This is a genomic window from Ottowia sp. (assembly GCF_035325765.1).
Lineage (GTDB): Bacteria > Pseudomonadota > Gammaproteobacteria > Burkholderiales > Burkholderiaceae_C > Ottowia.
The window spans coordinates 1-57049 of the sequence record NZ_DAOKZG010000005.1; the positions used below are offsets into that span (position 1 = coordinate 1).

Genomic DNA, 57049 nt, shown 5'->3' on the forward strand with positions numbered 1-57049 from the left:
CCCGGTACTGCCCCGCCAGCTGCTGCTGCACCTGCGGCGGCACCACCTCGTAGTGAGACAGCGCCAGGGTGTAGACGCCCTGACCGGCGGTGAGGGAATCCAGGCGTGCCTGGTAGCTGGCCAGCTCGGCCAGCGGCACCTGCGCCGTGATGGCGACCTGGCCGGGGCGCGGGGTGTCGGTGCCGCTGACGATGCCGCGGCGCGATGACAGGTCGCCGGTGATGGCGCCGGTGGCGCCGTCGGGTGCGGTGATGGCGATGCGGGCGATGGGCTCGAGCACCGTGGGCCTGGCCTCGCGGATCGCGAGTTGCACGGCCTTCTTGCCGGCGGTGACGAAGGCGACCTCCTTGCTGTCGACCGGGTGGCTCTTGCCGTCGTGCACGATGACGCGGATGTCCTGCACCGGGTAGCCGGCGATGACGCCTTCGGCCAGGGCCTCGCGCACGCCTTTCTCCACCGCGGGCATGAACTGGCCGGGGATGGTGCCGCCCTTGACCTGGTCGACGAACTCGTAGCCGGCGCCGCGCGGCAGGGGCTCGACGCGCAGGTGGACCTCGCCGAACTGGCCGGCGCCGCCGCTCTGCTTCTTGTGGCGGTATTGGGCGGCGGCGTTCTGGGCGATGGTCTCGCGGTAGGCGATGCGCGGCGGCTGGGTCTCGACCTCGAACTTGTAGCCGCCCTGCAGGCGCTCGAGCAGCACGCGCAGGTGCAGCTCGCCCAGGCCGTAGACGACGGTCTCGTTGGTGCTGGCCAGGCGCTCGATCTTCAGGCAGGGGTCCTCGGCGACGAGCTTGCTCATGACCTCCCACAGGCGCTGTTCGTCGCCGCGCTTCTTGGGCCGGATGGCGACGCCGTGCACCGGCACCGGGAAGGGCAGCGGGCGCAGGTGGATGTGCGCGTCCTCGGCGGCGTCGTGCAGCACGGCGTCGTAGTGCAGCTCGTCCACCTTGCCGATGGTGCAGATGTCGCCGGGGCCCGCGCTTGATGCCTCGACGTGGTTCTTGCCCTGCTGCAGGTAGAGGTGGCCGACCTTGAAGGGCTTGCGGCCGTCGCCGATGAAGAGCTGCGAGGCCGGGGTGATGGTGCCCTGGTGCACGCGCACGTAGGCCAGGCGGCCGACGTAGGGATCGATGCTGATCTTGAACACCTGGGCCAGCACATGGGCGGCGGGATCGGGCTCGGCGTGCATGAGCTGCGCCGTCTCGCCCTCGCCGCGGAAAAAGTCGGGCGGGTTGTCCTCGGCCGGGTTGGCGAGCAGCTTGCTGATGACGTCCAGCAGTTCGCGCACGCCGGCCCCGGTGCGCGCCGAAACGAAGCAGACCGGGATCAGGTGGCCTTCGCGCAGGGCCTGCTGCAGCGGGGCGTGCAACTCGCTGGCGTCGATGTCGCCGTCGTTCAGGTAGCGCTCGACGAAGGCCTCGTCGACGTCGACCACCTGTTCGACCAGGGCGTTGTGCGCGTCGCCAACGGCGCCCAGGTCGCTCGCGCCTTCGCGGTTGAAGAAGCAGTCGACCACTTGCGTGGCGCCATTCGTCGGCAGGTTGAGCGGCAGGCATTCGGCGCCGAAGGCGTCCTGGATGCTGGCGAGCAGGGCGGCCAGGTCGACGCCCTCGGCGTCGATCTTGTTGACGATGAGGATGCGGTCCTGCTGGCGCTCGGCGGCCCAGTCCATCATGCGGCGCGCCATCGGCTCGAGACCGGTGGCGGCGTTGATGACGATGGCGGCGGTCTCCACCGCCTCCAGCGCGGGCAGGCTCTGGCCGAGGAAGTCGGGCAGGCCGGGGGTGTCGATCAGGTGCACGCGGCAGCCGTCGTGCTCCAGGTGCATGACGGCCGACTGCAGCGAGTGCTGGGCCTTGATCTCCTGCGGGTCGTGGTCGCTCACCGTGGTGCCGCGCTCGATGCTGCCCATGGCGCCGATCACGCCGGCGGCGTGCAGCAGGGCCTCGGCCAGCGTGGTCTTGCCGCTGGCGGGGGCGCCCACCAGGGCCAGGGTGCGGATCTGTTCGACGGGCTTGGGGCCGGGGGCTGCCATGTTCTTGTCTCCAGGGTCTGATTGCTTGTGTTTCCATCATGCCGCAGCCGGCCGCAGTTGAACACCGGGCCAGCCCGCAGAAACAGCCACAATGCGACCATGATCGAACAAACCGGAGACCTTGCCTCGCCCGCCGACGTGCTGCGCTTCTGGCTGGGCGCCCACCCGCTCGATACAGCCGCGATGCAGCGCGTGCAAGGCCAGTGGTTCCAGAAGGACGAAGCCTTCGACGCCGCGCTGCGCGAGCGCTTTGGCGCCACCCTGGCGCAGGCGCGCACCGGCCGGCTGGCCTCCTGGGCGCACGACGCCGAGGGCTGGCTGGCGCTGCTCATCGTGCTGGACCAGTTCCCGCGCAACATCCATCGCGGCACGCCCGCCAGCTTTGCCAGCGACGCGCAGGCGCTGGCCCTGGCGCTGGACGGCATCGCGCGTGGCCAGGACCAGGCACTGCCGCCGATGGCGCGTATCTTCTGCTACCTGCCGCTGGAGCACGCCGAGGACGCGGCGATGCAGGCCCGCGCCGTGGCGCTGGTGCAGGCGCTGCGCGACGACCCGCAGGCCGAGCCCAGGGCCTTCTTCGACAACACGCTCGACTTTGCGCGCCGCCACCAGGAGGTGATCGTGCGCTTCGGTCGCTTTCCGCACCGCAACGCGATCCTGGGTCGCGCCAGCACGGCCGAGGAGCTGGCCTATCTGGCGCAGCCGGGGGCGGGGTTCTGACGCGCGGGCATCAGGGCTGCGCCACGCGGTTTTGGTGCGGGGTGGGCAACCACAGCTCCAGCGTGTTGGGCTGGGCCTTGAGGCTGGCCGGCAGGTCGGTGGTCCAGGGCGGGTGCTGCGTCACGCCGGGCCAGCAGCGTGCCTGGGCCAGCGCCTGCGACAACTGCTGGGCGCAGGCGCGGGCTGCTGCGTCGTGCGCGATCAGGGTGGGTTGACGCCAGGGCACGGGGCGGCGCTGCTGGCGCAACTCGGCGCTGCGCGTGACGTTCTCCAGCGGCGCGGTCTGGTACTGCGCGGCCGCCAGTGCGCGGCGCAGGGACTCGGCGCGCTCGCGCGCGGCTTCGTCGTAGATCTGCGGGTAGATCGTGATGCCGCGGCAGGCCGGCGCGGGCTCGGGCTGGCACAGCGGCGCGGCGGCTGAAGGCGGTCGGGGACTGGTGGGCTCCTGGGGTGGCGTGCCTGGCCCGGCTGCGGGCGCGTGCGTCGGCGCGGCGGCCATGGACGGAACGGCTGCGGGCGGCGCCGGGGGTGGCGGGGCAGCCGAAGACCGTGGTGCCTCGGCCACCCGGGTGTCGCGGGGGGCGCCGGTGATTCGCGTCCACAGGTCCTGCAGGCGATCCGTGGGTCGGCGCGGCGGATCCCAGTAGCTCAGGGCGTCGGCGTCGCTGGTGGGGCGCGCGACCAGGGAGCACAGCAACTCGCGCGTCGGGCCGCCCGGGCAGGCGGCGGTGGCGGGCGTGGCGCGCCGGCAGACCTGCGCCACCTCGCGCAGCAGCAGGTCGAGGGCCTGGGCGTGTTGCGGCGTGAACGCGCGGCTGCCCTGCAGTTCGTGCAGGCGCGCGACCTGGGCTGCGGTATAGGCCGAGACGCGCGGGCAGCTTTCGGAGACGTCACGCAGTTCGCGGCCGACGTCCATCAGCGCCTGCTCGATGGTCTGGCGCTGCTGGGCGCCGCTCAGCCGGATCTGGTCCTGCGCCTGCCACAGGCCCAGCAGCACGGCCCCCAGGGCCCCGAGCCCGACCGAGCTGCCGATCACCGCGGCCCGGCCGCCGCGGCGCCAGCGTGGCGTGGTCGCGGCCGCATCGGCCGCGGGGCGGGCCGCGCGCCCGCGTGTCAGCGCGGCCGGTGCCGCCAGCGCATGGCTGGAGGCCGTGTTCCAGCCGGGCAGGCGTGCCAGCCAGGCTTCGGTCAGCGTGCGCCCGAGGTCCTGGCCCAGCCGGTGGTAGCTTTCCCACTGCGCCTCGTCGAAGAACTGGTCCGAGGTGGCATCGTGCGGGAAGCTGGGGCGCCGCCGGGCGTAAGCCAGCAGGTCCAGGTCGAGCGCGTCGTGCAGCCTGGGCTTGGCGACCAGCAGCGTGCCTTCGCGCGTGTCGGCGCCGCGGCCCCGGTAGCGGATGCGCGCCAGCAGGACGCCGCGCCCCTCGGCCGGATCCGCCAGGTCGTCGGGCGCGAGGATGTGCAGCCCGCCCTGGGGTGGGCCGAACAGGCGCTCGGCCTCGGCGCGCGAATAGAACTCGATTTCCGCGCCGAAATCGATGCGTGCCTTGCGCACCAGGTTCTCGATGTCGGCGTGGTCGAAGCCGGCGTCGGCACTCGCGTCGCACAGCAGGATGAAGTCGCACTGGCGCCGGATCAGCGGATAGACGCCGGTGTTGTCGAAGTGCCCGCCATCGGAGGCATACCACCAGGGCTCGGCGTGGCCGAAGAAGCTGGCGCTGGCCTCGCTCCACAACATGCGCGGCTTGGGCGCATGGCGCCACTGCCAGGCGCGCCAGCGGCTGCCGCTGTCCGGTTGCCACATCGGCGAAGCCATCCAGTGCCCCAGGCGGATGCCCAGCAGGAACATCACCAGGGCCCAGCCGGTCGAGGTGTAGTTGCCGGCGCCCGGCGCTGCCGCCGCGCCCGAGACGGCGACCCAATGGCCCAGCGTGCCCGCGCCGCAGGGGTCCGTGCCGCCGGCGCGCTGCTGGCCCGTGCACACCAGCGGCGCCGAGCCGACTTCGAGCGCCCGCGCCGAGGCGGTCAGCAGCGTGCCCTTGCGGTCGGCGTTGTACAGGCCGCTGGCGTCGTCGCGCGTCTGGTTCAGGCAGCAGTTGATGAGCGCGATCGGCCCGCCCGTGCGCTCGGGTCGGTGCTCGGCCAGCGCGACGTCGTCGCCCCCGGCCACCCGGGTCACGCTGCGCAGGCGCGCGTCGCGCGGCGTGAACTGCGACCACAGGCCACGCGCCGGGTTGCCCGGCGCGAGATAGGCGCGCACCAGCCGGGCCCGGTAGAAGCTGTGCAGCGACGAGGAGTTGACCGCCTGCGCATAGCCGCGCGTGCCCAGCCACCAGGCGAGCGCGAACGCCAGCAGCAACAGCCAGCGCAGCGCGGCCGGCAGCGGCCGCAGCCAGTCCAGCGGGGCCTGGCCGAACACCCACCATTGCACCACCACGAGCCAGGCCAGCACCAGCACCAGCGTGGCCAGGCGACCGGCGATGTCGAGCAGGCGGGCTCCCAGGGCCTGGGCGCGGTCGTCCAGCGCCTTGCCCGCCAGTTGCTGCAGCGGCAGGGCCAGCGCACGCAGCACCACCAGCACCGAGCCGCCCAGGCCCAGGCCACCCCAGAGCCAGGACGGGTCGTCGCGTGCGGACAGCAGCTCCAGCAGCCGCCAGCTCGCGCGGTCCAGCACGGCCGCCAGCAGCAGGGCCACGGCGACCGCCAGTGCCTGGCGCAGCGCCCGGGTGAGCTGGTTGCGCAGCCGGCCCACTGCCAGCGGGCGCTCCTCGTCGGTGGTGGCCAGGCGCCAGATGGACCCGGCGTGTCCCACCGCCGCGGACCACAGCGCCAGCGCGAACAGGGGCGGCGCCAGCGCCGCGGTGCGGAGGCTGGCCGCCAGCCCCGGGCCGACCAGGGCGCGGCCAGTGGCAAGCGCGGCCGCCAGCAGCAGCACGACCAGCAGCAACAGGTCGCCGCGGTAGAGCCGCCGCGGCGTGGTCGCCCGCGTCTCGGGTGCCACCCAGTAGCCGACCAGCAGTGCCGGCAGGGTCAGCGCCAGCCAGGCCAGGGCCAGTGCCAGCCACGGCGACAGCCAGCCGCTCCAGGCAACCGGGTCGAGCCAGCGCGTGGCGTCGTTCAGCATGTGGGGCAGCGTCACCAGCAGCGCCAGCGGAACCAGGGCGAACAGGGTCTCCAGGTGGATCGCCAGGAAGGCGCGCAGGTAGCTCACGGCGGCGGTGCCGAGGTCGTGCGCGCCAGCGGGCGAAAGATAGCGGCCGTTGCGGCGCAGCCAGTCGAGCACCCGCGAGCCGCCATCGGCCAGCTCGTCTTGCGCGCGCGCCAGCCCCAGCGCGCACACCAGCCGCCCGAACAGGGCCGCGGTGAAGCCGCCGCCCGAGACGCTGGAGAGGTAATCGACACGCCCCAGCAGCCGCCCCTCGGCCAGCCCGCGCAGCAGGCCGAGCGCATAGGTGGCGCTGCGCACGCCACCCCCCGAGAGCGCGATGCCCACCGTGGGCAGTGCGCGCGCCGCCGCGTTGCCCAGGCCGAGCCGGCGCCGCCGGCGCAGCAGGGCCGCGCGCTCGTCGCGCTGCAGTTGCTCGGCCGCCGAGCGGATGCGAGGGCCGGAGGTCATGGCGCGCAAGGTAGGCGCGCGCGTGACCGCTGTCAACAGTGCGGTGCGCGGCGCGCTCCTCGCGGCCGGCCGGCGCGCTGGGTGCCGCGCGGCATTCAATGACAGGTCAGATGGCGCCCGCTGGAACCTGCCCGACGCACGATGCCGACGCCATTGCAGCGCAGCGAGATCATCGGTCGCCTGCCGTTCGTGTCCCGGGTCGTGTCAATCCAGCTGCCGGAAATCGATGTAGCCGCGCTCGACATGGGTGCGGACCAGGCGGGCGCGCACCTTGTCGCCCACGCGCAGGTCGCGGGTGGGTTGTAGCAGGCCGTCGGCAGGCGGATCCAAGATGCGCAGCCAGGTGTTGCCCCTGGACTGACCCGTGACGACGCCATCGAAATCCTCGCCGATGCGCGACTCCAGCAGCATCGCGGCCTCCGACTTGCGCAACTGGCGCTCGACCTTGTTGGCCGCGTCTTCCTGGCGCGTGCAGTGGTTGGCGAGGAATTCCAGCTCGGTGTCGGAGTAGGGCGCGCGGTCGCCAGCGAGCGCGGCCTTCAGCAGACGACCGGTAATGAGATCGGGGTAGCGCCGATTCGGCGCCGTCGAGTGGGTGTAGTCGCGCACCGCCAGGCCGAAGTGGCCGATGGCGTCCGCACCGGGGCGCTCGACCACGTATTCACCGCGCCCCATCAGCTTGACGATGATGAGCGACAGATCCGGAAAGCGCAGCGGATCGCGTCGGCGCTCGGCCGCGAGGAAGCGCTGCAGGGCGCTCGAGTCGGGCGCGGCGGGCAGCTCCCAGCCGCGCTCGGCCGCGACTTCGGCGATGCGCAGCCAGCGCTCGGGCGAGCGCACCACGCGGCGCACGGCGGCGCGGCGCTTGCCGGCCAGCAGGCGCGCGGTGACGCCATTGGCGGCGACCATGAATTCCTCGATCAGCTGGCGCGCACGGTTGTGCGGCTGCTCACGGATCGCGACCACGCGCTCGCCGTCGAACTCGGCGCGCGGCTGCAAGGTGTGAAATTCGAGCGCGCCCTGTTCGCGTCGGCGCGCGCGCAGTTGCTGTGCCACCGCGTCCTGGGTGCGCAGTTGCTGGTCCATGCCGGGGACGGCGTCGGCGGCTTCGGGCAGGGGGCCCTCGCCGTCCAGCCAGGCGGATACGGCGTCGTAGGCGAGCTGGGCCTGGTTGCGCACGCGTGCGCGTTGCACGTGGCTGCGCCGCAGCACGCCGGCGGCGTCGAACACCATCTCGGTCACGAGTGCCAGGCGGTCCTGGCCGGGGTTCAGCGAGGTCAGGTCGGTCGAGAGCCGCTCCGGCAGCATCGGGAAGATGCGCGCCGAGGTGTAGACGCTGGTGGTGTTGATCTGGGCGTGGCGGTCGACCGGCGTGTCGCGCGCGATCAGGGCATCGACGTCGGCGATGGCGACCCGGATGCGCACGCTGCCGTCGGGCAACACCTCGCTGACGGTGATCTGGTCGAGGTCGCGTGAGTCGTCGTTGTCGATCGAGCACCAGGGCAGGCCCGTGAGGTCGATCACGTCCACGCCCAGTGCCAGCGCCGGGCCGTCGATCTGGTCCAGCTGGCGCTGCACCGCGGGCGTGAACTCGGGCTGCAGGCCGCGCTCGCGCATGGCGATCACCGCCAGCTGGGCCAGCTCCTGCTTCTGGTGCGGGTGCAGCTTGGAGTTCACGTAGGGGCTTTGGCAGCAGGTTCCGGGCCCATCATAGTCGGGCCGGCCTGCCGCGCAGCGCTTGAGACCCCGAGGGCGCGCACGGCGCAGTGGAGCGCGGCGGTGCGACAGGACAGGGCCGCCCGGGACTTCGACGGGCTCGCCTCATGGCGCAGCCACGGCCGCACCCACCAGGCTGCCGCGCAGCAAGTGCGGCGCCTGTTCGCGCGTGCACCAGGCGTTGGCGTGGCTTGCGGCATGGATTGCGGAGCGGGGGTGTCCGGCCTAAGATGATTTTGCCCGTGACCTTGCCCGTTTGAGCGACTCGCCATGCGTTCCATCCGACCGCGCCATCGATTCCGCGCCACCGCGGCGTGGGCGCTCAGCGCCGTGCTGGCCGGCAGCCTGCCGCTTGCGGCGCAGACCGCCCCGGCCCCCCGCGTCATCGCCTACCTGGGCCTTGGCCCGAGCGAGTCGGTGCGGGCGTGCATGAACGAGCTGCGCGCCGGCCTGGAGGAGGCCGGCTGGTCCTTCGAGCGACAACTGAAACTTGAATGGAACGATGCGGCGGGCGATCCGACCCGTCTCGTGCCGCTGGCGCGGGCGCTGGTGGCACGCCGGCCGGACGTGCTGCTGGCGACGAACAACCCGGCAGCCGAGGCCCTGATGAACGCCACGCGGGAGGTGCCCATCGTCGTGCTGGGCCCGACCAACCTGCGCGAGGTGGTCGATGCCCAGTTGCGCCCGCTGGCCAATGTCACCGGCGTCACGCTGGGCCTGTCGGGCCAGTTCTTCATGAAGCCGATGGAGGTGTTGCTGCAGGCGTTTCCGCAGGCGCGCCGCATCGGCATGATCTCGAACGGCGACAACACGGCGCACGAGAAAGTGCAGGGCCTCGGCCCCTTCGCGGACATGCTCCGGGAGGCCGGCGCCGAGGGCGTGCGCGTGCGGTTCTTCTCGGGCAAGGGCGGCATCGCCGCGGCCTGGGAGGAGCTGGCCCGGCTCGAGGTCGATGCGGTGCTGGTGTGGCCGGATTCCGCGACGCTGCTCGGCGAGCACGCGCGGCAGTCGCTGCGCGTGGGCCTGCCGGCGATTGCGCACAATTCCTGGTTTGCCACCCGTCACGGCGGCCTGCTCAGTTACGGCGCCATCGGCCGTGTCAGCATGTGCGGACGCGGGGCGCGCTATGTCGACGAGGTGCTGCGCGACCGCCCCCTTGCCGAGTTGCCGGTGGAGGAGCTGTATGAAGCAGGGCTGGTCGTCAACCTCGACGCCGCCGAGCGCATGGGCGTGATGGTGGCGCCCGCCGTGATCGCGCGCGCCGACCGCCTGATCCGGCCGGGCGAGCGCACGTTGCCGCCGGTGGCCGGTGCCCGGCCTCCCCCACGCTGATGCGTGCGCCCGGACTGCGCCTGTGGCAGATCCACGCCCTGTCGGTGGCCGTGCTGGTCACGCTGGTGCTCGTGGCGAACGGGTTCGCGCAGGTCTGGCTGATCCAGCGCGAGACCCGCGCCACGGTCGAGGCGCGGCAGGCGCTTGAAGCCACCCGGGCTTCGGTCCGGATCGAGCGTTTCATCGGCCAGACCGATGCCTTGCTGCGGGCCACCCTGAGGCTGCAGGACACACGCCACCTGGGCAGCGCGGACGCCGACATCCAGTTCGAGCTGTACCGGCTGATGAATCAGTTGCGGACGATCCAGGCGCTGTATTGGATCGACCGAAACGGCCAGGAGCGCGTGCACATGTCGCGCATGGCGCCCGACCGTATCGGTGTCGGCGAGGATCGCAGCCAGTCACCCGAGTTCCTGCACGCGCGTGCCGAGGCGCCGTGGTTGGGCCCGGTCACCTTCGTGGGCAATCAGCCGCGCGTGGTGATTGCGCGGCGTGGCTGGGCTTCGGCCAGCGGGGTGCTGGCGGCAGAGGTCGATCTGACGCAGCTGCGCGACATCATCAATGAAACCCGTTTCGGGCGCGAGGGAATTGCCTACGTCGTCGATGGGCAGGGGCACCTGTTGGCGCACCCCGATTTTCTGCGGGTGCTGGCGCGTCCTGACTTGACGGATCGGACACCGGTGCGCTTGCCGATCGGACAGGCGGGCGCCGAAGGGTTGATCGAATTCAGGGACTCCAGAGGCCGTGCCATGGTCGCTCGCGCCGCTCCGCTGAGCGTGCCCGGCTGGCGCCTGGTCACCGAACAGCCGCGGGCCGAGGCCTATGCCCCGGTGCGCCGCGCACTGGCCACCGCGCTGCTGATCCTGGTGCTGGCGGTACTGGCGGGATCGGCGGTCGGCATCGTGCTGGCCCGCCGCGTGGTGCGTCCGATCCAGCAGCTTGCCGAGGGCGCCGACCGCATCGGCGAAGGGCAGCTCGACCATCGGATCGTGCTGGCGCGCGGTGATGAGCTGGGCCATCTCGCGCAGCGCTTCAACCAGATGGCCGAACGCCTGGGCGATTCATATCGGCTGCTCGAAACCCGCGTGGCCGAGCGCACCCGGGAACTGGTCGGCGCCAACGCGCTGCTGCGCGCCCGGCGCGAGGAGGCCGAGCAGGCCAGCCAGGCGAAGACGCGCTTCCTGGCATTGGCGAGCCACGACCTGCGCCAGCCGCTGCACACCATCAGCCTGCTGGTGGGCGTGCTGCGCCGGCAGGCGGTCGCGCCCGAGGTCCGCCCGCTGGTGGAGCACATCCAGGCCTCGGTCTCCGCCATGGAAGCGCTGTTCATCGGTCTGCTCGACATCTCCAGGCTGGACGCCGGCATGTTCCGGCCGGTGCTGGGCGATCATGCGCTGGCCGACCTGCTGCGCCGGGTGGCGGCCAGCCATGGGCCGGAGGCGACGCGCAAGCAGCTGCGGCTGCGCGTGGCGACCACGCGCTGCGCCGTGCGCACCGATGCCGTGCTGCTGGAGCGGGTGCTGGGCAATCTGGTGTCGAACGCGATCCGCTACACCGAGCGCGGCAAGATTCTGGTGGGGTGCCGGCGGCGCCCGGGCGGCGTCGAGCTTCAGGTGTGGGACACCGGCGCCGGCATCGAGCCCGCGCAGATACCGCGCCTGTTCGAGGAGTTCTTCCAGCTCGACAACCCCGGGCGCGACCGGAACAAGGGGCTCGGGCTCGGCCTGGCCATCGTCAAGCGCACGCTGAAGCTGCTGGAGCATCCGTATGCGCTGCGCTCGGCGCCCGGCCGCGGCACCTGCTTCTCGATCCTGCTGCCCGCGGCCGAGGCGCCGCCGGTGGCGACCGCGCAGCCGCAGGCCCCGGCGGGCGGGCACATCGCGGGCGCCTTCATCGTGGTGATCGACGACGAGGCCGACACGCGCCGCGCCATGCTGGCGCTGTGCCGCAGCTGGGGCGCGCATGTGCTCATCGCCGCATCGGCGGCGCAATGCCTGGCCCAGTTGGGCGAACATCTGCGCGACCCCGACCTGATCCTGTGCGATTACCGGCTGCGCGAGCGCCAGGACGGCCTGGCGGCGGTGCGGCAAATCCGCGCACGCATCGGCCAGGCGGTGCCGGCCATCATCATCACCGGCGACATCGGCGCACTCGAGCTGCGGCGCGTGGCCGATGCGGGCCTGCCGTTGCTGCACAAGCCGGTCGGCGCGGATCGGTTGCTGACGGCCATCGAGGCCGCGCTGGAGCCCGGGAGCGACAGCTGAACGCGCCCTGCACCCGAGCGATGTAGCATCATCCAGGCAGCGAAGGCAAGTTCGCATGCGTTGTGCGTGAGGATGACGAGCGGTCAAGCGCCGTGTCCAGGCGCTTGATCACCCAATCGGGGGAGGCGAACCGGCACAACCCGGTCCAGACTCGGGCCATGAGACTCCTGCTGGTCGATGATCACGCGCTGTTTCGAGACGGCGTGGCGCTGCTGCTCAAGGAGCTCGACCCTGCCGTGCAGGTCGTGCACGCCTCCAACGTCGCCGAGGCGCTGGCCGTGCTCGGCGCCAGCACGGACATCGACCTGATCCTGCTCGACGCCATCCTGCCCGGCGTGCACGGCCTGCAGGCGCTGGAGACGCTGCGCGAACGGTACCCCGATGTGCCGCTGGTCATGCTGTCATCGCAGGAGGACCAGGCCACCGTGCTGCGCTCGATTCAGCTTGGCGCGATGGGCTTCATCCCCAAGTCGGCCTCGTCGGAACAGATGTTCGAGGCCCTGCGCACGGTGCTCGCGCACGGCATTTACGTGCCGCCGCTCGGCCTGTCGGGCATCGCGTTGCCGGCGCCGGCGCGACCGTGCACCCACCCTGCGGAACTCGGCCTCACCCAGCGCCAGACGCAGGTGCTGTGGCTGATCCTCGAGGGCAAGCCGATGAAGTCGATCGCGCGCGAACTGGGCATGAGCCACAACACGGCCAAGACCCATGTCAGCGCCGTGCTGCGCGCGCTCGCCGTCACCACGCGCACGCAGGCGATCGTGGCGGCCCACCGAATGGGACTGGTGCTGGGGGACTGAGCGGCCCGTGCAAGGATGGCGCAATGACGCCATGACTTCGCTGCGCTGCAATGCCAGTGGCAGTCATTTCATCATGACGGCGTGAGCCTGCGCCATCTGTCATCGCGCTGAGCGCGAAGCGGCATGAGGCACAGCGCATCGCATCACCCATCTGGGTGATGTGCGGAAGTGAGGGTTCCTTTAGTTTCCAGGTGTCGCACGACGTGTGACGGCCAACAACGAGACAACGAGGACCCCCATGAAATACCGCAACGGCAGACTGCTCCCCCATGCCCTCGCCATCGGCACCATGCTGGCCCTGGCGGCTTGCGGCGGCAGCGGGGGGGATGGAGCCGAGGCGCCCCCGCCCGCGAAAGCTGCCGTCCATGGCACGGTAGCCACAGGCGAGGCGTTGGCCAACGCCAAGGTTCGAGTTACCGACCGAACGGGTGTTGCCGCCTGCACCGAGGATCCGCTGCAGGCCGACCTCACGGGCGCCTTCACGTGTGAACTCAAACCCGGCGCCAGTGCGCCACTGATCCTGGTGGCCACGGACCCAGCCGGCCTGCGCGATCCGCTGGTGAGTCTGGCCACCGCGCTGCCCGGCGCGGGCCAGGACGCCACCGTCAACATCAGCCCGCTGACCACGGCTATGGTCGCGCAGATCGCGCCCAACAAGGATCCGTTCGCGCTTGCGGCCGACAGCGCCGCCCTGGCGGCCGTGGACCCAGACGCACTGGCCGCCGTACGCGCTAACGTGAACAAGCAGTTGGCCGACGTGTTGCCCGCGCTGGGCCTGGATCCGGCCACCTTCGATCCGATCTCCACGCCCTTTGTCGGTGGGTCCAACACGGGTGGTGACGGCTTGCTCGATCAGGTTCGCGTGACTTTCGAAAACGGCGCACCGGTGCTGTCGAATGTGCTCAACCCGGACGCAGACCCCGTGCCCATGGCTGGCATTAGCGAAGCCCCGCCGGTGCCTCCTGCCACGGTGATCGATTTCTCGGCGACCGAACTGGATATCCTGCAGACCGCGTTCGAACGCTGCTTCGCGGTGCCCTCCACCGTGCGCGACAGTAACGCCGACTGCGACGATATCCTGGTGGACGACGCCGACCCCGCGCTGACCGGCGGCGCCGCCTACCTGAACAGTGGCTTCGATGGTGCACAATCCTTTGGCACCCTGATCGCCTCTGCCGACATGGACGGCGCGAAGTTCAACCGGCCCGAGTTGATGCTCTACGTGCCGAAGTCGAACGGCGATGAGGCCGTTGTGAACCTGCGTTTCACCGACAAGAACGGCGTGGGCGACAACCGGATCCTGATTGCCAAGAAATTCGCCGGCAGCGCCACCGCCGAGCGCAACAGCAACTGGTGGCTTTATGGCAACCAGCGCACGGTGAATGCTTACGTGCGCGCGAGCATCCGCAAGCAGGAGCAGTTCCTGCCGGAGGAATTCCGTGCACAGTACGACATCGGTCCCTCGCGCTTCCAGACCGGGCTCGAGATCTACGTGGCGCGCTCCGGGGCACGCGGGCAGAGCCTGGCCAACCTGCGTTACGTGCGGATCAAGGGACCGGGCCTGCCCACGGCGGGACTGGTGCTGGCTGACCCCGGCGGTCTGCCGCAGGACTGGATGGCGATTCATAACGCCGATGGCGTCATTCCTGCCGACCGGCAGTACAGCACCGGCTCCAGCAACATCTTCTACCTGCAGCGCAGCATGGACATCACGGGCCCGGACGCGTACAAGCTGCGCAGCATGCCGTGGTCGGGCAATGCGGCACCCGTCTACAACAACTGGGCACACCCGGTCATGTACGGCGAGGCGCCCGACCCGGAATGGCAGTTCGACCTGGGCAAGGCGCCAGCCTGGTCGACGTATCACTTCGAGCTGTTCACTGCGGCCGACGACGATCCGAACACGCCCACGACGCCGACTCCTGCGATGACCTTCAGCACCGCGATCGTCACCCCGGTCGTGCCTGCGGCCTATGCCGCCACACAACAGTGGCATGAGCAGCCCGCCAGCACACGTGCCCTGGTCACCAATGGCGCGCCGGCCGCCAGTTCGCTCACGCTGGAGTGGCTGATCAACCCCTATGCGCAGCGCGTGGATTCGGTCAATGTGTACACCTACGACAGTGATGGCGACAAGACGGTGAACTCGGCTTCCATCCGGGTGCCCAAGGGAGCCAGCAGCCAGGAGGCTGCGGCCGGGGGTGGTACGTTCCCAGCATTGACTACCTCGCACCTGGTAAGCCGCTCGCTCCAGTGGCGTTACAAGATGCTGGATGGGTCTTATAAGGATCAGGTGCTCACTTTCAATTGACGGAACGCCAGCCTGCTTCGCGACCTTGAATGGAGATCCGTATGCACACCATCCACCGCCTGTCCCTTCTGCTATCCCCGCTGCTGATCGCCGCCTGCGCCGCGACCGCGCCGCCGGCCACGGAGTTCCCTGTCGGTGCGCGGACGCCGTCGGCCGCCGAACTGACGACGCTGTTGCGCGGCAAGACCGCCAGCACGCCGCTGCCGAACGGCGGGACTGTCCGGGTGGACTTCGCCGCGGACTCGAACCAGGTGACGGCCTATGTCGGCGGCCGCTCGGATACGGGCACCTGGCGCGCCGAGGACGGTCGCGCTTGTTACGACTGGAAGGTGTTCAATTCGGGCTGCGGCGAGATGCGGCTGGTCGGGCAAAGCCTCTACGTCAAGCGTTCCAATGGCGACGTGGTCCCCGTGACGATCGCCCGCTGAGGGACGCGCTGCACGCGGCGTGCGGCCTTCTGCTTGCCCCCGGGGCTGGGGGCTCAGGAAAATCACCTCCAGCGTTTGCCTGTCAAGTGCTGGAGGCCTTCCTGTTCATGGGTTTTCCTGTCCCAGCGTGTAGAGCGGGATGTCGTGTCGGCTTGCCAGCGCGTCCAGTTGGCGGCGCGTCTTGCCGGCGGCCCAGGCGGCAATCGCCGCGCGCGCCTCGGGCGTGAAGGGCGTGCGCGCGTCGGGTGCGGGCAGGCCGACCACGTGCGCCAGGCGGGCGAAGAAGTGCGGCTCCAGCGCCGCCACGGCGACGCGGCCGTCCTTGCACGGGTAGATGCGGTAGCCGGCGTAGGCGCCGCCGACCACGCCGTCGGGCGTGGTCAGGCCCCAGGTGCGCGGCAGCGCGAGCCAGATGGCGGCCTCGGACAGGGCGATCTGGCGATGCGCGCCGCGGCCGCTGGCGCGGGCCTGCAGCAGGGCGGTGAGCGTGGCTTCGACTGCCAGCAGCGCACCCGCCATGTCGGCCAGCAGGGTGGGCGGCAGCTCGGTGCCGAGGACCAGGCCGGATTCGGCGAGGTAGGTCAGGTCGTGGCCCGGTTCTTCGGCGCGCTCACCCGGTGCGCCGACGATCTCGACCAGCGACAGGCGCGGATGGGCGCGCTGCAGGGCGCGCCAGGACAGGCCGAGCCGCGCCAGTGCCGAGGGCCGGAACGAGGTCAGCAGGACTTCGGCGCGGTCGAGTTCGGTGGCCAGCCGTGCGCGCCCGCGTTCGCTCTTGAGGTCCAGCGTCAGGGTGCGCACACCGGCGTGCATCTGGTCGTACGCCTGCGGGCTGTGCCAGGCCATGCCGTCGCCGGGAGCCGGGCGCCCCGACGGCAGGGTGCCGGCGCCGGGCGGCTCGACCTTCAGGCAGCGTGCACCCAGTTGCTGCAGGCGCATCAGGGCGGCGGGACCGGGCAGGTTGAGCGCCAGGCTGACGATGCGCGTGCCGCGCAAGGGACGGGGTGAGGTTGCAGTGGCCATCGGTTGACTATCAAAAAAAGAGCTGCCGGTACATGGCGTGCACGTACCGGCAGTCATTCTGCCCTGAAAACCCCGGGCCAGGGCGGTGCGCCAGGCCTTACATGAGGCGCTGGCTGGCGAAGTCCAGCGGCAGGCCGACGTAGTTTTCGGCGATGGTGCGCTGGCCGGCCTCGGAATACATCAGGTACTCGAGCTCGGCGTGCTGGAACTTGGCGACGATCTCGCCGTCGTCCGGGAAGCGGTGCATGAGTTGGGTGAACCACCAGGAGAAGCGCTCGGCGCGCCAGACGCGACCCAGGCACTTCTGCGAATAGCCGTCGATGCCGGCCTCGCTCTTGTCCTGGTAGTACTCGCGCAGCGCGTCGAACAGGTATTTCACGTCGGTGGCGGCCAGGTTCAGGCCCTTGGCGCCGGTGGGCGGCACGATGTGGGCCGCGTCGCCGGCGAGGAACATGCGGCCGAAGCGCATCGGCTCGGTGACGAAGCTGCGCAGCGGCGCGATGCTTTTCTCGAGGCTGGGGCCGGTCACCAGGTCGGCGCGGCCCTTCTCGTCCAGCCGCAGCTTGAGCTCCTGCCAGAAGGCGTCGTCGCTCCAGTCCTCGACGTGATGCGTGAGCGGCACCTGCAGGTAGTAGCGGCTGCGCGTCCGGCTGCGCTGGCTGCACAAGGCGAAGCCGCGCGGGCTGTTGACGTAGATGAGCTCGTCGTTCACGGGCGGCGTGTCGGACATCAGGCCGAGCCAGCCGAACGGGTAGACCTTCTCGTATTCCTTGATCGCACTGCGCGGCGCGCTGGCGCGGCAGACGCCATGGAAGCCGTCGCAGCCGGCGATGAAGTCGCAGTCGATGCGGTGCTTGACGCCATCCTTCTCGTAGGTGACGTAGGGCCTGGCGGTGTCGAAGTCGTGCACCGCGGTGTTCTTGGCCTCGTAGATGGTGGTGAGGCCGGCGGCGGCGCGCGCGGCCATGACGTCGCGCGTGACTTCGGTCTGGCCGTAGACCATGACCTGCTGGCCGCCGCTCCACTTGTGCAGGTCGACGCGGTGGCGCTGGCCGTCGAACAGCATCTCGATGCCGTGGTGGATCAGGCCCTCCTGGTGCATGCGCTCGCCCACGCCGGCCTCGTCCATCAGGTCGATGCAGACCTGCTCCAGGATGCCGGCGCGGATGCGGCCCAGCACGTAGTCGCCGCTGACGCGGTCGACGATCACGGCGTCGATGCCGGCCTTGTGCAGCAACTGGCCGAGCAGCAGGCCGGAGGGGCCGGCGCCCATGATGGCGACCTGGGTGCGGGTGGTGCTCATGAAATGCTCCTGTATCGTTGTGTGGGGAATGGACCTGCGCAAGCTTAGGCCGTTGTGCCCGGCGCGACCAGCCACGGAAACTCGACATTGCGCGCTGTGCGCACAATTTGTGCGATCATCGCGCAATGACCTTCTCAACGCAGGACATCCCGCTGGCCGCCGCCGACACCATTGCCGGCCTGGTCAAGGGCCTGGCCGTGCTGGAGAGCTTCGATACCGAACGCCAGCGCCTGAATGCCACCCAGGCGGCGGCGCGCGCCGGACTCTCGCGGGCGGCGGCGCGCCGCCACCTGCTGACACTCGCGCATCTGGGCTACCTGGAGAGCGATGGTCACTTCTACTGGCTGGGCGCCCGCGCGCTGCGCCTGGCGGGTGCCTACCTGGCCTCGTCGCGCCTGCCGCGCCTGGTCCAGCCGGCGCTCAACCGGCTGGCCGCTGCCACCCAGGATGTGTATTCGGCGGTGGTGCTGGATGGCGACGAGGTGGTGATCATCGGGCGCAGCGCCGGGCTGTCCAGCCCCGGCACGCGCCTGCTCGCCTATGGCATGCATCTGGGCGCGCGCCTGCCGGCGCATGCCTCGTCCACCGGACGCGTGCTGCTGGCGGCGCTGTCGCGCGCCGAACTGGAGACCTGGCTGGCACGGCACCAGGCCCTGCCGCGCCTGACCGCGCGCACCCTCACCGACGCTCGGGCTTTCAAGCGGGTGCTGGCGCAGGTGGCGCGCCAGGACTGGGCGATCGCAAGCGAGGAGCACGAACTGGGTGTGGCTGCACTGGCGGTGCCGCTGCGCAACGCGCACGGCGAGGTGGTGGCCGCGCTCAACGTGATCGTGCCGGCCGAGCGCTTGGGTCCGGCCGCGGTCGAGCGCGAACTGCTGCCGCGCCTGCGTGATGCGGCGCGGGAGTTGCGGCCGCTGCTGTGATCCTGGAAGCCGCAGTTGACTGCTCGCCGACGTCTCGGAACCCGGATGGCTATGGACTCCCACTCCTTCGTTGGCGTTCACCTGTCGGGCAAGCGCGCCCTGGGCCGGCCAGCACCGCGCTGGCCGCGTCATGCCGCGTTGCTCGTCGCGCGACACACCGGTGCGCGGCCTCCGCACCCTGGCAGGGCGCGGTGGAGCCAGAGGCCGCACCCGTTCGCGCTGTCCAAAGGCGCCTGCGCGCCTTGGGGCCGCGGCACTCACCCTTGCCTGGCGCGCCCATCACGGCGCGGATGGGTGCATCCAACTGCAGTTTCCCGGGTGACTCCAGCTCCGGCAGGCCGATGCGTCCACCCGGCCGCTGGACGCGATCGTGGGGACCGGCGTCAACGATGATGCGGCCTTCGGGACGGTCGCACGCGATCGGTGGTCGAATTCGGGGTCACGCCCGGTGCGGCGGCACCGCCCGTGGGCGCCTGGCCTACAGCGCGAACAGCGCCGCGAGGTAGCGGCGGTCGCGCCGGTCCTTCCAGTGCCAGACTTCGCGCCCCGCCAGGCTGAGTGGTCCCCAGGCGGCGATGGCGTGGCCGTGGCCGCCGCCCAGCACGTGCAGGCGCGGCGGCTGCAGCGCCGCCTTGCGAAACGAGCCACCGGCCAGTGCAGTGCGCAGGTTGGCCTCGAGCACCGGGCCCACTTCGGTCGGCGCGCCCGGCGGCACGATGAATACCTGCCGGTGGCTGTCGCTTTGCAGGCGCTCGTTGAGCTGGGGAGAACCGTCGTCGGTGGTCTGCAGCCCCGACTCCAGCAGCCAGGCGGGTGCCAGCGCGCCTCCGGCCAGCACCGGCGCATCGCATTGCAGGCGCGTGCCGCTGGCCAGTTGCAGATCTTGCGGGTTGATGGCCACGCACTGGTCGTGCAGCACGGTGATGCCCAGCTCCTGCAGGCGCATGTGCAGGCGTCGCTGCAGCGCCGAGGGCTGCTCGGCGGCCTGCAGCACGCCGCCGGCAATCAGGGTCACGCGGCTGCCGTGCGGCGCCGCCAGCGCGCTGGCGATCGCCATGGCCAGCTCGACGCCGGCCATGTCCTGCGCGATCACCGCCACCTGCAGCGCGCGTTCGCGCGCCAGCTCGAGCAGCTGCGGCCAGAGCTGGACGAAGGTCTCCAGCGGTCGCGTGAACAGGGCGTTGCGACGGGCGCCAGGCATCGCGGCTTCGTAGCTCTCGCGTTCGGTCCCTGGCTCGACGTCGATCGACAGCACGTCGTAGGGCAGGGCGTCACCGCTGGAGAGCTGGACGCGCCGCCCGGCCGGATCGAGCGCTAGCACGTGGGCCGGCACGAAGTGCACGCCGCTGGCTTCGACCAGACCGTCCAGCGCGATGCGGATCTCGTCCAGCGCGTAATGGCCGGCGACGTGGCCCGGCAGCATGGCGGCTTCGATGTAGTAGGGGGTGGGCGATACCAGGGTGACGCTGGTGTCGCTGCTGGCCTGCCTGGCCAGGCCCTTGAGCACCTGCAGGTGCGCGCGACCCGTGCCCAGCAATACCAGGTGCTTGCGCGGGGAATTGGCAATCATCGTGCGAGTGTATCGGCTGCGCCGGGCGCGCCCGGAGTGGTTGCAACTGGTTTCAGCGCGCCGAGCGCCGCGGTGCACTGACCGCAGATCCGGCAGTTGATCATTTGTGAAGCTCTCGGGACTCGCAGAGCATCGGAGCCCCAATGCGGCAGTTGACCGCGCGTGAACGGCTTGAAAGCCGCATGGACGTTGAGCCTGGCCGCTTCGATCGCGCTCACCGGCTCGGTGAGCGCGCCATGCACCCGCCAGCACCACCCTTGCCGCGACACGCAGCCTCGCATCCCGGCCCCATGCCGGGCGCGCGTCATCGCGGAGACGCACTCGGCGTTGCCTCACTGCACCAGGGCCTGGGCGAACTCGCGCGCCTTGAAGGTCTGCAGGTCTTCCAGCTTCTCGCCGACGCCGATGAAGTAGACCGGCACCGGCTTTTCGCGCGCGATGGCACACAGCACGCCGCCCTTGGCCGTGCCGTCGAGCTTGGTGACGATCAGGCCGGTGAGCTGGGCCGCATCGTCGAAGGCCTTGACCTGGGCCAGCGCGTTCTGGCCCGTGTTGCCGTCGATCACCAGGAGCACCTCGTGCGGCGCGGTGAGATCGGCCTTGGTGATGACGCGCCGGATCTTGGCCAGCTCCTCCATCAGGTGCTTCTGCGTCGGCAGGCGACCGGCAGTGTCGATCAGCACCACGTCCATGCCGCGCCCGCGCCCGGCGCCGACGGCGTCGAAGGCCACGGCCGACGGGTCGGCGCCCTGCTGGCTGATGATCTCGACCTGGTTGCGATCGGCCCAGACCGCGAGCTGCTCGCGCGCGGCGGCGCGGAAGGTGTCGGCCGCGGCCAGCAGCACGCGGGCGCCGGCGTTGGCGAGGTGGCGTGTCAGCTTGCCGATGCTGGTGGTCTTGCCGGCGCCGTTGACGCCCGCGACCATGATCACGGTCGGATGGTATTGACCCACCACGAGGGTCTTCTCCAGCGGTGCCAGCAGGTCGGCGATGGCTTCCTGCAGCTGTGTCTTGACCTGGGCCGGGTCGGTGGCGCGCGCCTGCTTGACGCGCCGGCGCAGGTCGTCCAGCAGGAAGGTGGTGGCGGCGACGCCGGTGTCGGCCAGCAGCAGGGCGGTCTCCAGGTCCTCGTAGAGGTCCTCGTCGATCCGGGTGCCGGTGAAGACCGTGGTGATGCTGGTGCCGGTCTTCTTCAGGCCGGTCTTCAGGCGCGCCAGCCAGCCGGCGCGCGGGGCGGCCGCGGCTTCGGTTTCCGCTTCTGCTTCATCTGCCGAGGCGGGTTGTTCGGCGGACTCGTCTGCGACTGCGGCGGGTTTGGCGTCGGGCTCGGCCGGGCGTGGCGAGGCCTCGGGCAGGGGTGCTGCTTCCGGTGCTGGCGCTTCGGCGAATTCCGCCTCGTCGCCGGCAGCGAGGGCCTGCGCCTCCAGTTCGTCGAGCGGGATCTCGTCCGGCGCCGGAGCGTCCTCCGCCAGCACCTCGGCGGCGTCGGTCGGCGCTGCGACGGCGTCCTGCGCGGCGGTTTCGGGGGTCTTCTTGCGGCGGAAAAAGCGGAACATTGCGGGGATTCTACGGAGGGCGGGACAGGGGCCGGCGCCACGGGTTGTCCAGTCCGGTGGTAGCCGTGTCGGGTGGACTGGCGAGGTCGTTCAGGCCCCTGGGGCGGACGCCAGCGCGGCGACGTCCACCATGCGCTCGGCGCCGGCGTCCCGCCAGTCCTCGGGGTGGCAGGTGAGCAGCAGGATCTGGTGGCGGCGCGCGGCGTCGTGCAGGATGCGCTTCATCTGCTCGCGCCGCTCGGCGTCGCTGTGCACCAGGGCGTCGTCGAGGATGACCAGGGTCGGCTCGCCGGCCTCGCGCAACAGGTCGGCGTAGGCCAGGCGGACGATGACGCCGAGCTGCTCGCGCGTGCCGTGGCTGTATTGCTCGAACGCCAGCGGCGCGCCGTCGCGGCGCAGCTGGCGCGGCTGCAGGGCTTCGATCTCGACCGCCACCTCGTGGCCGGGCAGCAGCAGCCGCAGGTAGTGGGCCAGGCGCCCCTGCAGCGGGGCGTAGAGGCGCTCGACCAGCGCGTGCTGGTGCGCCTGCAGTCGCGCCTGCAGGAGCTGCAGGGCGTCGGCGCGCAGGCGCAGCGCGGCGGCGTGGCGCTCGGCCTGCTCGCAGCGCTGGCGCGCGGCGGCGAGCTGCTCGTCGATGCCTTCGGCGCCCAGGCTTCGCAGCTGGCCGCGCTGGCTGGCGATGCGCGCGGCCAGCTCCTCGCGTTGCCGCGCAAGCTGGGCCAGGGCACGCGCCTGGCGCGTGATGTCGTCGGCGATGAGATCCGGGTCGAGTGCGGCGATGGCCTGCTCGGCCTGCGCGATGTCGTGCACGATGGCGTCGCGCCGCGCCAGCGCCTCGACCAGTTCGCGCTGGTGCGCGGCGCTGGCGGCGTCGGCATCGGCGCCTTCGAGGCGGGGGGCGAGCTGGGCGATCTGGCCGCGCAGCACCTCGCATGCGAGCTCGGCCTGGCGCGCGGCCTCGGCCTGCCGCTCCAGCATGGCACCGGCTTGCTGCGCTTCAGCCTCGGCGTCGGCGAGCTGGCGGCTGGCCTCGTCCAATGGCGGCGCGTCGTCGGTTGCGGGCAGGGCGGTCAGCTCGCGTGCGGCGGCGGCGCGGCGGCCCTGGGCCTCGGCCAGGCGCGCACGCCAGCCGGCCTCGTCCTGCGCGCCGAGCCGTGCGCTGCGCCGTGCTTCCAGCACCTTCATGTCCTGCGCCAGCGCCTGGCCCTCGGCGTGGCGCTGCTCGGCGGCGGCGAGATCGGGCACGCCCAGGCGCGTGCACAGGGCGTCGAACTGGTCGTCCAGCCGGCTGGCCTGTTCGGCCAGGCGCGCGACGTCGGCGCCCCCGGGCTCGATGTCGATTTCGCCCACGCCGGCGATGCGCAGGGTGGCGGGCGCGGTGAGCAGCGCCTTGCCGCTGCCGCTGAGCGTGCCGAGCGTGCCCGCATCGATGGCCTGGCCGGGCTGCAGGCGGTAGCTGAGGCGGGTGGCGACAGCCTCGCGCTGCAGCGCGGTCTCGCGCCGCTGCTGGGCCAGCTGCTGCAGCTTCTTCAGCTCGGCGGCGGGCAGGGCGAGCGCGGCGGCCCGTGCGCGCTGCCGGGCCAGTTCGTCGGCCAGGGTGGCGGCCTCCGCCAGCAGCGATTCGATCTGCTCGATCTCGGCGGCGCTGCGCGCCTGCTCGCGTGTCAAGGCCTCGCGGCGCTGGCGCTGCTCGGCCCGGCTGCGCTGCTGGCGCGCCTGCTCCAGCAGCGCGTGCGCCTGCTGGCTGCGCTGGCGCGCGCCGGTCAGCGCCTGCTGCGCGTCGGCGTGGGCCTGCCCGGCTTCGGCGAGTTTGGCGCGTGCGCCGGCCAGTGCCTTCTGGTCGCGTTCCCGGGTCGCCGCCTGCTGATGCAGGCCGTCGATGCGCGCCTGGATGTCCTGCAGGCTGGCGCGGCTGGCGGCGAGCGCACGCTGGCGTGGTTCCAGTTCGGCCTGGCGTGCCTCGGCGGCGCGCTTGCGGGCCTCGTGCGCTTCCCAGGGGCGCTCGCGCTCGAACTGCTCGTGCTGCGCCAGGTCGCGCGCCAGGCTGTCGCTGAGCTGGCGGAAGCGGTCGGCGTCCTGCTGCAGCGCGTCGCGCCGGCTGCGGGTCGCCTCGAGTGTCCGCTCGGCCTCCAGCAGGGGGCCGCGGTCCTTGCCGGTGGTGGTGCGCAGGGCGGCGAGTTCGCCTGCGATGGCCTGGGCGATGCGGTCGTTGCCGGCGCCGGCGACTTCGCCGAGCACGCTGCGCAGGCGCTGCTGCAGGGTCTCGCGCGCGTACTCGATGGGCGCGTCGATGGCGTTGCTGGCGCCCTGTTCGATCCACAGCAGGCCGGGGATGCCGTGCGTGTCGGCGCGGCTGGCGCCGCGGCCGGGGAAGCCGAAGCCCAGGCGCCGCGCCAGCTCCTCGTCGGCGTCGCTGCCTTCCCAGCGCTGGCTGCCGACCGTCAGCTCGGCGCGCGGCCGTTGCAGGAAGGTCTTGCGGATGCGCGCGGCCTCGCCGCCGAGCTCCAGCTCGACCTCGACTTCGGGCGCCGGCCGGTCCATGCCCTCGGGCGCGATGCGGGCGGCAAACTCGGCGCCACCGGTGTTGTGGCGGTCCAGGAACAGGGTGCGCAGGGCCTGGGCGATGGTGCTCTTGCCGGCCTCGTTGGGCCCGTGGAGCACGTTCAGGCCGTCGGCCAGCCCATCGATCTCGATCGGCGCCGCGAACTTGCGGAATTCGCGCAAGCGGATGCGACGCAGCTTCATGCCTCGGCCTCGGCGCGGCGCGCCAGGTCGAACAGGAGCTTGAGCGCCTCGGTGGCGAGTTCGGCTTGTTCGTCCTGCTGCTGCAGCGCGCGCAGCTCGTCCACCAACTCGGCCAGGGCGCCGTCGAGGCGCAGGGCGGCGAGGTCGGCCTCGGTGGGTTCGAGCCGCAGGCCGGTGAGGTCGGCCTGCAGCAGGTGCAGGCGCGCGCGCTCGGCGTCCAGCAGCCGTTGCAGGTGCTGGATGTCGGCGTCGCTGGCCAGGCCCTGCACCTGCAGGCGCAGCACGGTGTCGGCATCGAGCGCGGCCAGCACATCGCCCAGGGCGTCGATGTCACCGACGCCGCGGATCTCGGCAGCGTGCTGGCGCCAGTGGTAGCGGCCGACGCGGCGCGGCGTCACGCGCGGCGGGGCGCCAGGCGCGTCGAGCTCGACCAGCAGCACGTGGCCAGGGTCGTTGGCGACGAATCGCTCCGGCTCGGGCGTGCCGCTGTACCAGGTCCGCGTGTCGACCTGCTTCAGCCCGTGCCAGTCGCCCAGCGCCAGGTAGTCGAGGCGGGCGCGCTCGGCCCGGTCGGCGGCGATGGGGTTGGGCGAATCGACGCCCTCGGGCAGCACGCCGGTGACGCTGCCGTGCGCCAGGCCGACGCGCAGCAGGCCGGGCGCGCTGTCGGCGCTGTCGAAGAAAGCCGTCAGGTCGTCGTGGGTGTGGCGCTGCGTCAGCGGCGCGGCCAGCATCGCCAGGCCGAGCTCGGGGAATTGAAGCACGCCGGGCTGCAGCGCCAGCGTGACCTGTGGCGGCACGATGTCAAGCCGCTGCAGCCGCGTCCACACGCTCTCGGCCAGCGCCGCGTCGTGGTTGCCGGGCAGCAGCACCCAGCGGCCGGCGAAGCCCGCCATGGCGCCGACGGTGCGCCGCAGCGAGCGGTCCGACACGCCCTGGCTGTCGAACACGTCGCCGGCCACCAGCACGGCGTCGACCTGCTCTTGATGCGCCAGCGCGGCGATGGCCGCGACGGCGTCAAAGCGCGCCTGCGACAGTGCTGCCGAGGGGCTGACGCCGTCCGCGTCGCCGTCGTCGAAGCCGTAGCTGCGCCCGAGCTGCCAGTCTGCGGTGTGCAGCAGCTTCATGAGGTCATCGGTGATCCATGGGGCCGTGTGTCACCAGCAATGCATGAAGGGACTCGGCTCCGATGGCCGCGGAGCAGGCCGGGCGCGAGCACCCGTGGCCGGGGTCTCCCTGGCCACTGGGTGCGTCCCCCTGGCAGGGGGTTGAGGCCCGCGGCTCCAGACCTGCCTGCGCAGGTCTGGACGGGCCGAAGAGCCGCCGCCTCTGGCGGCGAGCACGTGGAGCGCAGCGACACAGGGGGTTTCATTTATGCGTCGACCACCAGCGGCGCGGGGCCGCCGGCCTCGACGCGGCCGATCACGGCGGCGCGCCCGAAGCCGAGGCGCGCGAAGCTGGCCAGCACCTCGTCCGTGGCCTCGGGCGCGCAGGCGACGAGCAGGCCGCCGCTGGTCTGCGGGTCGGTGAGCAGGGCGCGCTCGGTGTCGGAGAAGCCGGCCGGCAGGGCGATGTCCCGACCGTAGGCGGCCCAGTTGCGGCCCGAGGCGCCGGTGACCAGGCCCTGCGCCGCCAGCGCGCGCGCGCCGGGCAGCAGCGGCACGGCGGGCCAGTCGATGCGCGCCGTCACGCCGGCGCCACGCGCCAGTTCCAGCGCGTGGCCGGCCAGGGCGAAGCCGGTGACGTCGGTCATGGCGTGCACGCCATCGATGCGCGCCAACTCGGGGCCGGCAGTGTTGAGCTGGGTGGTGCTGGCGATCATGGCGGCGTAGCCGTCGGCGTCGAGCCGCTCCTTCTTCAGCGCCGCCGACAGCACGCCGACGCCGATCGGCTTGCCCAGCACCAGCACGTCGCCGGCCCGCGCGGCGCTGTTCTTCTTGACGCGAGCCGGATGCACCAGGCCGAGCGCCACCAGGCCGTAGATCGGCTCGACCGAGTCGATGGTGTGGCCACCGGCGATCGGGATGCCGGCCTCGCCGCAGACGCTGGCGCCGCCCGCGACGATGCGGCCGATGGTCTCCAGCGACAGCACGTTGATCGGCATGCCGACCAGGCCCAGCGCCAAGATGGGCGTGCCGCCCATGGCGTAGACGTCCGAGAGCGCGTTGGCGGCGGCGATGCGGCCGAAGTCGAACGGATCGTCGACGATGGGCATGAAGAAGTCCGTGGTCGCGATCAGCGCCTGCTCGTCGTTGAGCCGGTAGACGGCGGCGTCGTCGGCGGTCTCGATGCCCACCAGCAGTTGCGGCGGCACGGGCAGGGCAGCGGTGTTCTTCAGGATGTCGGACAGCACGCCGGGGGCGATCTTGCAGCCACAGCCGCCGCCGTGCGACAGGCTGGTCAGGCGCGGCTCGGCCGCCGGTGGGGTGAGGAGGGCGTTCATGGGGTGTTCGGGTCCAGCAGGTCTTGCACCAGTGCGTGCAGTGCGCGCGCTTCGGCGGCGGGGTCGAACCACGTCGCGCGCCGTGCACCGGCCAGCCGCCATTGTTCCAGCAACGCGCGGTCCGCGCAGACCGCAGCCAGCAGGGCCGCCAGCGCGGCGGCGTCGCCCACCTCGAAGCATGCGGGCCAGTCACTGCCGAGCAGGCCCATGTGGCCGGGGATGCGCGAGACAAGGGCCGGCGTGCCGCTCGCCAGCGCCTCGATCACGACCTGGGCACCACCCTCCATGCGGCTGGCGTTGACCAGCACATGCGCGCGCTGGATGGCGCGCCGCGTGGCTTCGTGTGGCAGGCCGCCCAGCCAGCGATAGCGCGGACAATCGCGCTCGGTGGCGCGCGCCGCCTCGGCCCAGGCCGGGGAGAGGGCGCTGCCGATGTGGTCGATGTGGATGCGCGGATCGCCTCGCAGCAGGCGCGCGGCCTGCATCAGGGTGTCGGGCCCCTTTTCCTCGCGCAGGTGGCCCACCATCACGGCGCGCAGATGGCGCGTGGTTTTCGCCAGCGGCCGGCGCGGCGTGGCGGACTGCAGGATGATGCGCGCCTTGGCGCGGTGCTCGGCCGGCAGTTCGGCGAGGCCCTGTGGCTGCAGCACGACGAGGCGGTCGGCCAGCGCCAGCGAGCGCTGCGCCGCGGCATCGCTGGCGATGTCGCGATACAGGTCGGTGCCCGTCAGCACCACCGCGAGACCGCGCGCATGCCGCTCGGCCCAGGCGGCGATGGACGGCGCCGAGCGGCGCGCGTGCAGGGCGAGCAGCACGGCATCGTGGTCGGCACGCGCGTCGGGCCAGCTTGCCGTGATGCGGGCTGGGTGCCAAGATGCCAGCATGCGCTGCCAGCGCCGTGCCGTATGCCAGTTGCCGGTGTTGGCGTCGGCCAGCGCTGGACTGACGATGACGACCGAGGGTTTTGCCATGAATCCGGGTTATAGCGGCAACACGCCACCCGGCCACGCGGCGCGGCACGCCGGCCGCGCCGCTCTCGCGCAGGCCCTCCAGGCGGCGCGCGAGCGCACGCTGGCGCTGTTTGCTGCCTACGAGGCGGCACTGCCGCCCGGCCTGCCGGTGCCGCTGGCCGAACACCTGAACCCGCCGCGCTGGGAGCTAGGCCATGTCGGCTGGTTCCAGGAATGGTGGCTGGGACGCAATCGCCAGCGCGCGCTGGGGATGCGTGCCGACCCGCTGCACGCGCGCGCGCCTTCCCGGCTGGCCGGCGCCGACGCGCTCTACAACTCGAGCGAAGTGGCGCATGACAGCCGCTGGACGCTGCCATTGCCCGACGCCGATGTGACGCGCGCCTATCTGGCCGAGGTGCTGGCGGATAGCCTGGCGCTGCTGCAGGAGGCCGTGGAGAGTGACGACGCCCTGTATTTCTGGCGCCTGGCGCTGTTCCACGAGGACATGCATGCCGAAGCGGCGGTCTACATGGCACAGGCGCTGGGCATCGCCCTGCCGCCTGCGCTGCGGCGCGGCCAGGGGCGGGGGCTCGCCGCGCCGCCGCCACCCGAGGGCCAACTCGTGCTGCCAGGCGGCAGCTGGCGCCTGGGCTGGGACGGCCCGGGCTTTGCCTTCGACAACGAGCTGCCAGCGCACTCGGTGGCGCTGGCCCCGTTCCAGATCGACGCTGCGCCCGTGAGCTGGGCGCGCTTCCTGCCCTTCGTCGAAGCGGGGGGCTACCAGGATGCGCGCTGGTGGCCGGCCGAGGGCTGGCGCTGGCGCAGGGCAGCGCAGCGGGACGGTCCTGCCGTGCTGCGGCGAGCGGGTGGCGGCTGGATGCAGCACCGCTTCGGCGACTGGACGCCGCTTGACCCCGCGGCGCCGGCGCTGCACCTGACGGCCTGGGAGGCCGAGGCCTGGTGCCGTTGGGCTGGTCGACGCCTGCCGAGCGAGGCCGAGTGGGAGTGTGCGGCGTGCAACGCAGGCGGCTTTGCCTGGGGCGAGGCCTGGGAGTGGACGGCCAGTCCCTTCGCGCCGTTCACGGGCTTCGTCGCCCATCCGTATCGCGATTACTCGCAGCCCTGGTTCGGCAGCCGGCGCGTGCTGCGCGGCGCCAGCTTTGCCACCGCGGCGCGCCTCGTGCACCCGAGGTATCGCAACTACTTCCCGCCGCAGCGCGGCGACGTGCCGGCGGGTTTTCGCAGCTGCGCGGGCTGAGCGGGCCAGCCGACGGCGTGGTCTGCCGCACAATCGGATTGCCGCGCGGACGGAACCCGCGCTCCGGTTTTGCACTCTTTCCTTTCCATGACCGTGCCTCTTTTGCCGCGCCGAGCCGGCGCCCTGCTGGCGTCTGGCGCAGCCGCCCTGCTGCTGTCGGCCTGCGCCGATGCCCCACTGGCCCCACCCGCGGGCGCCGTGCCCGCGCAGCACGCCCAGGCCGCCAGCGCGGGCATTCACGAATACCGGCTGGACAACGGCCTCACGCTCATCGTCAAGCCGGACCGGCGCGCGCCGACGGCGATCCACATGCTGTGGGTGCGCGTCGGGTCGATGGACGAGGAAAACGGCCGCACCGGCGTCGCGCACGTGCTCGAGCACATGATGTTCAAGGGCACGGACACGCTGGCGCCGGGCGAATTCTCGCGCCGCGTGGCGGCGCTGGGCGGGCGCGAGAACGCCTTCACCACGCGCGACTACACGGGCTACTTCCAGCAGGTGCCGGCCGATCGCCTGGCCGACGTGATGGCGCTGGAGGCCGATCGCTTCGCCCACAGCCGCTACAGCGACGAGGAATTCGCCAAGGAGCTCGCGGTGGTCAAGGAGGAGCGCCGCATGCGCACCGAGGACAACCCGCGCGCCCTGATGTTCGAGCAGCAGATGGCGGCGACGTTCACCGCCTCGCCCTACCGCCGGCCGGTGGTGGGCTGGATGGGTGACCTGGACAGCCTGACGGCCGACGACGCGCGCGCCTTCTACCAGCGCTGGTACGTGCCTGCCAACGCCGCCGTGGTGGTGGTCGGCGATGTCGATCCGCAGGCGGTGCTGGCGCTGGCGCGCCAGACCTATGGGCGCATTCCCGCGCGCCCCGTGCCGGTGCGCAAGCCGCAGCCCGAGCCGCTGCAGCCGGGCGAGCGGCGCATCGCGGTGAAGGCGCCGGCCGAACAGGCGGTGGTCTCGCTGGCCTTCAAGGTGCCGCGCATGACGGGGCTCGAGCCCTCGCCCGACAACGACGACGCGCTGGCGCTGACGGTGCTGGAATCGGTGCTCGACGGCTACAGCGGGGCGCGGCTGGACCGTGCGCTGACGCGCGGGCCCAATCGCGTGGCCGACGCTGCGGGCGCCGACAACGGCATGATCGGACGGGGGCCACAGCTCTTCACGCTCACCGGCATCCCGGCGCAGGGCAAGACCGCCGCCCAGGTCGAGGCGGCGCTGCGAGAGCAGGTGGCGCGCATCGCGCGCGAGGGCGTGAGCGAGGCGGAACTCGCGCGCGTGAAGACGCAGTGGATCGCCAGCCAGGTCTACAAGCGCGACTCGGTCATGGGACAGGCGCAGGAGCTCGGCAGCCTGTGGGTGCAGCAACTTCCGCTGGATGCCGACGAACGCCTGGTCGAGCGCCTGCGCGCGGTGACCTCGGCCCGGGTACAGGCGGTGGCGGCCAGGTACTTCGGCGACGACCAGCTCACCGTTGCCACCCTGCTGCCGCAGCCGCGCGCCGGCGCGACCCAGCCCGCCGCCGCGGCGGCTGCAGCCGCGGGGCGCTGAGTGGCCGTGCACGTCGGGGCGCGGGAATCCGCCCGCGCGGACGGCCAGGTGCCGCCCATCGAACAACACGTATGGACATCCGCCATGAAGAACCTCCGATCCTCCGTCCTGCGCGCGCTGCTGGCCATCGCCGCCAGCGCCCTGGGGTGTGCCAGCGCGCTCGCCGCGATCCCGATCGAGCACTGGACCCAGCCCAGCGGCGCGCAGGTTTACTTCGTCCCGAGTCCGTCGATCCCGATGCTCGACGTGCAGCTCGATTTCGACGCCGGCAGCCGGCGCGATCCGCCGCGTCAGGTGGGCCTGGCGAGCGCCACCGCGCGCATGGCCGGCAAGGGCGTGGCCGCCAGCGCGGGCCAGCCGGCGCTTGACGAGAACCAGCTCGGCGAGGCCTGGGCCGACCTCGGTGCCAGCTTCGGTGCGAGCGCCGGCCAGGACCGCATGAGCTTCTCGCTGCGCACGCTCACGGACCCGGCCCTGCTGCCGCGCGCCCTGGCGCTGGCGGCGCGCGAGCTCGGCGCGCCGGCCTGGCCCGAGGCGGTCTGGCGGCGCGAGCGCGAACGCCTGTCGGCGGCACTGGCCGAAGCCCGTACCCGCCCCGGCACCATCGCCCGGATCGACTTCGATCACGCCGTCTACGGCACGCATCCCTACGGCGAGGAGACCACCCCCGAGTCGCTGGCGCGCATCGGCGTGGTCGACATGCGGACCTTCTATCGTGACCACGTGCAGCCCTGCCGCGCCAAGGTCAGCGTGGTCGGCGCCGTCAACCGCGCGCAGGCCGACGCGCTGGTCACGCAGCTGCTGGCCGGCCTGCCGCAGCCGGCTCGCTGCGCGCCGCTGCCGCCTGTGCCCGAGGTCGCTGCGCTCGCGGCGCCGCGCGAGATCCGCGTGCCGTTCCAGTCAGCACAGGCGCATGTGCTGATCGGCCAGCCCGGCATCAAGCGCAGCGACCCCGATTTCCTGCCGATGCTGGTCGGCAACCACATCCTGGGTGGCGGCGGCTTCACCTCGCGCCTGATGAACGAGGTGCGCGAGCAGCGCGGCCTGAGCTACAGCGTCTACAGCGACTTCGCGCCCGGCCTGCATGCGGGCGCCTTCACCATCGCCCTGCAGACGCGGCCGGACCAGGCCGACGCGGCGATCGCCGTGGCGCGCCAGGTGCTCGACCGCTTCGTCGCGCAGGGGCCGACCGAGGCCGAGCTGCAAGCCGCCAAGGACAACCTGATCGGTGGCTTCGCGCTGCGCCTGGACAGCAACCGCAAGCTGCTCGGCAACGTCGCCAACATCGCCTGGAACGACCTGCCGCTGGACTACCTCGACCACTGGACCGAACGCGTGCGCGCCGTTACGGCCGACCAGATCCGGGCCACGTTCCAGCGCGTGCTGCAGCCGAATCGCATGGTGACCGTGGTGGTGGGCGCGACGCCGCCGCCTCCCGCGCGCTGAAGCTGGCGCTGAACAAGCCGTCGCCTTGCGGCGCGTCCTGCACGAGGATGGGAGGCAGGGTGCCAGGCGCGGCCTTGGGCCGGCCGCGGCGGGCATGTACAACACCGCAGACTGCCGCAGGCAGGGATGCGCCGCGGGCCGAGGACCTGTCCGGCGTTGCCTGAACTTGTCTCGCGGGTGATTGTGGCCGCGCCGGGGCTGGCCGAAACTGGATTGATAGCGTTTCTTCCGAAGGAGCCCATCCCATGACCCCCGTGATCCCCACCTCGCCGCCGCCGGAAGGTTGCATCGACACCCAGGTCGTCGACGAACAGATCTTGCTGATCGGCCTGAACCGCCCGGCCAAGCGCAACGGCTGGACGCCGCGCATGTTCCGCGAGCTGGCCGAGGCCTATACGCGGCTGGACGACGATCCGGCGCTGCGCGTGGGCGTGCTGCACGCCTTCGGCGACCACTTCACCGCCGGGCTGGACCTGCCGCAGGTGGTCGAGCACCTGCGGCGCGGCGAGAAGCTGACGCCGCACGGCCTGGTCGAACCGCACGATCTCGGCCTGCCGGGCTACCGGCGGCGCAGCAAGCCGATGATCGCCGCGGTCCAGGGCATCTGCTTCACGGTCGGCATCGAGCTCATGCTCGCGGCCGACATCGCGATCGCGGCCGACGACTGCCGCTTCTCGCAGATGGAAGTGCAGCGCTGCATCCTGCCGGCCGGCGGCGCCACGCTGCGCATGTCCGAGCGCGCCGGCGTGGGCAACGCCATGCTGCACCTGCTCACAGCGGACGAATTCGACAGCGCCGAGGCCCTGCGCTGCAACTTCGTGCAGAAGGTGGTGGCGCGCAGCGAACTGCTGGACGCCGCGCTCACGCTGGCGCGCCGCATTGCCGCGCAGGCGCCGCAGGCGGTGGTCGAGACGCGCCTGAACGTGCTCAAGGCGATCGAACTGGGCCAGGCCGCCGCCGTGGCCGACTTCGGGCCGGTGCAGCAGCGCCTGGCCGCCAGCGAGGATGCCGCCGAGGGCGTGCGCGCCTTCATCGAGAAGCGGCCGGCGCGCTTCACGGGTCGCTGAGACCAGGTACCCCGGCGGCCTGGGAATGGCCTGCTCCACGGCCATTCGAGCGGGTAGCCCGCGCGCAGCGACAATGCGCCGATGCCCAAGCGATCGAACCTGGCAGTCCAGCGGCAGCGCGCGCTGCCGCGCCAGCTGCGCATCATCGGCGGCCAGTGGCGCCGTCGCCTGCTGCCAGTGCCCGACCGGCCCGGCCTGCGGCCGACGCCGGACCGCGTGCGCGAGACCTTGTTCAACTGGCTGGGCCAGGACCTTGCCGGCTGGCGCGTGATCGACGCCTTTGCCGGCACCGGCGCGCTCGGGCTGGAGGCGGCCTCGCGCGGCGCCGCCGAGGTGTTGCTGGTCGAGCAGGACGCCGAGCTGGCGGCCGGCCTGGTGGCGCTGCGCGAGCGGCTGGGCGCCCAGGCGGTGCGCGTGCAGCGGGGCGACGGCGTGGCGGCGCTGCAAGCGCTGGCGCCGGCCAGCGTGGATCTGGTGCTGCTGGATCCGCCCTTCGACGCGCAGCAGCTTGTCCCGCTCGCGCTGGCGGCTGCGGCGCGGGCCGTGCGCGCGGGTGGCTTCGTCTATCTGGAGGCATCGCGGCGCTGGGAGCAGGACGCCCTGGACGCACTCGGCCTGGCCCTGCGCCGCCACCTCAAGGCCGGCGCCGTGCACGCGCACCTGCTGCTGCGGCCGATGCCCGGGGTCTGAAGGGGCCGGTCGGATGCGCCGGGCGCGAGGCCGCGCGGCTTTCGCATAATCGGCGCACCGGTGGCGCCGTTCGGGCGCTGCCGATCGCAGGAGCACCGTGCCCATGAACCCGCCCGTGATCGCCGTCTACCCCGGCACCTTCGACCCCATCACCCTGGGCCACGAGGACATCGTGCGCCGGGCGGCGCGCCTGTTCGACCACATCGTCATCGCGGTGGCGGTGGCACACCACAAGAAGACGCTGTTCACGCTGGACGAGCGTCTGGCGATCACGCGCGAGGCGCTGGCCGACCTGTCGCAGGTGAGCGTCGAGCCTTTCACCGGCCTGGTGACCGCGTTTGCCGTGGCACAGGGCGCGCGCGTCATGGTGCGCGGGGTGCGCAGCATGACCGACTTCGACTACGAGGCGCAACTGGCGGGCATGAACCGGGCCCTGGCGCCTCCGGTGGAGACCGTGTTTCTCACGCCCAGCGCGGCCACCCAGCACATCAGCAGCACGCTGGTGCGCGAGATCAGCATGCTGGGTGGCGACGTCAGCGGCTTCGTCTCGGCGACGGTGCTGGCGCACCTGGAATCCCGGACCGGCGGCGGTTGATCCCGGTTCGCGTTCAGAAGGGTGCCAGGTGACGCTGGCACGATGAAATGACTTTCACTGTCGCCGTCGCACAGCGAAGTCAGGTCAGGATCCTCGAACGCAAATCCGCAAGAGGCGCCGCGGTCAGGATGGCGGGCGTACCGGCGTGGCGGGCCGTGCCCGCGCCAGCGCGTCCAGCACCTGCGGCGCCAGCACCTGCTGGGCGTGCTCGAACAGCTCGCGCTCCTCGAAGCGCACGTGGGCTGCCAGGCGTTCCCCCCAGGCAGCGAGATGGTCGCTTGCGCCGGCTTCGGCGCGTGCCGCGCCGGCGCGCAGCCAGGCGTGGTCCGCTTCGGCGCGGCGCACCAGCGCGCGCGAGTCCGCGCCGAGCGCGCGCAGCGCCGGCAGCAGGATCTCCTCCTCGACCCGGAAGTGCGGCTCGATTTCGGCGCGAAAGCGCCGCGCCAATTCGTGGGCCGCGGCGTCCAGGGCGGCATGGGCGCGCACGGCCTTGCCCAGGTGAACGGCCAGCACCAGGGCGTGGTGGTGCTCGCGTGACAGTCCGACCAGGCGGGGATCGCGTTTCATCGAGCTGCCGGGCGGTTCACTGCTCCACGAAGGCGCGCTCGACCACGAAATCGCCCGGGGTCGTGGTATTGCCTTCCTCGAAGCCGCGCCGTTCCAGCACGGCCTTGAGCGATTTCAGCATCTCCGGGCTGCCGCACAGCATGACGCGGTCCAGGCGCGGCTCGAGTTCGGGCAGGCCGAGGTCGCGCGCCATCTGGCCACTCTCGATCAGCGCCGGAATGCGGCCCCGGGTCGGGAAATCCTCGCGCGTCACCGTCGGGTAATAGCGCAGCTGCCGGCTCACCATCTCGCCCAGGAATTCGTGGCGCGGCAGCTCCTGGGTGATGTAGTCGCGATAGGCCAGCTCGCTCGCCAGGCGGCAGCCGTGCACCAGCACCACCTGCTCGAATTTCTCGTAGGTCTCGGGGTCGCGGATGATGCTCATGAACGGTGCGAGCCCGGTGCCGGTGCCCAGCAGGTAGAGGCGTTTGCCGGGCAGCAGGTAGTCGATCAGCAGCGTGCCGGTCGGCTTGCGTCCGACGATCACGCTGTCGCCAGGCTGGATGTGCTGCAGCCGGCTGGTGAGCGGCCCATGCGGCACCTTGATGCTGAGGAACTCCAGGTGCTCCTCGTAGTTGGGGCTGACGATGGAGTAGGCGCGCAGCAGCGGCTTGCCGTCCACGTGCAGGCCCAGCATGGTGAAGTGCCCGTTGGAGAAGCGCAGGCTGGGGTTGCGCGTCGTGGTGAAGCTGAACAGGCGGTCGGTCCAGTGGTGGACCGAGAGCACCCTTTCCTCGTTGAAAGCGGCCATGCGGCAAGTCGGCGGGTCGCGTTTGCCCGCATGTTTCCTGATAAATCTTTGATTGTCGCCGAGTTTCGCGCCCGCACCGCGGCATGCCCCGAGCGCGGCCCACGGGCCGCCCTGCAACGCCTTGCCGGCTCGCCCGCGTCCAGTGTTGCCGCGGGTGTCAGCCCGCCGTGCCGGCGGCGTGTTCGGCATGGTAGCGGGTCACGCGCTCGACTTCGTTCCTGCTGCCCAGGATCACGCTGACGCGCTCGTGCAGCTGCGTCGGCTGCACGTCCAGGATGCGCTGGCGTCCGTTGGTGGCGGCGCCGCCGGCCTGCTCGACCAGCCAGCTCATGGGGTTCGCCTCATACATCAGGCGCAGCTTGCCCGGCTTGTTGGGCTCGCGCTTGTCCCAGGGGTACATGAAGATGCCGCCACGCGTCATGATGCGGTGCACGTCGGCCACCATGCTGGCGACCCAGCGCATGTTGAAGTTCTTGCCGCGTGGGCCGTCCTTGCCGGCCAGGCACTCATCGATGTAGCGGCGCACGGGCGTGTCCCAGTGGCGCATGTTGCTCATGTTGATGGCGAATTCCTGCGTGTCCTCGGGGATGCGCAGGCGCTCCTGCGTCAGCAGGAAGCTGCCTTGCTCGCGATCCAGCGTGAACAGGTCGACGCCGTCGCCGACGGTGAGCACCAGCGTGGTCTGCGGGCCATAGACGCAATAGCCGGCCGCGACCTGGTGGCTGCCAGGCTGCAGGAAGTCGCTTTCCTGCACGCCGCGGTCGCCCTCGGGCATCTTCAGCACGCTGAAGATGGTGCCGATGCTGACGTTGACGTCGATGTTGCTGGAGCCGTCCAGCGGGTCGAACAGCAGCAGGTATTCCCCCTTGGGATAGCGGTTGGGCACGACGTGGATGGCTTCCATTTCCTCGCTGGCCATGGCCGCCAGGTGGCCACCCCATTCGTTGGCCTCGATCAGCACCTCGTTGGCGATGATGTCGAGCTTCTTCTGCACCTCGCCCTGCACGTTCTCGCTGTGGGCGCTGCCGAGCACGCCGCCCAGCGCGCCCTTGTTGACGGCGTGGCTGATCATCTTGCAGGCGCGGGCCACCACCTCCAGCAGCAGGCGCAGCTGCGCCGGGATGTGGCCGTCGACGCGCTGCTTTTCGACCAGGTAACGGGTCAGGGAGATGCGGCTGCTCATGCTGGGCTCCTTGGCTTGGATGATGAAATCGCTTTGTCGCGCGGTGTCGTGACGGATTGAGCTCGACCCTGCGGGTCTTCGATGACGGCTGCAGCTGCGGCCGTGACGGGCGGCGTCATGTCGCCATCGAGGCCGCGCAGCGGCGGGGTCATTCTGTCATTCGCCGCCGGCCAGCGCGCGCGTGACGACCTCGCGCACGTCGTTGGACAGGTTGGGCCGGGCGGCCACGCGGGCGATGGCCTCGCGCGCCAGGTCGCGATAGGGCGCAGCCAGGCGTGCCCAGGCGTCCATGGCGCGCGCCAGGCGCGCGGCGACCTGCGGATTGATGGCGTCCAGCTCGAGCACGCGCTCGGCCCAGAAGGCGTAGCCGGCGCCGTCGGCGCGGTGGAAGCCTGCCGGATTGCCGCTGCAGTAGCCGAAGATCAGGCTGCGCGCGCGGTTCGGGTTGCGCAGCGTGAAGTCGGGGTGCTGCATCAGCGCCTGCACGGCTGGCAGGGAGTTGCCATCCCGGTCGGGCGCGGTCGCCTGCAGGTTGAACCACTTGTCGAGCACCAGCGCCTCGTGCCGGAAGCGGGCGTGCACATGGGCCAGCGCCCGGCCGGCCAGCTCGTGGCCGCAGCCGAGCAGCGCCTGCAGGGCGTTCTCGCGGTCCGTCATGTTGCCGCCATCCTTGACGCGCTGGTAGGCCTTGCCGGGCCATACGGCGTCGCCCGTGGCGACGGCGTCCAGGCAGAGCATGGCGAGCGCCTGGCCGGCCAGCGCACGGCGGCCGCTCGCCACCGGCTCGGGCGCGTAGGCGCCGGTGTCGCGGTGCTGCTCCCAGGCCCACTGCCAGTCGGCGCGCAGCACGCGCGCGAGCTGTGCGCGCATCGCCTCGCGCACGGCGTGGATGCGCTGCGGGTCGACCGCGTCCGTCTGCTCTGCGATGTAGCTTTCGCCCGGCAGGGTCAGCACCTTCTGCTTGAAGGCGGCGTCCAGTTCGGCGTCGCGCAGCACGGCGCGCAGGGCGGCCAGATGGGTGGCGTCCAGTGGTTCCGCGGGTAGCGGACCATCCTGCGCGAGCAGGGCCAGCGCGCTGTCGAGTGCCAGTTGCTGACCGGCTTCCCAGCGGTTGAAGGGGTCGCTGTCGTGTGCCAGGCGGTGCATGAGCTGTGCCGGCGTCGCCGGCAGGCGCAGCTTCACCGGGGCCGAGAAGCCACGCAGCAGCGAGGGCACGGGTTCGTGCTCGATACCGGTGAACACCAGCGTGGTCTCCGGCTCGGTCAGGACCACGGTGTCGCCGTGCAGCAGCTCGCCCGCGGCCGGCGCCAGCGGCAGGTCGCGCCCGTCCGGGCCCAGCAGGCCGAGCCGGACCGGGATCACCATGGGCTGCTTGTCGGGCTGGCCCGGGGTTGGCGGGCAGCTCTGCGCGAGCGTGAGCGTGTAGCTGCGCGTCGCGGCGTCGAAGTGGCCGGTGGCCTGCACCACGGGCGTGCCGGCCTGGCTGTACCAGCGCTTGAAGGGCTCGGTGTGGCGCGCCAGGGCGCTGTCCGGATTGGCGTCGGCCATGGCCGCGATGAAGTCGTCGCAGGTGACGGCGTGGCCGTCGTGGCGCTGGAAGTAGAGGTCCATGCCGCGGCGAAAGCCCTCGCGCCCGAGCAGCGTCTCGACCATGCGCACCACCTCGGCGCCCTTTTCGTAGATGGTGGTGGTGTAGAAGTTGGTGATTTCCAGGTATTCGTCGGGCCGCACCGGGTGCGCCATGGGGCCGGCGTCCTCGGCGAACTGCAGCGTGCGCAGCGTGTTGACGTCGGCGATGCGGCGCACCGCGCGCGCGCTGGCGCTGCCGGCCATGTCCATGCTGAAGCTCTGGTCGCGGAACACCGTCAGGCCTTCCTTGAGCGAGAGCTGGAACCAGTCGCGGCAGGTGACGCGGTCGCCGGTCCAGTTGTGGAAGTACTCGTGGCCGATCACGCCCTCGATCGCCTCGTAGTCGGCGTCGGTGGCGGTGGCGGGCTTGGCCAGCACGTACTTGCTGTTGAAGATGTTCAGGCCCTTGTTCTCCATGGCGCCGAAGTTGAAGTCGCTGGTGGCGACCACCATGAAGCGCTCCAGGTCGAGCTTGAGACCGTAGCGCGCCTCGTCCCACAGGATCGCGTGCACCAGGGAGTTCATGGCGTGCTCGGTCTGGTCCAGGTCGCCCGGGCGCACGTAGACCTGCAGCAGGTGCTGGGCGCCCGAGCGCGTGGTGATGCGCTGCTCGCGCGCCACCAGGTTGCCAGCGACCAGGGCGAACAGGTAGCAGGGCTTGCGGTGCGGGTCGTGCCAGGTGGCGTAGTGGCGGCCGTCCTGCATCTCGCCCGAGTCGACCAGGTTGCCATTGGCCAGCAGCACCGGCCAGCGCGCCTTGTTCGCGCACAGCGTCACGGTGTAGGTGGCCATCACGTCCGGGCGGTCCAGGAAGTAGGTGATGCGCCGGAACCCCTGCGATTCGCACTGGGTGAAGAAGTCGCCGCCGCTCATGAACAGCCCCATCAGCTTGCTGTTCTTCTCGGGGTTGCAGGTGGTGAAGATCTCCAGCTCGAAGGGGTCGTTGCCCTCCGGCAGGTTTTCCAGCACCAGCTGCTCGCCGTCCATGCGAAACGAGCAGGCCTGGCCGTTCAGCATGACGCGCGACAGGTTCAGCTCGTCGCCGTCGAGTTCGAGCGGTCGCGGCGGCACCTCGGGATTGCGGCGCACCGACAGCCTGGAGAGCACGCGGGTCTTGGTCGGGTCGAGGTCGATCGTCAGCTTGACGGTGTCGATCCAGAACGCGGGCGGCGCGTAGTCGAGGCGCCGGGTGACGGCGGTTTGTCCTTCACGCATGGGAATTCCTTTGCTTCAAATGCCAGCGGCCGCGCGCTGGCGCGCGCGGCGGCCTGAAATCGCGAATCGGCAGGCGCGCTTACACCCCCTGCTTGAGGCTGGCCTCGATGAAGGCATCGAGGTCGCCGTCCAGCACCTTCTGGGTGTTGCTGATCTCCACGCCGGTGCGCAGGTCCTTGATGCGGCTGTTGTCCAGCACGTAGCTGCGGATCTGGTGGCCCCAGCCGACGTCGGTCTTGCTGTCTTCCAGCTTCTGCTGCGCTTCCATGCGCTTGCGCATTTCCAGGTCGTACAGGCGGCTGCGCAAGCGCTGCCAGGCGACGTCGCGGTTGCTGTGCTGGCTGCGGCTGTCCTGGCACTGCACCACGATGCCGGTGGGGATGTGCGTCAGGCGCACGGCCGAGTCGGTCTTGTTGATGTGCTGGCCGCCGGCGCCGCTGGCGCGGTAGGTGTCGGTGCGCACGTCGGCCGGGTTGATCTCGATTTCGATCGAGTCGTCGATCTCGGGATAGACGAAGACGCTGGCGAAGCTGGTGTGGCGCCCGCCGGACGAATCGAAGGGCGACTTGCGCACCAGCCGGTGCACACCGGTTTCGGTGCGCAGCAGGCCGTAGGCATATTCGCCATCGATCTTGATCGTGGCGCTCTTGATGCCGGCCGTGTCGCCAGGGGTTTCTTCCTCGACCTCGGCCTTGAAGTCCTTGCGCTCGGCGTACTTGAGATACTGGCGCAGCAGCATCTGGGCCCAATCGCAGGCTTCGGTGCCGCCCGCGCCGGCCTGGATGTCGAGAAAGCAGTTGAGCGGGTCGGCCGGCTGGTTGAACATGCGGCGAAATTCGAGTTCCTCGACGGTCTTCTCGAGCCGCTGCACGTCGTCTTCAATCGCCAGCAGGGCGGCGTCGTCACCCTCGTCGCTGCTCAGCTCGTACAGCTCGGCGCTGTCCGCCAGCTCGCGCGCCAGGTCGTCCAGCACGACGACCACGCCCTCCAGCAGCTTTTTCTCCTTGCCCAGCTCCTGGGCCTTCTTCGGATCGTTCCAGACCGCGGGATCCTCCAGCGCGGCATTCACCGTGCGCAGGCGTTCGGCCTTCGCAGCGTAGTCAAAGATACCCCCGTAGCTCGGCGGTGCGAGCGCTGAGGTCCTCGATCTGGCTTCCGATGTGGTTGACGTGTTCTGCTTCCATGGTGTGCGGTTCCGGCAATGTGGCTCTGGGGCACAGGTGGTGCCTCGTGTCAAACTTTCAATTGTCCCATGCGACGCGTGCGCGCGCATGATGGGCTGATCTCGCTGCGCATGGGCGGCGCGCGGGGGGTTGGGCCAGCATTGCCTTCAGCCACCCAGGAACGCCTGGATGTGCTCCGCCAGCAGCGCGGGCTGGTCGTGGTGCAGCATGTGGCCGCAGTCGGGCAGGGTGGCGCGCTCGAGCTGGCGCACCGCCTGCAGACGCTGGTGGAATTCCTCCAGCGTGAAGCGGCCGCGCCACCAGCCGTCCATGGCGCTGTCGCTGGCTTCGACCATCAGGGTCGGTGCCGTGATGGCAGCGTACAGCGCCAGCATTTCCTCCACCCGGAACAGCTGGGCGCTGACGACGCGGTGCGCGTCATCGCCCAGGATGTGCCAGCGCGTGCTGCCGTCGGCGCCAGTGCGCGGTTCGGCCCACTGGCGCGCCAGCCAGTCGGCCTTCGCCTGCGGCAGGCGCGGGTTGGTCTGCCTCAGGCGCGCGGCGACGCCAGCCGCGCTGTCGTAGCTGCGCAGGCCGATCTCGCCGCGCCGCAGGCGCTTGATCTCGTCGAGCCAGCGCGCGTAGCGCTCGGGCGCCTGCTCGGGCCGTGTGGCGGGCATGCCGAAACCTTCCAGGTTGACCAGGCGCCGGATGCGCGTCGGGCGCGTTCCCGCGTACATCATGGCGACGTTGCCGCCCATGCTGTGGCCGACCAGGTCGGCCGCCGCGTCGCCGCAAAAGTGGTCGATCAGGCCCTCCAGGTCGCCCAGGTAGTCGGCGAATGCATAGTGGTCGCACGCCGGGCCGCGCGACTGGCCGAAGCCGCGCCAGTCGGGTGCGACGACCAGGCGCCCGGCAAGAAAGTCATCGTCCAGTGCATCGATCATGAACTGCCACGACGCAGCCACGTCCATCCAGCCGTGCACCAGCACCAGCGGCGGCCGCGGGCCGCCCGACCGGCCCCACAGGCGCACGTGGTAATGAACGTTGCGAACAGGGACTTGCACGCTGCGCGCGGGCCGGCGGACTTGGTACATTGACATCCAGATGAATCTTAGAGGAGACGCGAGCATGTCACTGCCGGTACCGGACGACCACTACGCCGCGATGCACGCGGGGTTTCGCTGGCACGTGCCCGAGCGCTTCAATCTGGCCGAGGCCTGCTGCCGACGCTGGACCGTGGGCGCGCGCGCGGCCGAGCGCATTGCCGTGATCGAGCATTTCACCGACGGGCGCACCGGCTTTCACTCGTATGTCGCACTGCAGGAGCAGGCCAATCGCCTCGCCAACGCGCTGCTCGACCTCGGCGTGCAGCGCGGCGATCGCGTGGCGATCGTCATGCCCCAGCGCTTCGAGACGGCGGTGGCCTACATGGCGGTGCTGCAGATGGGCGCGATCGCGATGCCGCTGTCGCAGCTCTTTGGCCCCGAGGCGCTGGAATACCGCCTGCAGAACGCCGGTGCCTGCGCGGCGATCTGCGACGACGGCGCGCTCGCCAGCCTGCTGCAGGCGCGTGCCACTTGTCCCGAATTGCGCACGGTGATCGGCCTGGGCGATGGCGCCCGGCAGGCCGATCGTGGCTGGCAGACCCTGCTGGCCGGCGCGGCCGATGAGTTCGACCCGGTCGATACCGCGGCCGACGACCCTGCCGTCTTGATCTACACCAGCGGCACCACCGGCGCCCCCAAGGGCGCGCTGATCCCGCAGCGGGTGCTGATCGGCAATCTGCCGGGCTTCGTCTGCAGCCACAACGGCTTCGGTTTCGACCTCGGGGCGCTGGGACTGAACCGCGTCTGCGCCTACGGACCGGACGACGACGGCGCATCGACGCAGGCGATCTTCTGGTCGCCCGCCGACTGGGCCTGGACCGGCGGCCTGATGGATGCCCTGCTGCCGACGCTGTACTTCGGCCGCCCCATCGTGGCCTACAACGGACGCTTCGACCCGCAACTCGCGTTCGAGTTGATGGCACGCCACCGCGTCACGCACAGCTTCCTGTTCCCGACCGCGCTCAAGGCCATGATGAAGGCGGTGCCGCATCCGCGCCACCAGCACGAGCTGCGCCTGCAGGGCCTGATGAGCGCCGGCGAGGCCGTGGGCGACGCCGTGTTTGCCTATTGTCGCGACGAGCTGGACGTGATCGTCAACGAGATGTTCGGGCAGACCGAGGTCAACTACATCGTTGGCAACTGTGCGATGAATGTGGCCCCCACGCTTCGCACTGACGTGTCTGCACTGCCCCCCGAGGGGGCCCAACCGGCCTTGGGGCGGCCCGGCGGCGGGTTGAATGTGGCCCCCACGCTTCGCACTGACGTGTCTGCACTGCCCCCCGAGGGGGCCCAACCGGCCTTGGGGCGGCCCGGCGGCGGGTTGAATGTGGCCCCCACGCTTCGCACTGACGTGTCTGCGCTGCCCCCCGAGGGGGCCCAACCCGCCTTGGGGCGGCCCGGCGGCGGGTTGGTGCTCGACCGCATGCTCGTCGGCTGGCCGGCCCGGCCCAACAGCATGGGACGCGCCTATCCCGGCCACCGCATCACGCTGCTGGATGAGGCGGGCCAGGAGTGCACACCGGGCACGCCGGGCGAGGTGGTGATCCACCGGCGCGACGTGCACGGCGATGCGGACCCGATCTTCTTTCTCGGCTACTGGAACAACGAGGCCGCCACGCGCGCCAAGTTCACGGGCGACTGGTGGCACACCGGCGACGTGGCGCAGGCCGACGCAGACGGCTACCTGTGGTATCAGGGCCGCGCCGACGACGTGTTCAAGTCGGCGGGCTACCGGATCGGCCCGGGCGAAATCGAGAACTGCCTGGTCAAGCATCCGGCGGTGGCCAACTGCGCCGTGGTGCCCAAGCCCGACGCGGCGCGCGGCGCCCTGGTCAAGGCCTACGTGGTGCTGACGGCGGATTTCCTGGCGCGGCGGCAGGCAGCATCCGAAGGGCCGGCCGCCTTCGAGCAGCAGATCGTCGCGCAATTGCAGGAGCACGTGAAGGGTCTGCTGGCACCCTATGAGTACCCGAAGGAAATCGAGTTCATCGAGCAGCTGCCGATGACCACCACCGGCAAGGTGCAGCGCCGCGTGCTGCGCCTGCGGGAAGAAGAGCGCGCACGGGCGGCTTCATGATGGCGCCCCGATCCTGGCAGCTGCGTCGCGCGGGCGGCGCTTGAGCCTGGCGATGGCCCGTCACAAGCCCGCGCACGTCAGTGAAACCCCGGCCACCGCCATGCTGCGCGCGCACGGGGTCGCCTTCACCGAACATCCCTATGAATACGTCGAGCATGGCGGGGCCACGCACAGCGCCACGGTGCTCGGCTTCGACCCGCACGCCGTGGTCAAGACCCTGGTGATGCAGGACCAGGACGGCAAGCCCCTGATCGTCCTGATGCACGGCGACCGCAAGGTCAGCACCAAGCAGCTGGCGCGCCAGATCGGCGCCAAGTCGGTCGAGCCCTGCGCGCCCGAGGTCGCGAACCGCCACTCGGGCTACCTGGTGGGCGGCACCTCGCCATTCGGGACGCGCCGGCAGATGCCGGTCTACATCGAATCCAGCATCCTCGAGCTCGGGCGTATCGGCATCAACGGCGGGCGGCGCGGTTACCTGGTCGGCATCGACCCGCGCGCCTGCGTCGACCTGCTGCACGCCCGGTCCGTGCAGTGCGCGATTGACCTCAAGTCCGGCGGCTGATCGCTTGTGCATGTCTCGACGCCTGCGTGAACACCGACGTTCGTCACTTGCTCCAAGGGCGCGCCGACGCGTGTGGAGCCGCAGCGCACACCCTTGCCTGGCGCGCCGAGGGTGGCCCTGTCAGGAGCATCCGACTGCCGGATCCGGGGTAACCTGCAGCGAAAGCGTGGCGTAATTCCTGGAGTAATCGTGGGCCAGCGCGCCATAATCCGGCCTCAACCGCTATCAATTTTCAGGTTGTAAAGTTGGATTTCCTGGCTCCTGTTCTGGTCGCAGTGGCGGCCTACCTGGTGGGTTCGCTGAGTTTTGCCGTGATCGTCAGCCGCGCCTTGGGCCTGGCTGATCCGCGCAGCTACGGCAGCGGCAATCCGGGTGCCACCAACGTGCTGCGCTCCGGATCCAAGGCTGCGGCCGCCGTCACCCTGCTGCTCGACGCCTTCAAGGGCTGGCTGCCGGTCATGCTGGTGCGCTGGTTTGGCGCCGACCTCGGCCTGGGGGAGGGCACCCAGGCGCTGGCTGGCCTCGCAGCCTTTGCCGGCCACCTGTGGCCGGTGTTCTTCCGCTTCCAGGGCGGCAAGGGCGTGGCCACGGCACTGGGCGTCCTGCTGGCCAGCGCGCCCTGGCTCGGCGTGGCGACGCTGGCGACCTGGGTCATCATTGCCGTGTTCTTCCGCTACTCGTCGCTGGCGGCCCTGATCGCCGCGCTGTTCGCGCCGGCCTACTACTGGCTGGGCGAGGGGCTGGCGTGGAGCGCGTCGGGCGCCAAGCTGCTGGCCATCGCGGTCATGAGCCTGCTGCTGATCTGGCGCCATCGGCAGAACATCCAGCGGCTGCTGGCCGGGACCGAATCGAAGCTGGGGAGCAAGAAGTCATGAGCGACATCACCAGGCTGTGCGTGGCGCATCGCTACAGCGAGGCGTCGATCCACAACGGGGTGGTCTACCTCGGCGGCATGGTGCCGGAAGGCGACGCGACCGACATCCAGGGCCAGACGGCCGACGTGCTGGCCCAGGTCGACGCGCACCTGGCAGCGTGCGGCAGCGACAAGTCGCGCATCCTGCGCGTCCAGGTGTTTCTCGCCCACATCGCCGACATCGCCGGCATGAACGAGGTCTGGGATGCCTGGGTCGCTCCCGGCCACGCGCCGCCCCGCGCCACCGTGCAGGCGGCGCTGGCCGATCCGGCCTGGCGCATCGAGATGGTGGTGACCGCGGCCCAGCGCTGAGGCTCAGCGCCGGATCAGCATCAGCTGGCTGCCTTCGCGCTGCATGCTGAAGCGGTTCAGGAAGCTGTTGCCGAGCAGCACGGCGGGCATGGGTGCGGGCACCACCACGGCATCGACGTTGTAGGCCGTGATGTCGCCCACGCGCAGCTGGTTCAGCTTCAACGCCCAGCCGGGGGTCTGGCCATTGGCGGTGTTCAGGCGCACCGCCTGGCCGGCACGGTAGCCGAGACCGAGCCGATCGGCCTCGGCCTGGCTGATCGAGACCACCGAGGCCCCGGTATCGACCAGAAACTGCACCGGCCGATTGTTGATGCTGCCCTGCGTGAAGAAGTGGCCGCGCGCGTCGGCAGTGAGCGCGACGCGCCCGCTGCTGGACGTGGGCGCGCTGCCCACGCGCACTGGCGACTCGCCGACGCGCAGCGTCAGGCGCTCGCCACCAACCCGCACCACGGCTTCGTCGCCCCGGGCCGACAGCAACTCCACGCCCTGGCGCGATTCACCCGGCGCCATGGCGCGCGGCGCGCCGCCATCGATGATCAGCAGCGCCTTGCTGCCCAGCGTGCCGTGCAAGGTCACGTTCTGCGCCCAGGCCAGCGCCGGCAGCAGGGCCGCACCAGCCAGCAGGCGGCGCAGGAAGATCACGGTTTTCATGCGATTTCGCGTTCAAGAAGATGACGGACGACGCCGGCTGGTACCCGCATGACGAATGACGGATCGATTGTCGACGTCCAGTCGGTCCGGCTGTCATTCGCCGTTCGTGCGCGGATTTGTATCGGCTTTCCATCGCTCGCCCCGTTCGCCGTGAGGCGTTGGCGGTCCAGAGGCCGCGGAGCAACCCATGCCAGCGGCAGCCGTGGCCGGGGTCTCCCTGGCCACGGCTGCGTCCCCCTGGGGGAAGGCGCGAAGCGACATAGGGGGTGCATCAATCCCTGAAATTGTCGAACGACAGCGGCAGCTCGGTCATTTCCTTGCGCAGCAGCGCCATCACCGCCTGCAGGTCGTCGCGCTTGGCGCCGCTGACGCGCACCAGGTCGCCCTGGATCGCGGCCTGCACCTTGAGCCTGCTTTCCTTCACCAGCTTCTGGATCTTCTTGGCGTCCTCGGTGGCGATGCCGCTGCGTACCTTGGCAACCTGCCGGACCTTGTCGCCGCCCACCTTCTGCACCGCACCCAGGTCGAGGAAGCGCGCGTCCACGCCACGCTTGGCGAGCTTGGCGCGCAGGATGTCGAGCAGTTGCTGGAGCTGGAAGTCGGCGTCGCCCAGCAGGCTGATTTCCTTGTCCTTCAGCTCGATCGCCGCGCTCGTGCCCTTGAAGTCGAAGCGCGTGCCGATTTCCTTGGCGGCGTTGTCCACCGCGTTGCGCACCTCGACCATGTCGGGGTCGCAAACCGTGTCAAAAGAGGGCATGGCAGGGGTCCTTGCTGCTCGTTGCGTGAATCTCGGATGCGACAATTGTCCCATGGTGGTCGAGCGCAACGTCTCCCTGCAACCCTTCAACAGCTTCGGCATCGCGGCACGGGCGGCGCGCCTGCTGCGCGTGCGCGATGCGGACGACGTGCGGGCGCTCCAGGCAGACCGGCGGCTGGCGGCGATGCACAAGTTCGTCCTCGGCGGCGGCAGCAACATCGTGCTGACGGGCGACGTCAAGGGCGTGGTGCTGAAGGTCGAGGTGCCGGGCCGGCGCATTGTCCTGGAGACGCCGCGTCACGTCATCGTCGAAGCCGGTGCGGGCGAGAACTGGCACGATTTCGTCGCCTGGACGCTGGACCGGGGCCTGGGCGGACTGGAGAACCTGGCGCTGATCCCCGGCACCGTCGGCGCCAGCCCGGTGCAGAACATCGGCGCCTACGGGCTGGAACTGCAGGATCGTTTTCATGAACTCGACGCGATCGACCTCGAGACCGGCGAGCTGTTCACGCTGGGTGCCGCGCAGTGCGGCTTCGGCTACCGTGACTCGGTGTTCAAGCACGGCGCCGCCAAGCCGGGCGACTTCGGTCTGGCGGGCCGGGCGCTGATCCTGCGCGTGCGCCTGGCGCTGCCCAGGGCCTGGCAGCCGGTGCTGGGCTACCTGGACCTCGAGCGGCGCATGCACGACGAGGGCGTGGCGCGCCCCAGTGCCCGGCAGATCTTCGACTGGATCGTCGCCATCCGGCGTGCCAAGCTGCCGGACCCGGCAGTGCTCGGCAATGCCGGCAGCTTCTTCAAGAATCCCACCGTGACGCCCGAGCAGTGTCAGGACATCATCGGCCGGGATCCCCGCCTGGTGCACTACCCGATGCCCGACGGCAGCGTCAAGCTGGCCGCCGGCTGGCTCATCGATGCCTGCGGCTGGAAGGGCAAGCGCGTCGGCAACGCCGCCGTCTACGACAAGCAGGCGCTGGTGCTGGTCAATCGCGGTGGCCAGAAGCACCCGGCCACTGGCGGCGAAGTCATGACCCTGGCCAAGGCGATCCAGACCAGCGTCTACGAGCGCTTCGGCATCCGGCTCGAGCCCGAGCCGGTGGTGGTCTGAGCCTTCAGGTCTTGCGCTGCGCCGCCCGATAGGCCGCGACGCGTTCGCGCAGGCCGGGGCGCGCCGCCGAGCGCACCAGGCGCGCCAGGTCCTCGGCATCGCCCGCCGCGCCGCGCGGCCGCTCGGCGGCCTGCACGGCGGCGTGGGTGGCGTGCTGCGTGGCACTGTCGAGCCGGCTCACGCGCGCGCGCAGGCGGGCCAGCTCGGTGTCCAGGGCCTCGGCCTCGAGCCGCTGCGTGGCCAGCCCGCTGGCGCAGGCCGTGGCGCTGTCGATGACGGCGCCGCCCTCGATCCAGTCAGCGGCGCGGCGCGCACCGACCCGGCCGGCGAGCCGTGTCGTGCCCAGCACCAGGCCGAAGCCGGCGCCCGGAAAGGCCAGGCTGGCGTCGCCGACGATCCAGCGCTCGCCGCAGGCCGCAAACAGGTCGGCGCCGGCGCCCAGGGTGCAGCCGTGCGCCAACGCCAGCGTGGCGAACGGCGCGCCATGCACGGCCTGCAGCAGCAGCTCGACGCGTGTGAAGCGTGCCAGCAGGCTGTCATCGCTTTCCTGGTCGAGGTCCGACAGGTCGAAGCCGGTGCAGAAGTGCCGGCCCGCGCCCGACAGCACCAGCAGGCGCAGCCCCGGGTCGGCGCAGGCCGCCGACACGGCCTCGCTCAGCGCTTCGACCAGCGATGCCGACAGGGCATTGCCCTTGTCTGGGCGATTCAGCTCCAGCTGCAGGACAACGCCGTCGCGTTTGGAATTCAGCTCGTTCATGGCGACTTCAGTTGCCCACGGTGCCGCCCGCGACCCGTACCGCACGAAGCGTCGCCGCTCCAGTGGCCGCGGAGCAGGCCATTCCCGGGCACCCGTGGCCGGAGTCCCTCCGGTCACTGGGAGTGTCCCCTTTCCAGGTGGATGGAGCGCAGCGACGCAGGGGATGTCTCATTTCATGCCCACAGATTGGGCGCCAGCGCGTTCGAGTAGCCCGACACGAAATCCTTCACCGCACCGGTCTCGGGCGTGAACACATGGCGCGTGACGCGGCCGATGTTGGCACCATAGAGGTGGATGCTGATCGAGGCCTGGTCGTCCAGTGCGTTGCCGACTGCATGCACGTCGCCCAGGCGCGGCGAGACGATGTCGAGCGCCCCCGGCAGCAGGGTGATGAGCGAGCCGCTGGGTGTCAGGCGCCCGCTGTCGTCATAGGCGTAGCGCTGCGTCCATTCGCGGCCGCGCAGCATGCCGATGATGCCCCACACCGTGTGGTCGTGCACCGGCGTCTGCTGGCCCGGCCCCCAGACGAAGCTGACCAGCGCGAAACGGTCCAGCGGGTCGCCGTAGAGCAGGTGCTGCTGGTAGCGCTGCGCATCGCCCACCGCCATGGCCTCCGGCAGCCAGTCATCGTGCGCCACCAGCGCCTGCATCAGCGGCGTGGCGCCGCGGATCAGCTGGGCCTCGTCGGCCGGTCCGGCCTCGACCAGGCGCGTCATGGCGATGACGAAGCTGAGCAGGCGGTTCTCGGGAGCTCTCATGGCGATTCCTCCGGATAGGCGGCGCGGATCTCGGCGCCGTGCTCGCCCAGCGCCGGCGGCGGGCGCCGGATCGGGAAGCCGGCGCCGTCCAGCCGCAGCGGCGAGGCAAAGGTGTGCGTCGCGTGGCCGCCCGGGAGCGTGAGCGGCTGCACCCAGCCCATGTGCACGGTCTGCGGATCGGCCAGGGCGGCGGCGTAGTCGTTGATGCGCGCGTGCGGCACGCCCGCGCGGTTGAACGCGGCGATCCAGTGGTCGACCGGCTGCTGCGTGAACACGGCTTCCAGGATCTCCTTCAGCGCGTCCTGGTGCTGGGCCCGGTCGGTGGTGCCGAGGAAGCGCGGGTCCTCGGCCAGCTCGGAGTGGCCGACCACGTCCAGCACGGCCAGCCACAGCTTGTGCGTGCCGGCGGCGATGGCGAAGTAGCCGTCCTGTGCGCGGAACGCCTGGTAGGGCGCGTTGCGCGGGTGTGCCGAGCCGAGCTTGCCCGGGCTGCGCCCGTTGCCGAAGTATTCGCTGGTCTGCAGCGCGGCGATGCCCAGGGTGCAGCCGAACATCGGGATGTCGATGTGCGCGCCCCGGCCGCCGGCGCGCACGCGCACCAGCAGCGCGGCAATCGAGAACGCGGCATACAGGCCGGAGGCGAAGTCCGACAGCGGCACGCCGCACTTCACCGGCGCGCCGCCGGGCTCGCCGGTCACGCTCATGACACCGGCGGCGGCCTGCACCGTGAGGTCGAAGCCGCCCTCGATGGCGCGCGGCCCGCTCTGGCCGTAGGCCGAGATCGAGGCGTAGACCAGCCCCGGTTGCTCCGCGCTCAGCGCGGCATAGCCCAGGCCCAGCCGTTCCATCACGCCCGGGCGGTTGTTCTCGACCAGTACGTCCGCGTCGCGGATGAGCCTGCGTGCCAGCGCCAGGTCGTCGGCCTGCTTGAGGTCCAGCACCACCGAGCGCTTGTTGCGGTTGAGCGAGGCGAAGTTCTCGCTGTAGCCGTCGGCGAGCGGCGGCCAGTTGCGCAGGCCGTCGCCGTCGGGGGGCTCGACCTTGATCACGTCGGCGCCCATGTCGGCCAGCAGCATGGCGGAAAAGGGGCCGGCAGCGGTCGAGCAGAACTCGATCACGCGCACGCCGGTCAGCGGCAGGGACGAGGGATCTGGTGGTGTCATGAAGGACTGTTTCTTGTTGCAGCCGCGGCCGGGCCGCGCTCCCGATGGCGCCTGATGTTAGACGCTTCGCTCCGGCCTTGCTGCACGCGCCGGACTTCAGCTTGCGCGGGCCCAGCGCGGGCCCGGGCCACGTGCGCGCAGGTAGAGCCAGCCGGCGATGCTGAGGTTGAGCAGGTTCCAGCCGATGCCGTTGACGAAGGCGGCGCGGTAGCTGCCGGTGACGTCGAAGATCCAGCCGCTCATCCAGCCGCCCAGCGCCATGCCCAGCATGGTGGCCATGATCACGGCCCCTACGCGCGCGCCGACCTCGCGCGGCGCGAAATGCTCGCGCACAATGATGGCGTAGGAGGGCACGATGCCGCCCTGGAAGAAGCCGAACAGCGCCGAGATCGCGTACAGCGGCACCAGGCCATCGAAGGGCAGGAACAGCAGCAGCGCGATGCCCTGCAGCGCCGAGCCCATCAGCAGCGTGCGCACGCCACCGATGTGGTCGCAGATCCAGCCCGAGATCAGGCGGCTGAGGATGCCGGCACCCAGCATCAGCGACAGCATCTCGGCGCCGCGCGCCGCGCCGTAGCCAAGATCCGTGCAGTAGGCGACGATGTGCACCTGCGGCATCGCCATCGCCACGCAGCAGGCCACGCCGGCCACGCACAGCAGCCACTGTGCGTGCGCGGGCGGGAGGCCGAAGGGACGATCGCCCGCCACTGGGCGCGTGCTCGTGCCCGCGGCCGGCTCATGCGCCAGCGGTGGTCGCTGGCGCATGCGCAGCGCCAGCAGCGCCATGCCGATGCTGCACAACCCGCCCAGCGCCAGGTAGGTCGGACGCCAGCCGTAATGCTCGATACCCCATTGCGCCAGCGGCGGCCAGATGGCGCCGGCGATGTAGTTGCCGCTGGCGCAGATCGCCACGGCGATGCCGCGGCGTCGGCGCCACCACAGCGTGGTGTCGGCCATCAGCGGCGCGAAGGTCGCGGCGCCGCCGAGAAAGCCGAGCAGGGCGTGCGCCAGTCCGAACGACGCGATGCCTCCGGCCAGCGCGGCCCAGATGTAGCCCGCGCCGACGGCCACTGCGCCCATCGTCAGCACCGGTGCAATGCCGTGGCGATCCGCCAGCCGCCCGGTGAAGATGCCGCCCAGGCCGAGCGCGACCATCATCAGGGTGTAGGGCAGCGAGGCCGCGCCACGGCTCACGCCGAATTCCGTCTGCACCACAGGCAACACGACCGAGACCACGTACATGCTGCTGTTGCCCAGCGCCACCAGGCCGAGCGTGGTCAGCAGGCGCCAGGCCGCGGTGCGCGAATCGATCAGGCTGGGGTCGGCGGGGGCGGTGGGGGTCATGGGGGGTGTGGCTGGCCCCGCGGGGATGCGCGGCGCGGCAGACGGCAATGTTACCGGCGGCGCGACAATCACGGACCATGGACCCCCTGCAGACCCGCTTCGTGCTGATCGAGACCAGCCATGCCGGCAACGTCGGCGCCGTGGCGCGTGCCATGAAGGTGATGGGATTCGACGACCTGGTGCTGGTGCGGCCGCGCTGGCCCGACGTGCTGCAGCGCGTCGAGGCGGTCGAGCGCGCCAGTGGCGCGGCCGATGTGCTGGCGCGGGCACGCGCGGTGGCCACGCTGGAGGAGGCGCTGGAGGGGATGACGCACCTGTGTGCCACGGTCATGACGCCGCGCGATTTCGGCCCGCCGACGCGATCGCCGCGCGCGCATTTCCAGGACTTGCTGGCCGGCCCGCAGGCCCCGCCACCCGGCGTGGCCCTGCTGTTCGGCAGCGAGCGCTACGGGATGCGCAACGAGGACGTGTACCGCTGCCATGCAGCGCTCAGCATCCCGACCGATCCGGCCTATGGCTCGCTCAACCTCGCGGCTGCCGTGCAGCTTGTTGCCTACGACTGGCGCCAGGCGCTCGCCGCGCACGCCGGCGGCTGGGCTGCCGCGGCGCCAGCCAGCGTCCCGACCCATGTGCCGGCCGACGCCGCGCAGGTGGCGCGGATGCTGGCGCACTGGCAGCAGGCGCTCATCGACGTGGGTTTCCTCGACCCCGCGGCGCCGAAGAAGCTGATGCCGCGCCTGCAGCAGCTGTTCAACCGCGCCGCGCCCAGCCAGCAGGATCTCCACATCCTGCGCGGCATCGCGCGCGCGATGCAGGATGCAGCCGCCGGCCGCAGGCACTAAACTTTCGCGCACTATGCTGTCCCGGATTCGCTCCTACACCCAGGCCATCCTCGAGCGCGACCCCGCCGCGCGCAGCGTCTGGGACGTGGTGTTCTCGTATCCGGGCTTTCACGCCCTGGTGCTGCATCGGCTGGCGCACTGGCTGTGGGGGAAGGGCTGGCACTGGCTGGCGCGCTGGATCTCGCACTGGGGGCGCTTTCTCACCGGCATCGAGATCCATCCCGGCGCCAGGATCGGCGAGCGCGTCTTCATCGACCACGGCATGGGCGTGGTGATCGGCGAGACGGCGGAGATCGGCGATGACTGCACCATCTACCAGGGCGTGACCCTGGGCGGCACCTCGCTGGTCAAGGGCAGCAAGCGCCACCCGACGCTCGGCAAGGGGGTGGTGGTAGGGGCATCCAGCCAGATCCTGGGCGGATTCACGGTCGGCGACGGCGCCAAGATCGGCTCCAGCGCGGTGGTCACCAAGCCCGTCCCCGCGGGCGCCACGGCGGTCGGCAACCCGGCGCGCATCATCCTGGCCGACGACGACTCGCGGCGCGAGGAAGCCGCGGCCCGGCTGGGCTTCTCAGCCTATGGCGTGACGCAGAACGACGACCCCGTGAGTCAGGCGCTGCGCGGCCTGATCGACGGCACGGCCGGCCACGAACACCAGATCGCCCTGCTGTGGCAGGCGGTCGAGCAACTGGCTTGTCGGATCGACCCGGGTTGCGTGCCCGCGGACGCGAGCAGGCAGGAAAGCTTCGAGGCCGACAAGCTCACGCAACTGGTGGGCAAGTAGCCGCCAGCCGCAACCGCGCGATCAGCGCGCGCGCTGGTTCTTGCCCACCTCGTTGCCGATCAGCGCGCCCGCGGCGGCACCCCCAATGGTGCCGATCGGGCCACCAAACAGCACATGACCGGTGGCGCCGCCCACCACGGCCCCCACCCCCGTGCCGATCTGGGCGTTGGTGGGCTGGCCTGCGCAGCCGGCACTGGCGAGGGCGCCGATCAGGGCCAGGAACAGGGTGGCATGGCGTGTCGAGAATCCGGAAGTCTTCATGCTGCAATCTCCAATCCGCGTCCATGATCGTTGCTCCTGAAGGCAACCGTGTCACAGAACGCAGTCAACTGCAACCAGGCGCAGCCAGGCGCCGCACCCCGGATGGCGCCGGTCTCGCGTACCGTGTCACCGATGCTGTCACGGCGCCCGGTCCGGCGGGCACATCTGGTCACCATGGGAGCGATGTTTTTTGCCTACAACGCCCGTGAATCGTGGCATCGATACTCCGTTTCCGATAGCGGAACAACCAGCCGGACGATTCTTCGCCTGCGTGCTTGCGCCCCCTTGGTCGGCATTCCGACATGAGCGTTCTCATGGATTCCCTGGATTCTGCCGGCGCCAGGGATGCTCTAGAGTGCCAGGACGCATGCCGGCGCGCGCTGCGGGCGCGGGCGGGCAGCGCTGTCGATCGATCACAAGGAGACCCCTGATGCAACTTCCCATTCGCTGCAAGCGCCCCCTGCTCGGGGCCCTGGCCCTGCTGGCCGGTTTCGTCTGCCTGCCGGCACTGGCCGATGTCACGCTCAAGGCTTCGCACCAGTTCCCCGGCGGCAAGGGGGACGTGCGCGACGAGATGGTGCAGATCATCGCGCGCGAGGTGAAGGCGGCCGATGTCGGCCTGGAGATCAAGGTCTATCCGGGCGCCAGCCTGGTGAAGGCAGCCGAGCAATGGAAGGCCATGCAGAGCGGGCAGATCGACATGTCGTCGTTCCCGCTCGACTATGCCTCGGGCTTTCACCCGCAGTTCGGCGCCACGCTGATGCCCGGCCTGGTCAAGAGCCACGCGCACGCCCAGCGCCTGAACAAGTCGCCCTTCATGGACGAGATGCGCAAGGTGATCGAGGAGGGCGGTGCGCGCGTGCTGGCCGACGCCTGGCTGGCCGGCGCCTTCGGCGCCAAGGACAAGTGCATCCGGACGCCCGACGACGTCAAGGGCATGAAGATCCGCTCGGCCGGCTCGACCTTCGCGGAGATGTGGGCTGGCGCCGGCGGCTCGATCATCTCGATCGCCTCCAACGAGGTCTACAACGCCCTGCAGCAGGGCGTGATCACCGGCACCGACACGTCCACCGGCTCGATGGTGTCATTCCGCATGTACGAACAATTGCAGTGCGTGACGGCGCCCGGCGACCACGCCCTGTGGTTCATGTACGAGCCGGTGCTGATCTCGCAGCGCAGCTGGAACAAGCTGGACGACCGGCAGAAGGCGGCGCTCACCGCCGCTTCGCAGAAGGCGGAGGCGTATTTCGCCGCCGAGTCGGCCAAGCTCGACGAGAAGATGGACGAGGCCTTCAAGAAGGCCGGCCGCGAGGTCATCACCCTGACCGAGGCCGAATTCAACGCCTGGCGCGACGTGGCGCAGCGCACCTCCTACAAGGCGTTCGCCGACAAGGTGCCGGGCGGCAAGGAACTGATCGAGAAGGCGCTGAGTGTCCAGTAAGCCGGCGGCGGCCAGCGTGCCGGCCTGGGCCGGGGCGGTCCAGGCCGTTTCGCGCGCCTTCGGCGTGTTCTCGGCCTTGCTGATCGTGGTGGCGATCGGCGTCATCTGCCAGATGGTGTTCGTGCGCGCTGTCCTCGGCCAGTCCGCCATCTGGCAGACCGAGTTCTCCATTTTCGCCACGGTGGCCGCCACCTTCCTGGGGGCGCCCTACATCCTGCTCACGCGCGGCCACGTCGCGGTGGACGTGCTGCCGCTGATGGTGGGGCACGAGACGCGGCGCTGGCTGTTCGTGATCGGCTATGCGGCGGCGCTGGTGTTCTGCGCGTTGTTCCTGTGGGCGGCGATTCCCTGGTGGTACGAGACCTGGGCCAGCAACCAGACCACGTCGTCGATCTGGCGCGCGCGCTTGTGGATCCCATATCTCGCGGTACCGGTCGGACTGGCGCTGCTGTGCCTGCAACTGGCGGTCGAACTGGTCCTGGTGCTGGAGCGCCAGGCCAACCCCTTCAACCTGCGGCCCGACGAAGGCCTGTAGGAAGTGCGTCCATGAGCCCGTTGCTGATTGGCCTGCTGATCTTCGCCGTCACCACGATCCTGCTGGCCACCGGCATGCCGATCGCCTTTGCCCTGGGCGCGGTATCGCTGGTGTTCATGGTCATCTTCGATGGCTGGGAAAGCGTGCATTTCATGCCCGAGACCATCTTCGGCGGCCTGAACGACTTCACCCTGGTGTCCTTGCCGATGTTCGTCATCATGGGCGCGGCAGTGGCGGGCTCGCGCGCCGGCATCGACCTGTACGAGGCACTGTCGCGCTGGCTGCACAAGGTGCCGGGCTCGCTGGTGGTGTCCAACCTGGGCGCCTGCGCGCTGTTCTCGGCGCTGTCGGGATCGTCGCCGGCGACCTGCGCGGCGATCGGCAAGATGGGCATTCCGGAGATGCGCCGGCGCGGCTACGACGCCGATCTCGCCACCGGCGCGATCGCCGCCGGCGGCACGCTGGGCATCCTGATCCCGCCCAGCGTCACCATGATCCTGTACGGCATCGCTTCCGAGACCTCGATCGGCCGCCTGTTCATCGCCGGCGTGCTGCCGGGCCTGCTGCTGGTGGCGCTGTTCATGGCCTGGGCGGTGTTCCTGAGCTGGAAGCGGGGCACGCGCCTGGTCGATCATGGCCGCATCTACTCGCTGCGCGAGAAGCTCGAGCTGATGCCCCGCCTGGTGCCCTTCATCGCCGTCATCGTCGGCGTGGTGTATGCCCTGTACGGCGGCATCGCCACCCCTTCCGAGGCGGCGGGGGTGGGCGCCATGCTGTGCCTGCTGATGGTGATCG

The 57049-nt window shown here is 70.9% G+C and carries 47 protein-coding genes (1 of these 47 cut by a window edge); 23 read left to right on the forward strand and 24 right to left on the reverse strand.

Annotated elements, in window-relative coordinates:
- Positions 1-2035: elongation factor G (fusA, locus tag PKA16_RS03195; RefSeq protein WP_324400334.1), on the reverse strand; the 2035-nt coding region annotated here is incomplete at its 3' end.
- Between the two features lie 99 nt (positions 2036-2134).
- On the opposite strand from fusA, the gene PKA16_RS03200 reads away from it, so the two are divergent.
- Positions 2135-2755: a DUF924 family protein gene (locus PKA16_RS03200; protein ID WP_324400336.1), complete on the forward strand. Its 621-nt coding sequence runs from the start codon at positions 2135-2137 to the stop codon at positions 2753-2755.
- A gap of 10 nt (positions 2756-2765) precedes the next feature.
- On the opposite strand, the gene PKA16_RS03205 is transcribed toward PKA16_RS03200, so the two are convergent.
- Positions 2766-6368 (reverse strand): patatin-like phospholipase family protein, encoded by a 3603-nt coding sequence (locus PKA16_RS03205; RefSeq protein WP_324400338.1) that lies wholly within the window; start codon positions 6366-6368, stop codon positions 2766-2768.
- A 204-nt stretch (positions 6369-6572) separates the two neighbouring features.
- Entirely contained in the window at positions 6573-8045 is a 1473-nt protein-coding gene (locus PKA16_RS03210; RefSeq protein WP_324400340.1) for an RNB domain-containing ribonuclease, read from the reverse strand.
- A 309-nt stretch (positions 8046-8354) separates the two neighbouring features.
- On the opposite strand from PKA16_RS03210, the gene PKA16_RS03215 reads away from it, so the two are divergent.
- The 5 genes from PKA16_RS03215 to PKA16_RS03235 all read left to right on the forward strand — a co-directional run bounded on the left by PKA16_RS03215 (position 8355) and on the right by PKA16_RS03235 (position 15219).
- Entirely contained in the window at positions 8355-9416 is a 1062-nt protein-coding gene (locus tag PKA16_RS03215) for an ABC transporter substrate-binding protein (RefSeq protein WP_324400342.1), read from the forward strand.
- The gene (locus tag PKA16_RS03220) at positions 9416-11680 is read left to right on the forward strand and encodes an ATP-binding protein (protein ID WP_324400344.1); all 2265 of its coding nucleotides are present in this window, start codon (positions 9416-9418) and stop codon (positions 11678-11680) included. The genes PKA16_RS03215 and PKA16_RS03220 overlap by 1 nt, the downstream gene beginning before the upstream one ends.
- Before the next feature lie 158 nt (positions 11681-11838).
- Positions 11839-12480: a response regulator transcription factor gene (locus tag PKA16_RS03225; protein ID WP_324400346.1), complete on the forward strand. Its 642-nt coding sequence runs from the start codon at positions 11839-11841 to the stop codon at positions 12478-12480.
- Between the two features lie 238 nt (positions 12481-12718).
- Positions 12719-14791, forward strand: coding sequence for a hypothetical protein (locus PKA16_RS03230; RefSeq protein WP_324400348.1), 2073 nt, complete (start codon positions 12719-12721; stop codon positions 14789-14791).
- A 41-nt stretch (positions 14792-14832) separates the two neighbouring features.
- Positions 14833-15219: a hypothetical protein gene (locus tag PKA16_RS03235; protein WP_324400350.1), complete on the forward strand. Its 387-nt coding sequence runs from the start codon at positions 14833-14835 to the stop codon at positions 15217-15219.
- Positions 15220-15324: 105 nt separating this feature from the next.
- On the opposite strand, the gene PKA16_RS03240 is transcribed toward PKA16_RS03235, so the two are convergent.
- Both PKA16_RS03240 and pobA read right to left on the reverse strand, forming a co-directional pair.
- Entirely contained in the window at positions 15325-16242 is a 918-nt protein-coding gene (locus tag PKA16_RS03240; protein ID WP_324400352.1) for a CoA transferase, read from the reverse strand.
- 97 nt (positions 16243-16339) lie between these two features.
- Entirely contained in the window at positions 16340-17545 is a 1206-nt protein-coding gene (gene pobA / locus PKA16_RS03245; protein ID WP_324400353.1) for a 4-hydroxybenzoate 3-monooxygenase, read from the reverse strand.
- Between the two features lie 125 nt (positions 17546-17670).
- Between pobA and PKA16_RS03250 the strand changes: the two genes are divergently transcribed.
- Positions 17671-18468: an IclR family transcriptional regulator C-terminal domain-containing protein gene (locus tag PKA16_RS03250; RefSeq protein ID WP_324400355.1), complete on the forward strand. Its 798-nt coding sequence runs from the start codon at positions 17671-17673 to the stop codon at positions 18466-18468.
- Between the two features lie 478 nt (positions 18469-18946).
- On the opposite strand, the gene PKA16_RS03255 is transcribed toward PKA16_RS03250, so the two are convergent.
- The 6 genes from PKA16_RS03255 to senB form a co-directional block, all read right to left on the reverse strand.
- A complete protein-coding gene (locus tag PKA16_RS03255; RefSeq protein WP_324400357.1) occupies positions 18947-20038 on the reverse strand; it encodes an FAD-dependent oxidoreductase in 1092 nt (363 codons plus the stop codon).
- A gap of 332 nt (positions 20039-20370) precedes the next feature.
- The gene (gene ftsY / locus PKA16_RS03260; protein ID WP_324400358.1) at positions 20371-21594 is read right to left on the reverse strand and encodes a signal recognition particle-docking protein FtsY; all 1224 of its coding nucleotides are present in this window, start codon (positions 21592-21594) and stop codon (positions 20371-20373) included.
- 90 nt (positions 21595-21684) lie between these two features.
- Positions 21685-24339, reverse strand: coding sequence for an AAA family ATPase (locus PKA16_RS03265; RefSeq protein WP_324400360.1), 2655 nt, complete (start codon positions 24337-24339; stop codon positions 21685-21687).
- Positions 24336-25466 (reverse strand): metallophosphoesterase, encoded by a 1131-nt coding sequence (locus tag PKA16_RS03270; protein ID WP_324400362.1) that lies wholly within the window; start codon positions 25464-25466, stop codon positions 24336-24338. Before PKA16_RS03270 ends, PKA16_RS03265 begins: the two co-directional genes overlap by 4 nt.
- A gap of 245 nt (positions 25467-25711) precedes the next feature.
- A complete protein-coding gene (selD, locus tag PKA16_RS03275) occupies positions 25712-26782 on the reverse strand; it encodes a selenide, water dikinase SelD (RefSeq protein ID WP_324400364.1) in 1071 nt (356 codons plus the stop codon).
- Positions 26779-27753: a selenoneine biosynthesis selenosugar synthase SenB gene (gene senB, locus PKA16_RS03280; RefSeq protein ID WP_324400366.1), complete on the reverse strand. Its 975-nt coding sequence runs from the start codon at positions 27751-27753 to the stop codon at positions 26779-26781. The genes selD and senB overlap by 4 nt, the downstream gene beginning before the upstream one ends.
- On the opposite strand from senB, the gene senA reads away from it, so the two are divergent.
- From senA to coaD, 6 genes are all read left to right on the forward strand, one after another.
- Positions 27752-28990 (forward strand): selenoneine synthase SenA, encoded by a 1239-nt coding sequence (senA, locus tag PKA16_RS03285; RefSeq protein WP_324400368.1) that lies wholly within the window; start codon positions 27752-27754, stop codon positions 28988-28990. The two genes, senB and senA, sit on opposite strands and share 2 nt — an antisense overlap.
- Before the next feature lie 87 nt (positions 28991-29077).
- Positions 29078-30538 (forward strand): pitrilysin family protein, encoded by a 1461-nt coding sequence (locus PKA16_RS03290; protein WP_324400370.1) that lies wholly within the window; start codon positions 29078-29080, stop codon positions 30536-30538.
- 84 nt (positions 30539-30622) lie between these two features.
- On the forward strand, positions 30623-31984 hold the full coding sequence (locus PKA16_RS03295) for a pitrilysin family protein (protein WP_324400372.1): 1362 nt from the start codon (positions 30623-30625) through the stop codon (positions 31982-31984).
- 245 nt (positions 31985-32229) lie between these two features.
- Entirely contained in the window at positions 32230-33051 is an 822-nt protein-coding gene (locus tag PKA16_RS03300; RefSeq protein WP_324400374.1) for a crotonase/enoyl-CoA hydratase family protein, read from the forward strand.
- 81 nt (positions 33052-33132) lie between these two features.
- Positions 33133-33741 carry a 16S rRNA (guanine(966)-N(2))-methyltransferase RsmD gene (gene rsmD / locus PKA16_RS03305; RefSeq protein WP_324400376.1) on the forward strand — a complete coding sequence of 203 codons (609 nt, stop codon included), beginning with the start codon at positions 33133-33135 and terminating at the stop codon, positions 33739-33741.
- 103 nt (positions 33742-33844) lie between these two features.
- On the forward strand, positions 33845-34336 hold the full coding sequence (gene coaD, locus PKA16_RS03310) for a pantetheine-phosphate adenylyltransferase (RefSeq protein ID WP_324400378.1): 492 nt from the start codon (positions 33845-33847) through the stop codon (positions 34334-34336).
- 123 nt (positions 34337-34459) lie between these two features.
- Here coaD and PKA16_RS03315 read toward each other — a convergent pair whose 3' ends face one another.
- The 6 genes from PKA16_RS03315 to PKA16_RS03340 form a co-directional block, all read right to left on the reverse strand.
- The gene (locus PKA16_RS03315) at positions 34460-34903 is read right to left on the reverse strand and encodes a hemerythrin domain-containing protein (RefSeq protein WP_324400380.1); all 444 of its coding nucleotides are present in this window, start codon (positions 34901-34903) and stop codon (positions 34460-34462) included.
- 16 nt (positions 34904-34919) lie between these two features.
- Entirely contained in the window at positions 34920-35693 is a 774-nt protein-coding gene (locus PKA16_RS03320; protein WP_324400382.1) for a ferredoxin--NADP reductase, read from the reverse strand.
- A gap of 157 nt (positions 35694-35850) precedes the next feature.
- Positions 35851-36876 (reverse strand): class 1 fructose-bisphosphatase, encoded by a 1026-nt coding sequence (locus PKA16_RS03325; RefSeq protein ID WP_324400384.1) that lies wholly within the window; start codon positions 36874-36876, stop codon positions 35851-35853.
- A gap of 156 nt (positions 36877-37032) precedes the next feature.
- The gene (gene pepN, locus PKA16_RS03330; protein ID WP_324400386.1) at positions 37033-39720 is read right to left on the reverse strand and encodes an aminopeptidase N; all 2688 of its coding nucleotides are present in this window, start codon (positions 39718-39720) and stop codon (positions 37033-37035) included.
- Positions 39721-39799: 79 nt separating this feature from the next.
- A protein-coding gene (prfB, locus tag PKA16_RS03335) for a peptide chain release factor 2 (RefSeq protein WP_324400388.1) occupies positions 39800-40904 on the reverse strand; the annotation gives its coding sequence in 2 pieces (ribosomal slippage) (positions 39800-40822 and positions 40824-40904; 1104 coding nt in all).
- A 146-nt stretch (positions 40905-41050) separates the two neighbouring features.
- Positions 41051-41980 carry an alpha/beta hydrolase gene (locus PKA16_RS03340; protein WP_324400531.1) on the reverse strand — a complete coding sequence of 310 codons (930 nt, stop codon included), beginning with the start codon at positions 41978-41980 and terminating at the stop codon, positions 41051-41053.
- 34 nt (positions 41981-42014) lie between these two features.
- Between PKA16_RS03340 and PKA16_RS03345 the strand changes: the two genes are divergently transcribed.
- The 4 genes from PKA16_RS03345 (at position 42015) to PKA16_RS03360 (ending at position 45856) form a co-directional block, all read left to right on the forward strand.
- On the forward strand, positions 42015-44069 hold the full coding sequence (locus PKA16_RS03345; RefSeq protein WP_324400390.1) for an AMP-binding protein: 2055 nt from the start codon (positions 42015-42017) through the stop codon (positions 44067-44069).
- 52 nt (positions 44070-44121) lie between these two features.
- A complete protein-coding gene (gene ybaK / locus PKA16_RS03350; protein WP_324400392.1) occupies positions 44122-44631 on the forward strand; it encodes a Cys-tRNA(Pro) deacylase in 510 nt (169 codons plus the stop codon).
- A 245-nt stretch (positions 44632-44876) separates the two neighbouring features.
- Positions 44877-45506: a glycerol-3-phosphate 1-O-acyltransferase PlsY gene (plsY, locus tag PKA16_RS03355; RefSeq protein ID WP_324400394.1), complete on the forward strand. Its 630-nt coding sequence runs from the start codon at positions 44877-44879 to the stop codon at positions 45504-45506.
- Positions 45503-45856 carry a RidA family protein gene (locus PKA16_RS03360; protein WP_324400396.1) on the forward strand — a complete coding sequence of 118 codons (354 nt, stop codon included), beginning with the start codon at positions 45503-45505 and terminating at the stop codon, positions 45854-45856. Before plsY ends, PKA16_RS03360 begins: the two co-directional genes overlap by 4 nt.
- A gap of 3 nt (positions 45857-45859) precedes the next feature.
- Here PKA16_RS03360 and PKA16_RS03365 read toward each other — a convergent pair whose 3' ends face one another.
- Positions 45860-46507, reverse strand: coding sequence for a TIGR02281 family clan AA aspartic protease (locus PKA16_RS03365; protein WP_324400398.1), 648 nt, complete (start codon positions 46505-46507; stop codon positions 45860-45862).
- A 271-nt stretch (positions 46508-46778) separates the two neighbouring features.
- Positions 46779-47264: a YajQ family cyclic di-GMP-binding protein gene (locus tag PKA16_RS03370; RefSeq protein WP_324400401.1), complete on the reverse strand. Its 486-nt coding sequence runs from the start codon at positions 47262-47264 to the stop codon at positions 46779-46781.
- A gap of 52 nt (positions 47265-47316) precedes the next feature.
- Here PKA16_RS03370 and murB point away from each other — a divergent pair, with 52 nt between their 5' ends.
- On the forward strand, positions 47317-48369 hold the full coding sequence (gene murB, locus PKA16_RS03375) for a UDP-N-acetylmuramate dehydrogenase (RefSeq protein WP_324400403.1): 1053 nt from the start codon (positions 47317-47319) through the stop codon (positions 48367-48369).
- A 4-nt stretch (positions 48370-48373) separates the two neighbouring features.
- Here the strand turns inward: murB and PKA16_RS03380 are convergent, their stop codons facing one another.
- The 4 genes from PKA16_RS03380 to PKA16_RS03395 all read right to left on the reverse strand — a co-directional run bounded on the left by PKA16_RS03380 (position 48374) and on the right by PKA16_RS03395 (position 52391).
- Positions 48374-49126 carry an enoyl-CoA hydratase/isomerase family protein gene (locus tag PKA16_RS03380; protein ID WP_324400405.1) on the reverse strand — a complete coding sequence of 251 codons (753 nt, stop codon included), beginning with the start codon at positions 49124-49126 and terminating at the stop codon, positions 48374-48376.
- Positions 49127-49299: 173 nt separating this feature from the next.
- Positions 49300-49884 (reverse strand): cysteine dioxygenase, encoded by a 585-nt coding sequence (locus PKA16_RS03385; RefSeq protein WP_324400407.1) that lies wholly within the window; start codon positions 49882-49884, stop codon positions 49300-49302.
- Positions 49881-51047, reverse strand: a complete 1167-nt coding sequence (locus PKA16_RS03390) for a CoA transferase (RefSeq protein ID WP_324400409.1) — start codon at positions 51045-51047, stop codon at positions 49881-49883. The genes PKA16_RS03385 and PKA16_RS03390 overlap by 4 nt, the downstream gene beginning before the upstream one ends.
- A 96-nt stretch (positions 51048-51143) precedes the next feature.
- Positions 51144-52391: an MFS transporter gene (locus tag PKA16_RS03395; RefSeq protein ID WP_324400411.1), complete on the reverse strand. Its 1248-nt coding sequence runs from the start codon at positions 52389-52391 to the stop codon at positions 51144-51146.
- A gap of 86 nt (positions 52392-52477) precedes the next feature.
- On the opposite strand from PKA16_RS03395, the gene PKA16_RS03400 reads away from it, so the two are divergent.
- Positions 52478-53233 (forward strand): RNA methyltransferase, encoded by a 756-nt coding sequence (locus tag PKA16_RS03400; protein WP_324400532.1) that lies wholly within the window; start codon positions 52478-52480, stop codon positions 53231-53233.
- Positions 53234-53246: 13 nt separating this feature from the next.
- Complete coding sequence (gene cysE / locus PKA16_RS03405; protein ID WP_324400413.1) at positions 53247-54017, forward strand: serine O-acetyltransferase; 771 nt, start codon at positions 53247-53249, stop codon at positions 54015-54017.
- Positions 54018-54038: 21 nt separating this feature from the next.
- Here cysE and PKA16_RS03410 read toward each other — a convergent pair whose 3' ends face one another.
- Positions 54039-54278: a glycine zipper 2TM domain-containing protein gene (locus tag PKA16_RS03410; protein WP_324400415.1), complete on the reverse strand. Its 240-nt coding sequence runs from the start codon at positions 54276-54278 to the stop codon at positions 54039-54041.
- 430 nt (positions 54279-54708) lie between these two features.
- On the opposite strand from PKA16_RS03410, the gene dctP reads away from it, so the two are divergent.
- The 3 genes in view from dctP to PKA16_RS03425 are tightly spaced (at most 11 nt apart) and all read left to right on the forward strand, a layout consistent with a single transcriptional unit that may run on beyond the window.
- Complete coding sequence (gene dctP / locus PKA16_RS03415) at positions 54709-55719, forward strand: TRAP transporter substrate-binding protein DctP (RefSeq protein WP_324400417.1); 1011 nt, start codon at positions 54709-54711, stop codon at positions 55717-55719.
- Positions 55709-56254: a TRAP transporter small permease gene (locus PKA16_RS03420; RefSeq protein ID WP_324400419.1), complete on the forward strand. Its 546-nt coding sequence runs from the start codon at positions 55709-55711 to the stop codon at positions 56252-56254. The genes dctP and PKA16_RS03420 overlap by 11 nt, the downstream gene beginning before the upstream one ends.
- An 11-nt stretch (positions 56255-56265) precedes the next feature.
- Positions 56266-57049, forward strand: the 5' portion of a protein-coding gene (locus PKA16_RS03425) for a TRAP transporter large permease (RefSeq protein ID WP_324400420.1). The gene runs 524 nt beyond the window's last position; the window shows 784 of its 1308 coding nt (coding positions 1-784); the start codon lies at positions 56266-56268; the stop codon falls past the right edge of the window.

Excerpts from the sequence above, each read along its gene's own strand:
- PKA16_RS03200 (WP_324400336.1), top strand. The coding sequence starts at position 2,135 with ATGATCGAACAAACCGGAGACCTTGCCTCGCCCGCCGACGTGCTGCGC.
- PKA16_RS03205 (WP_324400338.1), bottom strand. The coding sequence starts at position 6,368 with ATGACCTCCGGCCCTCGCATCCGCTCGGCGGCCGAGCAACTGCAGCGC.
- PKA16_RS03215 (WP_324400342.1), top strand. The coding sequence starts at position 8,355 with ATGCGTTCCATCCGACCGCGCCATCGATTCCGCGCCACCGCGGCGTGG.
- PKA16_RS03220 (WP_324400344.1), top strand. The coding sequence starts at position 9,416 with ATGCGTGCGCCCGGACTGCGCCTGTGGCAGATCCACGCCCTGTCGGTG.
- PKA16_RS03225 (WP_324400346.1), top strand. The coding sequence starts at position 11,839 with ATGAGACTCCTGCTGGTCGATGATCACGCGCTGTTTCGAGACGGCGTG.
- PKA16_RS03230 (WP_324400348.1), top strand. The coding sequence starts at position 12,719 with ATGAAATACCGCAACGGCAGACTGCTCCCCCATGCCCTCGCCATCGGC.
- PKA16_RS03235 (WP_324400350.1), top strand. The coding sequence starts at position 14,833 with ATGCACACCATCCACCGCCTGTCCCTTCTGCTATCCCCGCTGCTGATC.
- PKA16_RS03240 (WP_324400352.1), bottom strand. The coding sequence starts at position 16,242 with ATGGCCACTGCAACCTCACCCCGTCCCTTGCGCGGCACGCGCATCGTC.
- pobA (WP_324400353.1), bottom strand. The coding sequence starts at position 17,545 with ATGAGCACCACCCGCACCCAGGTCGCCATCATGGGCGCCGGCCCCTCC.
- PKA16_RS03250 (WP_324400355.1), top strand. The coding sequence starts at position 17,671 with ATGACCTTCTCAACGCAGGACATCCCGCTGGCCGCCGCCGACACCATT.
- PKA16_RS03255 (WP_324400357.1), bottom strand. The coding sequence starts at position 20,038 with ATGATTGCCAATTCCCCGCGCAAGCACCTGGTATTGCTGGGCACGGGT.
- ftsY (WP_324400358.1), bottom strand. The coding sequence starts at position 21,594 with ATGTTCCGCTTTTTCCGCCGCAAGAAGACCCCCGAAACCGCCGCGCAG.
- PKA16_RS03265 (WP_324400360.1), bottom strand. The coding sequence starts at position 24,339 with ATGAAGCTGCGTCGCATCCGCTTGCGCGAATTCCGCAAGTTCGCGGCG.
- PKA16_RS03270 (WP_324400362.1), bottom strand. The coding sequence starts at position 25,466 with ATGAAGCTGCTGCACACCGCAGACTGGCAGCTCGGGCGCAGCTACGGC.
- selD (WP_324400364.1), bottom strand. The coding sequence starts at position 26,782 with ATGAACGCCCTCCTCACCCCACCGGCGGCCGAGCCGCGCCTGACCAGC.
- senA (WP_324400368.1), top strand. The coding sequence starts at position 27,752 with ATGAATCCGGGTTATAGCGGCAACACGCCACCCGGCCACGCGGCGCGG.
- senB (WP_324400366.1), bottom strand. The coding sequence starts at position 27,753 with ATGGCAAAACCCTCGGTCGTCATCGTCAGTCCAGCGCTGGCCGACGCC.
- PKA16_RS03290 (WP_324400370.1), top strand. The coding sequence starts at position 29,078 with ATGACCGTGCCTCTTTTGCCGCGCCGAGCCGGCGCCCTGCTGGCGTCT.
- PKA16_RS03295 (WP_324400372.1), top strand. The coding sequence starts at position 30,623 with ATGAAGAACCTCCGATCCTCCGTCCTGCGCGCGCTGCTGGCCATCGCC.
- PKA16_RS03300 (WP_324400374.1), top strand. The coding sequence starts at position 32,230 with ATGACCCCCGTGATCCCCACCTCGCCGCCGCCGGAAGGTTGCATCGAC.
- rsmD (WP_324400376.1), top strand. The coding sequence starts at position 33,133 with ATGCCCAAGCGATCGAACCTGGCAGTCCAGCGGCAGCGCGCGCTGCCG.
- coaD (WP_324400378.1), top strand. The coding sequence starts at position 33,845 with ATGAACCCGCCCGTGATCGCCGTCTACCCCGGCACCTTCGACCCCATC.
- PKA16_RS03315 (WP_324400380.1), bottom strand. The coding sequence starts at position 34,903 with ATGAAACGCGATCCCCGCCTGGTCGGACTGTCACGCGAGCACCACCAC.
- PKA16_RS03320 (WP_324400382.1), bottom strand. The coding sequence starts at position 35,693 with ATGGCCGCTTTCAACGAGGAAAGGGTGCTCTCGGTCCACCACTGGACC.
- PKA16_RS03325 (WP_324400384.1), bottom strand. The coding sequence starts at position 36,876 with ATGAGCAGCCGCATCTCCCTGACCCGTTACCTGGTCGAAAAGCAGCGC.
- pepN (WP_324400386.1), bottom strand. The coding sequence starts at position 39,720 with ATGCGTGAAGGACAAACCGCCGTCACCCGGCGCCTCGACTACGCGCCG.
- PKA16_RS03340 (WP_324400531.1), bottom strand. The coding sequence starts at position 41,980 with ATGTACCAAGTCCGCCGGCCCGCGCGCAGCGTGCAAGTCCCTGTTCGC.
- PKA16_RS03345 (WP_324400390.1), top strand. The coding sequence starts at position 42,015 with ATGTCACTGCCGGTACCGGACGACCACTACGCCGCGATGCACGCGGGG.
- ybaK (WP_324400392.1), top strand. The coding sequence starts at position 44,122 with ATGGCCCGTCACAAGCCCGCGCACGTCAGTGAAACCCCGGCCACCGCC.
- PKA16_RS03360 (WP_324400396.1), top strand. The coding sequence starts at position 45,503 with ATGAGCGACATCACCAGGCTGTGCGTGGCGCATCGCTACAGCGAGGCG.
- PKA16_RS03365 (WP_324400398.1), bottom strand. The coding sequence starts at position 46,507 with ATGAAAACCGTGATCTTCCTGCGCCGCCTGCTGGCTGGTGCGGCCCTG.
- PKA16_RS03370 (WP_324400401.1), bottom strand. The coding sequence starts at position 47,264 with ATGCCCTCTTTTGACACGGTTTGCGACCCCGACATGGTCGAGGTGCGC.
- murB (WP_324400403.1), top strand. The coding sequence starts at position 47,317 with ATGGTGGTCGAGCGCAACGTCTCCCTGCAACCCTTCAACAGCTTCGGC.
- PKA16_RS03380 (WP_324400405.1), bottom strand. The coding sequence starts at position 49,126 with ATGAACGAGCTGAATTCCAAACGCGACGGCGTTGTCCTGCAGCTGGAG.
- PKA16_RS03385 (WP_324400407.1), bottom strand. The coding sequence starts at position 49,884 with ATGAGAGCTCCCGAGAACCGCCTGCTCAGCTTCGTCATCGCCATGACG.
- PKA16_RS03390 (WP_324400409.1), bottom strand. The coding sequence starts at position 51,047 with ATGACACCACCAGATCCCTCGTCCCTGCCGCTGACCGGCGTGCGCGTG.
- PKA16_RS03395 (WP_324400411.1), bottom strand. The coding sequence starts at position 52,391 with ATGACCCCCACCGCCCCCGCCGACCCCAGCCTGATCGATTCGCGCACC.
- cysE (WP_324400413.1), top strand. The coding sequence starts at position 53,247 with ATGCTGTCCCGGATTCGCTCCTACACCCAGGCCATCCTCGAGCGCGAC.
- PKA16_RS03410 (WP_324400415.1), bottom strand. The coding sequence starts at position 54,278 with ATGAAGACTTCCGGATTCTCGACACGCCATGCCACCCTGTTCCTGGCC.
- dctP (WP_324400417.1), top strand. The coding sequence starts at position 54,709 with ATGCAACTTCCCATTCGCTGCAAGCGCCCCCTGCTCGGGGCCCTGGCC.